We start from the raw sequence: 49,332 nt of genomic DNA, 5'->3' as shown, positions 1-49,332 counted from the left end.
GGGCCCGCTGATCGCGGCGTTGCTGTCGGTCTGGCCATCTCCCCAATCGACCGTAGCCGAATAGTCGGAAAGCGCCGCGGCCCCGTTCGGATCGGTGAAGGTCGCCACCGCGTGGGTGAAGGTGGCTCCGGCGGTTTCGGTGAAGCCTAGCACCGCGCTGGCCACCAGGGCCTGAGGCGGCAGCGGCATCAGAACAAAGGGCTCTGAGCCGTCGGTGCCGTCGTCGGCGCGGAGAAAGATCTGCCCGTTGCCGAGTGCGGTGAAACCGCTGGGCCCTGATCCGCCGGCGCCCGGCGCGATATCGACCGCGAGCGTCGTGCCGCCGCCGCTGCCATCGCTCAGCCAAGGTTCGTCGCCGTGAACGCCGTCGTTGCCGGACATGAAGAGCTGGCTGCCGATCACCGCCAGGTTTGAAGGATTGAAGCCGCCAGTGCTCTCGTTCGGGCTGACGTCCGTAATGGCGGCCGTGCCGGCCGCCGTACCGTTGGTGGCCCAGAGCTGGCTGCCATGCATACCGTCGTCGGCCACGAAGTAAAGCTTCCCGTTGAACGGCGTAAAGTCGCTGGGCGCGGAGCCGGACTCCGAACTGAAGCTGTCAAGCGGGACTGTGTCGGCCGCGGTGCCGTCGGTTGTCCACAACTGAGTACCAGCACTGGTAATCGCGTTAAAAGTTACAAAGGCGCCTGCCTGCTCGAAGTCGTCCAAGTAGACGGCGCCACTGCCGCTGAGGCCAAGCGACGATAGAACGGACGCCGTGGGCGGCGAGGTTGTGGTATCGATCTTCCATAGCTCGAAATGATAGCCAGAGGAGTCAAAGGTGAATCCATCGAAGACATAACCCCCATTGACTGGTAGAATTGTTGTTAGAATCATGTCGGGCGGCGCAGCACTGCCGAAACTTATTTGCTGCGTTCCCGCCGACGACCCGTTACTGATCCACAGCGTCGGCGTGCCGAATAGGGTCGGCGTCACAATAAGATTTGCGCCGGAGCTGGTGAGAGCTGTCCCTGTAAAACCCATTAAACTCCCTCCCACGTCTCTGATGGGCGTGGCGGTGCTGCCGTTGTAGGCAAAAACTTCCGAATCGGCAGGTGCGGACGGCGCCGCCGCGAGGAAATAGACGGTCTTGCTATCGCCCAGCGTCGCAAGGCCTGCGGCAAAAACGTTGGCGGGCGCATTGGTGCCCGAGACGAGCTTGGTCCCGGTGGGCGTGCCGTCAGTGGCGTAAAGTTTCGGCTGTCCACCGCTTGGCGTGGCAATAAAATACCAAGTCGCGCCAACCTGAGTCACGGCACTCACCTGGCCGACGCCGCCCAAAAGAGGCGAGATCGTTCCCTCGGGGTTGACGGTCGACAAGCTGTCGTTTTTCGAGTTGTCGACATAGACCAGATGGCCGTTCATGTTCCACATGAGCTGGGTCAGACCCGCGGGAAGCGAACTCGGTATCACCGAAGACGCCACGGGGCTGGTACCCGCCTGCGTCCCGTTCGTGACATAAAGGTCATATCCGCCGACGGCACCGCTCGAGCCGCTGTTGGCGGCGAAATAGATCACGCCGCCGACGTTGACCGCCGAGGGAAGCGTCGACGGGCTGAAGAGGTACGGCTCAGAAAAATAGGGAGTCGAGCCCTCGGTGCCGGTATTGATAGCCGGCAATTGTGTGGTGGTCGTTCCATCTGATTCCCAGAGCTGCGCGCCGTCGAGCGACGCGTTCGTCGTCGCAAAAAAAAGCAGTTTGCCGTTAACCGCCGCCGCACCCGAGGAGTACGGTTGGTAGACTGTTTTTGGCGTCGGGTCCGAGGTCGTCAGCGGCGCGACGTCCGCGGGCGAGCCATCGGCGCGGTATAGCCCACCACTCGGCCCCGGGAAGAACATCTCCTGGTTCAGAATATCGCTCGGGTTGAGGCCGAAGAGTGTCCAGAACGTCTTTTGGTCGACGGGCGCGCTGGCCGCCGGGGTGCCGGCCTGCAGAATGGCGAACAACTCTGGCGAGGAGGTTTCTGTGAAAAAGAGCGTCCCGTTCGCGTTCACCACTTGGTACACGTTGGCGGTGACATGTTGGGCGCTGATGCCTGGGGATGCCAACCAAAATAGGTCGTTACTGGCGCCGGAAACGAAGTACAACGATCCCGCGACCGCAGTCAAGTCGATGACCGTGTTCGGCTGAGCCTTCACCACGGTGGCAAACGAGGCTCCGTCGTACCGCCACAAGGAATTGCCGTTCGCCGCGTCGTCTGCTGCGAAGAACAACGTTTGGCTGCTGCCGCTCGCGCCAGTCGTGGTGACTGTTTCCAACTGGCCGATGGACGAAAAACTCGTCCCCGAAACAAAGGTCGTGTGTGGGGCGCTCCCGTCACTGAAGCCCAATTTGCCGACCGGCGAACTGCCGCCTTGGTTAAACGCGAAGTACAACTCGTCATTGACGCTCACGAGACTCGAGACCGTTTGCCCACTGTTGAATGCATACAACGGCGCCGGTGCGGTGCCGTCGCTGACCCAAAGCTCCGAGCCGCCAAAATTATTGTAGGTGACGAAAAACAGCTTGTTATCCACCGCCGTCAACTGGGATACGTACGTGGCGCCTGGCAGCGATCCAACGAGCCGCGTGTCGGCATCGGTGCCGTCGCTGGACCACAACGATTCCGCGCCGGAAGGACTGGTCACGGTGAAGTACAAGGTTCCATCGACGTTGGTCAAGTTTGTGGGGTCGGACGACTGCGCGCCGGGCACGATGTCCTTGACCAGCGTCGTGGTGACGCCGTCGGTCTTAAAGAGCTCGGTGCCATGCGCCTGGTCTCGCGCCGCGAAGTAAACTTCGTTGCCGATCGTGACGAACTCATTTCCCGATCCACTCGAAATCACATCTCCAGACCCGAAGGGTGTGGAGGACGCGGCCGACGTATTGATATCTTTCAACAGCGTCGCCGAGAAATCCGTAGCCGTGAGCAGGTCGCGGCGCTCGAGCCACTCCAGCCGCGCGGCAAGCCGCGATTGCCAGCCCGCTCGCGCGCCCTCTTTCCGCGCTCGCCTTTTGCCGCCCCACATCACGCCTTGCCGACCCAGTCTTTGGCGCCTGGCCATCACTTGGTTCCCCCAACGTTGTTCGTCACTGGTTCTGATGCCGCGCCGACGCTGGCGCGCGCAGACCGCCGCCGCACGGGCGGTCTCTCTATTAGGTGTTCCGTAAAGCGCGGGGCCTCGGTCACAAAAATTTGGTTCGGAGAGAAAAATTCCTTGCGTTTGGCCGCCGAGCGGTTATGCTGGGCGGAAAAGAAAACGACCGAGCGGGCCCGGCGGTTGGGGCTGCGCGCAGAGGGCGGACGAATTGAGCCCCGCGGAGAAGTGGGTGCAATGCGTCATCGCCGTTCGTGGAGCGAAATGCGGCGTAGGGCGGGGTTACTCGGTGCCGCCCCCATCCGCCTCGCGCGGATGGTGAGCACGAGGGAGAGCTAGAAGAGTGGCGCGATGAAGTCGCCAAGGCCATCGAGGCAAGCTCGATGGGGTCGAGTCGAAGTCCGTTCTCTACACGTTCTTGCCGTCGCGGCGAGCGAGGGCACGCGCCGCGGCGGCTTCCACGTCGGCGGCGATTTCCGCGCGGATTCGCCGCAGCTCGCCAAGGCCCGTGCCGCACTCCATCAGGTAGTCTTCCGAGCGGCGAAGCGGGTCGGCCGTCGGCGCCCCGGCCGCTTCGCGCAGCTCGCGATGCCGCTGCCGCTCGGGGGCATTCGGACCCGCGACGCGCGGCACGTCGAGTGCGCCGAGCGTTTTTCTGGCGCCGTCCGCGGACGGCGTCGGTGGCCTGCTGCTGCTCCCAATAGTCCCAGCCCTCCACGAGAAGGCCGTTCTCAACGCGGATCCAAGTCGAGCCGCGGACCTCCAGACGCTGGTGCGTCGGCTTGTTTCCCATCCACTCGCCCGTGTGCGTCATGGCCACGCGCCAGCGGCTGAAGACCCAATCGCCTTGGACGGTGAGCTGCTCCATGCGGATGTCAACGTCGGTGAACGCGCAGCGGGTGGCTTCCGTGCGTCGGCGAATCTCGGCACCAAATCAGTCGGCGAGCCCGATTTGTCACGGTCTACGCGGGCGCAGACCAAGCAGCCGGCGCGTCTCTGCGCGGAGGCCCGCGGCCCAGCGAAGGGCGGAGCGCGCTTGACGTGCCGAGGCGTGCATGCCGGGATAACGATAATCAACGGCAAAGCCTTTTTCATACAGGACTTTTCCCCGGCTGAGGATTTCGCGTACGAACCAATCATCCATTCGCAAGCGCTCCTCAAGGTACTCCGGCGTGCGCACGATGAGATCCAACGGAAAATCGTAATCGAGGGCCAAACGAATCTTGGCGGCCTGGTTGACCATGTTCTTGGCCGGCATGATCACGAGCAGATCCACATCGCTGTCGTCGTCCGGCTCGCCGTAAGCATGGGAGCCGAACAGAATGATGCTGTCGGGGTGGAAGCGTTCCGCGATCTGCCGCGCCAGCTTGGCGATGGCGGTACGCGTAATGCGCCAGGGAGGAGCGGCTTTTCTTGCCATGTTGTTATTATACCATTCGCCGATGCGCCTTGCGCCAGCGCATCGCTTGGCCGCCACGCGCCCAGAAGTGCCAGCCGTTGCCCGGCCAAGGTCCGCTCCGGCGTGACGCGCATCGGGCTGGAAGCCTGACTTACCGCCTCTTCGGCGGTTTGCGCCGGCTGCGGACGGCGTCGGCGGCCCGTTGCTGCTCCCAATAATCCCAGCCCTCGACGAAAATGCCGTCGGCGATGCGAATCCAGGTTGAACCGTGGGCCGCGACGCGCCGGCCGGTCGGTGGCATTCCCATCCACTTGCCCGTGTGCGTCATGGCCACGCGCCAGCGGTCGAGAAGCCCGGCTAAAGCCGGCTCAGACAGGGGCTGAGTGATGGGCGGAAACCACCAGCTAAAGCTGGTGGCATATGACCTAGCCGGCTCACCTGCTCGACAGCTCATTGCGGCGCGGGCCCGTCGCGGCGAGCGAGGGCGCGCCCCGCGGCGGCCTCCACGTCGGTGGCGATTTCAGCGCGGATTCGCCTCAGCTCGCCAAGGCCCGTGCCGCACTCCATCAGGTAGTCTTCCGAGCGGCGAAGCGGGTCGGCGGCAGGCGGCGCCCCGGCCGCTTCGCGCAGCTCGCAATGCCGCTCCCGCTCGGGGCCGTTCAAACCCACCACGCGCGGCACGTCGAGCGCGACGATCGCCGGCGAGCGGTCGGCCCGGATGCGCTCCACAACTCCGCCCAACAGCACGTCGACCGCCAGCACGTCGGCCGCATCAACGCGCAGAACCGGCAGGCCATAAAACTCGTCGGGGCCGCATTCCGCGATCAGGAATAAAACGGGCAGGCGGGCGCCGACGGCTTTGGCGCAGGCTTTCTGAAAGTCGCCTTCCGGCAGCTTGCCGTCGCCTGCCATCGAACAGACGACGATCGCGTTGCCGCCGCGGGCAAGCGAGGCGGCGATGTCAACGGCCCGCAAAGCTTGGTTGCCGGCCGGGCCGGGCCCGCCGAGCACGTTCAGGCCGGGTGCCAAAAAGTGGACCGTCAGCGCTGGCCCGTCGCCGTGCGGACCGGCCGGGCAAAAGAACCTGGCCAAGCACTCTTCGACCGGCACACCGCAAGCCAAGAGCAGGGCCTTGTCGCGGTACTGGGCCTGCAGCCAATCACCGGACCGAAGGTGACGCGCCAGACAGGCGGTGGCTTCGCACCCAGCGCCCGAGACGTTGAAAAACACCCGCCCGCGACGAATCAGGTCGAGCGCGACGCGATCGATCTCGCGGGCCGCGACCATGGCGGAGTAGGGCACAGGGAACAGGGCCGGGTCGGCAAATCGTCGGGAGGCCACTTGATCGCGGTTCTTTCGGCGGTTTCTCAATCGGATGCTGACCGCTGCCTTGGCAGGCGGCGTACCCCCGCCGGGCCGCGGTCTCTCTATTAGGTGTTCCGTAAAACGCGGGGCCTCGGTCACAAAAAATTGGTTCAGAGAGAAAAATTCCTTGCGTTTGGGCGGCGAGCGGCTACGATGGACGGAAAAGAAAACGGCCGAGCGAGGCCGGCGGTTGGTGCTGCGCGCATACAATTGACCACGGATTGCTCGGATGGGCACGGATGACGGCCGACCTGCGTTGGCACCGCCGACGCACACAAAGAAGCGAACAGAAGCGAACGAAGGAAACGAAGAGAGGTTTTCTTCGTTGGCTTCTACCAGAGACCGAGGGAGGTCGCCTCGGCAATCTCTCTGAGCCCGATCACTCGTAGAACGCTTCGGTGTCGCGTGCCGCGTGCAAGACCCGCTCGACGCGGATGCCGTTGGAAGCCTGCCTGTAGTAAGCCACGAATATCGACTTCAGATCGTCCAGCGCCTTCGGCGAATACTCGGCGGCGCTCATCCCTTGGCTGCGGCCTTTTCGGCGGTGAGCCGCGCCGACCACTCTTTGAGTTGCCGGTCCACCTCCGCCCGCGGAACCGACTCGCCGGAGTTGATGCCTTCCAACACGTCGGCGCGCAATTGCCCGCGACGGCGATCGACCGCTTCGAGCAATCGCAGTGCCTCACTCACAACTTCGCCCTCGCTTCCGCAGCGTCCGCTGGCGATCACGGAATGCACAAAAGGCACCAGATCCGACGGAATTTCAACGCTCATCGCAGACCTCGTTGTTTGTCGATGCCCATCCTACCGCCGCGTGCCGCCCCACCAGCGCGTCGAAGGCCCGGACATGGCGCCCGCCTCAATGACTCAAACGCCTTGTTGAATTTCGACAACTCCAGAATATGCATTGCGAGCTGGTCCGTAAAGAGCGTCTCATGCCGGCGCTCGCGGAGCTCGAAGATCAGGTGGTAATCATCAAGCTCCGGTGCAAGCCCACGGTCAGGAGCGCAACACCAAAAGGCGGCGGCGGAAGGCGACGGCACACGGAGCGTGCCTGCTACTTTACTTCCCAGAGGCTGACGCGGCCGCCGGCGCCGTCGCGGCCCGACGCGGCCAACGAGCGGCCGTCGGACGAGAAAACGACGGTGCGGAAATCGCCGTTCGGCCGACGCTCGAGCGTGTAGTATTCCTGGCCCGTCGCCACACTCCAGAGCCGCAGCGTGCCGTCGAAACTGCCGCTCGCCAGGGTGCCGCCGTCGGGCGAAAAAGCGGCGCAGGTCACTCCCAAAGAATGACCCACCAAGGGCGTCCGCCGCCCTGTGGCCACGTCAGCCAGTTCCAGCCGCGCGTCGTCGTAGCCCAGAGCCAAGGTTTGCCCGTCCGGCGAGTAGGCGACGTAATAAACGTCCTGCGAAAGCTGGAAAAAATCCTCCGCCGCGTCGAGCCGTGGCATGTTCCACCGCAAAAGCCGGCGCTCGCGTCCCGCGATCAGGCTTTGACCGTCCGCGGAAAAGCAGGGCGTGGCGTTCGATCCACCAAGTTTTGCCCGCAGCTCGGCGCGGGCCGCGTCCCAGATCTCAATTCCGCCGGCGCCGTCACGCACCGCCAGCCAATGCCCGTCCGGCGAGACTACAAGCTGATGCGCCAGCGCGCCGTGCGGACGGATCCACGGGTTGCTCGTGCCGTCATCTTGATCGAGCCATAAGCTCCCCTGTTCGTCCCGGATGACGAGCGACTCGCCCCGCCATGCGATCACCGGCGACGCCGGCCATCGCTGAGAAGCGCGGGGCTTCGCTCGGGCGGCGCCGCGCGGCCACCGCCAGATGTCGGCGCCGCTGGCAACCGCCAACTCGTGCCCCGAGGGGGAAAACGCCAGTTGCACGACCGGTTCCGCAGTGGCCAACCGCCGCGGCGTGCGCCCCGCGTACACGTCCCACAGTTTGACGGTGCCATCCCGGCTGCCGGTGGCGAGCACTTCGCCGTCGGGCGAGAAAGCCACGCTCCACACGCGGTCGCGGTGCGGCGGCGTTTGGCCCAGAAAAATTTGCCGGCCAACGTCCCAAAGCTGGGCGGTGTTGTCCTGTCCGCCGGATGCCAGAAGCCGACTATCAGGCGAAAATGCCAGCCCCTGCAGCACGCGTAACCGCAGCCCCATGCTGCCCAGCGGCGCGCCGTCGGTCATGCTCCAAAGGCCGACAATTCCGCCATGATCGCCCGTGGCTGCCGTCTTCATGTCGGGCGAAATCGCGAGCGGAATAAAGGAAGTGTGCGGGGCCTTGACTCGCCACAGGGCTTGCGGCGCGTCGACGTCCCAAGTGGTGAGGTACCAATCGCCGGAAATGACGACCAGCCGGCCATCGGGGGCGAAGGCCAGCGAATCGATTTTGCCGCCATGTCTTTCCAGGCGCTTTTGTTCGCGCCGATTGACCACGTCCCAGATAATCACCAGGCCGCGGTCGTCGCCCGTGGCGAGCCGGCGGCCGTCGGGCGAGAAGGCCACGCTGGCGGCATCACAGTCATGCGCGCCGAGGTCGGCGGCCAGCTTGCCCGTCGCCACGTGCCAGAGCCGCACGCGATCGTCGTAGCTGACGCTGGCGAGCAATGCGCCGTCGGGCGAGAAGTCGAGTGAGGTGACGCCGGATTCGTGCGCGTCGATGTCGTGGCGGATTTCACCGGTATGGGCGTCGTGGATGATGATACGGCGGTCGCAGGCGGCGGCCAGCAGCGTACCGTCGGGCGAATAATCGACCTCGTAGACCTCGCCCGCTTGATTGTCAAACGATTTGAGTTCGGGGCAGCGGGCGTCGATGGCCTGTCGCAGCCAATGCCAGGCGAAGCCGCGGAAATCGTCTTGCGGATTTTGGATTTTGGATTTTGGATTTTCGATTGGGGCGAAGGCGCTCTGCTCTCGTTCCTCTTGGGAGGATGGCCTTCCTAGGCCGTCACCTGTCTGACGAGACGGGCTGGGAAGCCCATCCTCCACTTGCCGGTCAAGCAGCTCCTTGGCCCGATTCAGGTCGCCTTGCTGATAGGCTTGCATCGCCAGGCCGGTTTCGATGACGGAAAGCATACGGCGGTTTTCGCGGTCGCGCTCTTCGGCGATTTTTTGCGCCGCCACCGCCTCGTCGCGCGAACGAGCAATCAAGAGCGTGCTGGCGGCAAGCCCGGCCACGACCAAGAGCAGCAGCATTGCCGCCCCCGCGACCAAGCGTCGATGACGGAGGCACCACTTCGTTGCGCGCTGGGCCAACGTGGGCGGTTTGGCACGGACCGGTTCGCCGCGCAAAAAGCGGCGCAAATCGGCGGCCATCTCCCCGGCTGTGGCATAGCGATCGTCCGGCGATTTTTCCAGCGCCTTGTGGGCGATGGTTGCCAGGTCGCGGGGCAGCCGCGGGTCGAGCGTTCGCAAGGCCGGCGGCCGCTCGAACGCCACCTGCCGCAAAAGTTCGCCGCGATCTTCGCCGTCGAACACGGGCCGCGAGGCCAGCAGCTCATACAGTGTAGCGCCCAAGGAATAGACGTCGCTGCGCGGGCCGATGGACGCCAGCCGCCCGAGCGCCTGTTCGGGACTCATGTAACGCAGCGTGCCCAACAGGTCGCCGGTGAACGTCAGCCCGGCGTCGTCGCCGAAACGGGCCACGCCGAAATCGGTGACCCATAACTTGCCGTCGCCGTCGACCAGCAAATTCGAGGGCTTGACGTCGCGATGCACCACGCCCGAGGCGTGCGCGTGCTCCAGCGCCTCGGCCGCCTGGGCGATCCACTCCGCGGATTGCCGATTTTGGATTTTGGATTTTGGATTCTCGATCTGTAGGGAACGCCCTCCGTGACGTTCCGCGGTAAACGGGCGGGTCATCCATCTCCGCACCACGGAACGCCACGGAGGGCGTTCCCTACAGAATGGGGCCGCGGTGGGCGCGGCACTTGGGCCTTCGGCATTCTCGCTTCCTGAACCCTGAACCCTGAACCCTGAACCCTCGTCCGCAATGACCTCCGCCAGCGTCCGCCCCTCCACAAACCGCATCGCGAAATAATGCACCCCGGCGTCGCAGCCAAACGAAATGACGTCGACGATATGGGGATGACTCAATTGCGCCGCCGCACGGGCCTCATTTTGGAACCGTTGCAACTGTCGGGCGTCGAGCAAGCTGGCGGCCGGCAGCACTTTCACCGCCACGCGCCGCGCCAGCGAAACCTGCCGGGCTTCATAAACGATGCCCATGCCGCCGCGGCCCACCTCACGAAGAAGTTCGAAATCGCCCAACTGATTTTGGATTTTGGATTTTGGATTTTGGATTGAGGCTCCATTGCTCTCCTCTGAACCCTGAACCCCGGGTGCCCTCTGGGTGCCTGAACCCTCTCCTGAACCCTGGACCGGGGCGCCCGCCGGGCCCCCTGAACCTTCGTTTGACCGCACCACGACCAGGGCTTCGAGCGTCGGCAGGAGCAGGCGCAGCCCGTCGGCGCAGTCGGGGTTTTGGGCGAGCTCGCGTTCGATGTCGACGCGCTCGCCGCGCCGCAGCCGCGCCGCGATGCGATCGATGGCTTCCGCCAACGCTCGATCCGAGGGGGCGGATGCGCTCGCCGATGGGCAATCTAGCGACACAGGTTCAGGCATTGTGCGGGAAAGCGGCGCGATGAGGAGGGGCATTTCCAGAAAGCGCCAGGATACGCGCTCCGCCGCACCGCCGGAAGCCGCGTGGAACACGCGTGGCGAAGAAGCGGCGTCTGCCGGATGCCAAAGGCCAGGGCATCGTTAAGCCGCAACTGACTACGGTGTAAGCATTTGCGACGACGGTGCGCGGCGGCGATCGGATTGTCGCGGCCGCGGTCTTATAAGAAAGCGCCGCGCGCACGGCGCTTTTGTTTTGCGCGCGGGCGACGAGCCGCGTCTCGGCGACCACGCGACTTGTAAGAAAGCGACATGCGCATGTCGCTTTTGATCTGCGGCGCTGCTGGTATGGGCCGCCAATTTCAGTCACCGATGGACGATCTCGTCGGCCGCCGCGGTGGTTGCCCACGTCGCGGCCGCGGGCGAGGCGCTGGCCGAGACGCGACAAACGTGTCGCGTGCATGAGCAAGCAGAATCAGCGGTGAGGCGTTTGCAACCACAGGTTCACCCACGGCGAAGTTCCTCGAGTAACTGGTCAAAATCGAGGGAACGTGCTCTGTGCCGTTCCGTGAACTCGCAAAAAGCGTCGCTTGGCACTTCACGGAACGGCACGGAGTCCGTTCCCTACAGATTCGCTTTACAGATCGTCAAATGGTGTCACTATCCACGACCGACACCGGCCTCCGCCGGTCGGCGAACCATTGGATGACGTAGCAACCGATCCGCGATGATCGAAGGAAAGGTCATATAAGAGCGCCCGCTTCCGCTCGATTTTGTGGGGCTTGAGGCGTGGCTTCAAACCGTCAACGAGCAATTTCGCAAAATCATCCTCAGCCACGTCCGCTATTCTCCCACGAGGGCCAGCGCTCGTTTTACCACATTGTCAGACAAGTACATGCCCGATTGGAGCAAGCGCTCGACAACCGGACGCGCCTGACCGATGACTCCGCGCTGTTTCGCCAGCAGCACGATTCCCAGTGTGCCACGGACTGACGCGCCGAGCGCGGCTGCGCATCGTCGGGCCGCGAGGTCGTCGAGAATGGCTTCGCAACCAGGGTGCCCTAATGCCCAAGCCAACACGGCGGATTCGCCCGGCCCCAAATCCCATGCTTGAATGGTGGCAGGAATGACTGGATCCGCGACAACTCTAATCCAGGGCGAGCGGGCGATCGCTTCAACGGTACTGTCGTGGCTGCTTCCCTGCCGAAGCTCTTCCTCAACCGCTGCGGGCACAATAATCTCGCCGCTGGGAAGTTGGAGTAGCTCAAAGCAATTGGCGCGAGCAAATAGAATCAGGGGTGACGCGTTTGCAACCGCAGGTTCACCCACGGCGAAGTTCCTCTTGTAACTGGTCAAAATCGACGTGGAACGTCGGAACCTGCTCACGCGCGAGCGCGAGCAAGAATTCCGTCCGGCTGAGACCCGCGATTTGGCTGGCCTTCTCTTGAGAAATGATGCCCCGTGCGTACCAATGGATCGCCGCCGCCAATCGCATCTCGCGCGCAAATTCCTCGGGTGACCGGCGCAAGGCCGAAAGGGCGGCATCAGGTAGATCCAAAGCTATCACTGGCACGGCAACGTTCCTGAACGAGGAACCCCTGTCGTTCTATTGTACCACAGCCGCCGTGCGGGATCAGACACCGTCCACGACCGACGCCGGCCGCCGTCGGTCGGCGAACCATTGGATGACGTAGTAAAACACCGGCGTGAGGAAGATGCCGAAAATCGTCACGCCGAGCATGCCGCCAAACACCGCCGTGCCTAACGTGCGACGCATCTCGGCGCCAGCACCTTCAGAAATCATCAGCGGCACCACGCCCAAGATAAACGCCAACGAGGTCATCACGATCGGCCGCAACCGCAGCTTGCAGGCGGCCAATGTCGCCTCGCGGCGCGGCACGCCGCTCTCGCGCTGGGCCTTGGCGAATTCGACGATCAGAATCGCGTTCTTGCAGGCCAGGCCGATCAACACCACAAAGCCGATCTGCGTGAAAATGTTCACGTCGAGCTTCGCGATCAGCACCGCCGCCACGGAGCACAACAGGCACATCGGCACCACCAGAATCACCGCCAACGGCAACGCCCAACTCTCGTATTGTGCCGCCAACACCAAAAACACCAGCACCACGGCCAGCAGGAAGACCAGCATGGCCGTGTTGCCGGTTTGAAGCTGCAGCAGGCCCAGTTCCGTCCATTCGGCCCGCATCGAGCGCGGCAGGTCGGCCCGTGCCACGTGCTCCATCTCTTCCAGCGCCTGTCCGGAGCTGACGCCCGGCGCCGGACTGCCGTTGATCGGAGCCGAACGATAGAGATTGTAGCGCGTGATCATCGTCGGCCCTGTCTGTTCGTAGACGTCGCTGATCGCCGCCAGCGGCACCATTTTGTTCTCGCTGTTGCGAATTTTCAGCTTCTTCAGGTCCTCGATCTGGTTGCGGAACTCGGCCGCCGCCTGCACGTTCACCTGCCAGGTGCGGCCGAAGCGGTTGAAGTCGTTCACGTACAGCGAACCGAGATAGACCTGCAGCGTGTTGAACACGTCGGCCATGTTCAGCCCCATCCGCTTGGCGGCCGAGCGGTCGATGTCGAGATAAAGCCAAGGACTGTTCGCCCGGAAGCTGCAAAACAGGTCTTGTAGATCGGGCGATTGGTTGCCGGCGGCCACGACTTTCTCCGAGATGCCTTGCAGCGTCTCCGCGCCGGAATCGCCGCGGTCTTCGATCACAATCTTGAAGCCGCCCGCCGTGCCCAGTCCGTCCACCGGCGGCGCGGCAAAGACGTTGATCAGCCCGTCTTTCACGGCGTTTTGCAGCTTGCGCTGAAGTTCGGCCGCGACGGCGTCGCCCGTGAGGCCCTCTTGGACGCGATGGTGAAACTCGTCGAGCATCACATACATCGCCCCGAAGTTAGGCGCGTTGGCGTTCAACAAAATCGATTGCCCGGCGATCGCCACGGTGTGATGGATGCCAGGCACCTTGGCGGCGATCTTTTCGATTTGCTGCATCGTCTGCTGCGTGCGCTGCACCGACGACGAATCGGGCAACTGCACGTTGACCAGCAGATAGCCCTTGTCCTGCGAGGGGATGAAGCCCTTGGGAGCGATCACAAAGCTCTGGTAGGTCAAACCGACCAGTCCGCCGTACACGAGCAGCACGAGCAGGCTGATTCGCAGGAGTCCACCGACCAGCCGGGTATAAACGTCGGTCGCGAGATTGAAGCCGCGGTTGAACGTGCGAAAGGTCCAACCGAGCACGGCATTCAGCCAACCGCCGGCCACCAGTCCGATGCCGCCCAGCAGTACCGCCGCGAGCGCCGGCACGGCCCAGCTTCCAGCGGCCTGCAACTGAGTCAGGATGTGCGGCGACCAGGCGTCGAGCTGGCGCGCCAACCACGGACTGAGCAGCGTCCAGCCGATCCAGCCGCCGGCCAAAGGAAACGTCCATTGCGGCAAAGGCGGCGCCGCACCCTTCTCGCGCGGCCGCAGCAGCAGGGCCGTGAGCGCGGGGCTGAGCGTCAGCGAGTTGAAGGCCGAGATGAGCGTCGATACGGCGATCGTCAGAGCGAACTGCCGAAAAAACTGCCCGGTGATGCCGCTGATGAAAGCGCAGGGGATGAACACGGCGCTGAGCACCAGGCCGACGGCGATCACCGGCCCGGAGACCTGCTCCATCGCCTTGAGCGTGGCGTCGCGTGGCGAAAGCCCGTGCTCGATGTGGTGCTCGACCGCTTCGACCACCACGATCGCGTCGTCGACCACGATGCCGATGGCCAACACCAGTCCGAAGAGCGTCAGGTTGTTCAGACTGAACCCCATGCCGGCCATCACCGCGAACGTGCCGACCACCGCCACCGGCACCGCCACCAACGGAATGATGGCCGAACGCCAGTTCTGCAAGAAGAGCAGCACGACGATGGCCACGAGGGCCACGGCGTCGCGGAGCGTCTTGAAGACCTCGTTGATCGATTCTTCGATGAAGGGCGTGGTGTCGTAGACGATCGCGTAATCGACGCCGTCGGGAAAACGGAGTTTCAACTCCGACATTTTCTCGCGCACCTGCTGGGCCACGTCCAAGGCGTTCGAGCCGGGCAACTGATAAATGGAGAGCGCCACCGACGGCTGCCCGTCGAGCGTGCAGGTCTGGTTGTAGACCAAAGCCCCCAACTCGATATTGGCCACGTCGCGCAGCCGCACGAAGCGGCCTTGCGGGTCGGTCTTGAGGATCATGTCGCCGAACTGCTCGACTTCGACCAGCCGGCCCATGGTGCTCATGGTGAACTGATAGACCTGGCCGCTGTCGATCGGCGGCTGGCCGATTTGTCCGGCGGCGACCTGCGTGTTCTGCTGCTCGATGGTCCGCACCACGTCGGCGGTGGTCAGGCCGCGGTAGGCCATTTTGTCGGGGTCGAGCCAGAGCCGCATGCTGTAGTCGCGCTGGCCGATGTAGGTGATGTCGCCCACGCCGTTGAGCCGCGACAGCTCGTCTTTGAGCTGGATGGTGGCGTAGTTGCTCAGGTAGAGGTTGTCGCGCGACTTGTCGGGCGAAAACAAGTTGACGATCATCAGTACGCTGGGCGATTTTTTCTTGACCACCACGCCGCGCCGCTGCACCAGGCTGGGCAAGATTGGTTGGGCCAGGGCGACGCGGTTTTGCACCAGCACCTGGGCCATGTTCAGGTCGACGCCGTGCTTGAACGTCACCGTGCAGGTATACGTGCCGTCGTTGGTGCACTGCGACGACATATAGAGCATCCGCTCGACGCCGTTCACCTGCTGCTCGATGGGCGCGGCCACGGTGTCGGCCACCACCTGCGCGTTGGCGCCGGGATAGACGGCGGAGATTTCGACGGTTGGCGGCGTAATGTCGGGATACTGGGCGATCGGCAGTGCGAACAGCGCAACGCCGCCCGCCAGCGTGATCATGATCGACATCACCGAGGCGAAGATCGGGCGGTGGATGAAGAAGCGGGAAAACACTGGGGGATTTTGGATTTTGGATTTTCGATTTTGGATTGGGAAGTTGTAGGGTGGGGCCAGCGAGCTTGCGAGCGCCGGCCCACCATCGTCAGGCGTCAGGCGTCAGGCGTCAGGCAAAAGTCAATTGTAAGTATTTCTGAACCCTGAACCCTGAACCCTTGGGAGCGCCGGCGCTCGCAAGCTCGCTGGTCCCACCCTACTGTGATTTCCTTAATAGTGCCGGGCGGCGCTTGGGCCGATGTTGATGGATCTCGTGGACCACGACGGGGGCCTCCACCGTCTCCTCGGTCATGGCGACAACCGTGTCGGGCGAAACGACATGGATCGGCTCCTCGGTAGGCGCAGGCGCTGGCTTGGCTTGCTTAGGGCCGACCGCCACGACGTAGCGCACGAGCTGTCGTCCAAGCTGCCGCGCGGGCCGCAGACTCAGCGCACCAAGAATCCAGCCGTTGACCTTTCGCAGCCAGGCGGCGTGCAGCAAGTGCGATTCGCCCAGCCAGTCGATGACATAAAAGAACACCGGCGTGAGCACAAGCCCGAACGCCGTGACGCCGAGCATGCCGGCGAACACCGGTACGCCCAACGCCTTTCGCATCTCCGCTCCCGCCCCGTGAGCGATGATCATCGGCACGACGCCAAGGATGAACGCGAACGACGTCATCACGATCGGACGCAACCGCAGCCGGCAGGCTTCGAGCGTTGCCTCTCGGCGCGAAACTCCCGCCATTCGTTGCTGCCGGGCGAACTCGATAATCAGAACGGCATTTTTGCTGGCCAGGCCCACCAAGACGACAAATCCGACGCGCGTGAAAATATTGACGTCCATCTGCATGATGCTCACTCCCACCAAACCACACAGCAAGCACATGGGTACGACCAGAATCACGGCCAACGGCAGCGACCAGCTCTCGTATTGTGCGGCCAGCACCAGAAAGACCATCACCACGGCGAACCCGAAGAGCACCGTCGCCTTGTTGCCCGCCAAAAGCTCCAGGTACGACATGTCGGTCCATTCGAACCTCATGTTGCGGGGCAGGTGCTCGTTGGCCAATCGCTCCATCATTTGCATGGCCTGGTTGGAGCTCGTGCCGGGAGCCGCCGCACCGTTGACCGATGCTGCGGCATACATGTTGTATCGCGTCAACAAGAGAGGGCCGTTGACTTCGTGAACCGAAGCCAAGGATCCGACCGGCACCATCACGCCTTCGCTGTTGCGGACCTTAAGTCGAGGCAGTTCTTCGATCGACTGGCGAAACTTTGGGTCGGCCTGCACGATCACCTGCCAAGTGCGACCGAACTTGTTGAAATCGTTCACATAAAGTGATCCCTGAAAGATGCGCAACGTGTCGGCAAAATCCTGCAGCGACACATGCCGTATCATGCACTGCCGCGGGTCGGGCGAAATACGCACCTGCGGTACATTGGCCCGAAAAGAGCTCATGGGGCGCATGATGCCGGGCGTCTGGCTGGCGACTGCGATCAGGCCGTCCGTCGCTTGTTGCAGACCCACCGGACCGACGTCGCCACGGTCTTCGACCATCAGCATGAATCCACCCGCGCGCCCCACGCCGCGAATCGGCGGAGGAGGAAGGATCATGATATTGGCTTCTTTGATTTTGGCGGCCTCTTCCTGCAAATAGGCCATGATGGCCCCGCTCGACATCGCTGGTGAGCGCCGCAGATGGTACTCCCGCAGGTTGACGAACATCGAGCCGAAATTCGAGGCCGCCGCGTTTAAAATGAACGACTGGCCGGCAATGCCCGAACAGTGCTTGATGCCTGGATGAGCCGTGCCGATTTTCACCAGGTGGTCCATCACCGCCTGCGTGCGCTCCAGCGATGCGGCGTCGGGCAATTGCACGCTGACCAGCAGGTATCCCATGTCCTGCGTGGGAATAAATCCTTTGGGTGTAACATTAAATCGCCACCACGTCAGCAAGAGCAAGCCGCCATAGAGCACCAGAACGATGGCGCTGGTGCGGAGCAAGCCGCCGGCGACTCGCACGTAAAAGTTCGTCGCCACGCGAAACCCGCGATCAAAGCCACGAAACGTGGCCGCCAGCATTCGATTCAGCCACGGCCCCATTGCCGCGCTTGCCGTCATGCCGATAAAGGCGGCGGCGACCGGCGCCGCCCAAGGCGAGAGAGCCCCTAGCCGCTCACTGAAATCGCCGCCGAAACGCCCCAACAGACCTTCGCCGAACGCCGCATAAACGATCCAGCCAATCACGCCGCCAATCAGTGGGAATGCGGCCCAGGGAAGGGGCAATGCGTTGGCCTTGTCGCGTGGCCGCAGCAGGATCGCCGTCAACGCCGGACTGAGCGTTAGCGAGTTGAACGCCGAGATGACCGTCGAGACGGCAATCGTCATGGCAAATTGCCGGAAAAACTGTCCTGTAATGCCCGTAATGAACGCGCACGGCACAAATACCGCGCTGAGCACCAGTCCCACGGCAATCACCGGCCCGGAAACCTGTTGCATCGCCTTGAGGGTGGCTTCACGCGGAGACAATCCCAGGTCAATGTGATGCTCGACCGCCTCGACCACTACGATGGCGTCATCCACCACGATGCCGATGGCCAGCACCAGACCGAACAGCGTCAGGTTGTTCAAGCTGAACCCCATGGCCGCCATCACGGCGAACGTGCCGATGATCGCCACCGGCACCGCCACCAGTGGAATAATCGCCGACCGCCAATTCTGCAAGAAAAGAAGGACGACAAATGCCACCAGCACGATGGCGTCGCGAAGCGTGTTAAATACTTCCCGAATACTCTCGCGCGTGTAGGGAACCGTCGTGAAACCGACGTCATAAGCAAGTCCTTCCGGAAACCTCTCGCTCAGCTCTTGAACCTTGGCCATGACACGGTCGTGCGTGTCGAGCGCGTTGGCGTCGGGCATCTGAAAGATCGCCAGAAACACCGTGGGCTGGTTGTCCATGCTCACGTTGACGTCGCGGCTCTTGGCTCCCAGCTCCACGCGAGCGACATCTTTTAGCCGGGTGATGCGGCCCTCGGGCGTGGCCTTGAGAATCACGTCCTCAAATTGCTCCACCTCTCGTAGCCGGCCCAGCGTGTTCAGACTGACCTGAGTCACTTGCTTGTCGGGGGCGGGCTGTTGGCCGACCGACCCTGTGGCGACCGGCATGTTCTGCTCGCGGATGGCCCCGGCCACGTCGGAAGCCGTCAAGCCTCGAGCGGAAAGCTCTTCAGGATTCACCCAGATCCGCATGCTGTAGTCGCGTTGCCCGAATACGAACACATCGGCCACACCGTCCAGCCGCGCCAGTTCATCTTTCACCTGCATGACGGCGTAGTTGCTGACATATAGCTGGTCATAGCGGTGGTCGGGCGAATACAACGCAATGCCCATTAAGATATCGGGCGACTGCTTGCGACAGGTTACTCCGGTCTGCTTGATGACGTCGGGCAGCAATTGCGTAGCCAGGGCCACGCGATTCTGCACGAGCACCAGCGCCATGTTCACGTCGATGCCATGGTGAAACGTCACGTTCAGGCTGTATTGGCCGTCGTTCGTGGAGTTCGACGACATATACATCATGCCTTCGACGCCGTTGACGAACTGCTCGATGGGGGCGGCCACGGCGGCGGCCACGTCTTTGGCGCTGGCGCCCGGATAGTTGCACATGACCGAAACGGTCGGTGGCGAGACCTGCGGGAACTGGGCCACCGGCAGTGTAAACACCGCCACCCCGCCGGCCAACGTAATCGCGATGGACAGCACGGCGGCGAAGATCGGGCGATCGATGAAGAACCGCGAGATCATTGCTTGCTGTCCGTCTCCGCCTGCACCAGCTTGGCCTCGACCGTCATGCCCGGCTGCACGCGCTGCACGCCGGTGGTCACAATTCGCTCGCCGGACGTAATGCCGTCCGCGATGACGCGCAGACCTTCGCGCAGCTTGCCGACCTTCACACGGCGGTACGTGACCTTGTTGTCGCTGTTGACCACGTATATGAATTTCTGGCCCTGGTCGGTGCCGACGGCCTGTTCGGGCACCAGCAACGCTTGATACGGCTGGCCGATCGGCAGGCGCACGCGCACGAACAGGCCGGGCCTCAACAGCCGGTCGGCGTTGGAAAACTCGCCGCGGACCCGCAACGTGCCGGTGCTTGGATCGAGGCGGTTGTCTTCGAAGTTGAGCTTACCTTCGTGCGGGTAGTCTTCGCCCTCATCGGCCAGGCCGATCAACATCGGCAAGTCCGCCTCGCCCGCCGTGTCGCTGTAACCCGACGGCGCCACGCGCCGCAATCGCAGCATGGTGCGCTCGTCGATATCGAAATAAACCCAAATCGGATCCTGTGCGACGATCGTGGTGAGCATTGTGTCGTCGGCCTTGACCAGATTGCCGTCGCTGATCGCGGGACGGCTCAAACGGCCGTCGATCGGCGCCCGGATCGTGCAATAACCAAGATTCACCGTGGCGATCTTCAGGGAAGCTTTGGCCGCTTTCAGGTTGGCCTCGGCCTCGGCCAGATCGCCCGACCACTGGTCGAACTCCGCCTTGGTGATCACGCGCGTGGAATAGTTCTCCTCGGCGCGAGCGTAATCGAGCTTGAGGCGTTTGAGGCGTGCTTCCGCCTGGGCCGCGACCCCTTCGGTGCGGGCGTGTTCGGCCTCGTAATACGGCGGATCGATCTCGAACAGCAGATCGCCTTTTTTCACCTCGGCGCCGTGCTTGAAGTGGGTCGCCTTCAGATAACCCGTGACGCGGGCACGAATATCGATTGTCTTCACCGCCTCGGTCTGGCCGGTGAAATCTTCGAAATCGGTGATCTCTTGATACACCGGCATGCAGACATCGACTTCCGGCGGCTTGAGCGCCATTTGGGGCGGCGCGGCGCTGCCTTGGCTGCAACCGGCGACAACCGTGGTGCAGAGCGCAGCAGCAAAAAGGACTGCAATGAGGTGCAATTTTGGATTTTGGATTTTGGATTTTGGATTGTTGGAATCGAAAATCCAAAATCCAAAATCCAAAATGGCTGGCCTTTTCACGTTGTCACTCCAATTGGATCTTTAGGTTCGGGCGGTCGGCGGCTGCGGCCAACGTCGCTGAGAATGCCGTGAAACACGACGTCGAGAATGTCGCGGGTCTGTTCCTCGACCGACCGCTGCCGGCCGGAAAAATAGTTGGTGAACATCGTGCCGTACAGCAGGTCGCCGAGCACGTCCAGAATGCGGTCGACCGACATGTCGCGGATTTGCCCCTCGCTGATATACGAACGATAGAGCATTCGCAGGCGTTCGCGGTTCGCCTCGCGGTACTCCATATAAGTGGGCTTCTTGCGGTCTTTGAACAGTGCCCGCTCGTGAATCAGCAGTTCGCAAAGTTCCGGGTGCTCCGCGAAAAACGTCAGGTAAGAGCGGACCACCTGGGCAATGCGTTCGGGCGGATCCTGGATCGGCGCGATCGCATCGTCGATGTATTGGCAAAGCTGCCGCATGCCGCGGTCGGCCGCGGCGAGGAACAGATCGCGCTTGCTGGCGAAATACCGGTAAAGCGTTCCCTTGCCGACGCGCAGCCGGTCGGCTAAGAGCTGCGTGTCGGTATCGGCGTAACCATATTCGGCGAAAAGCTTTGTGGCGGCGTCGAGAATCTGTTCCCGGCGTTTGATTTCACGCGGGCTGATTGCGGCGGCCGGTGCCGCAGGGGCTGCAAGTTGTGTCATGGTGGGCTGATATGCAGGCGGACTGACTGGTCAGTTCTCTAAATCTTACAAACCGGCGGGCGGGCTGTCAATCGGGCAGCGAGCATTTCGGTGGCTGGGGTCCCCGGCGCGCCGGGAGCCGAGAACAAGACCTTTTGCGGCGAGGAAAAGCGGTGGCTGGGGCAGGAGCTTGGCCAGATAGCGGTTGGCGCCCGTCAACAGCCTGGCGGCCAAGCGATGCCCCGGTGCGTCTAACCGGGGCATCGCCTGGCCGCCAAGATGAACGAAGTGCCAGCCTCCACGTGGCCAGGCTCTGCCCCAGCCACCGCCAATGTCTCGGCCGCGTGACGTAGAAACACTTCGGCCGCGCTTCGAGATTTCCAAGCATGCTGGGCGGCTGACCGCAAACTTGTTATCCTGCACTTTGTCCGGCCAGCCGGACTCAAAGGCGAGCGGATTTTCCAGCCCCCCGTGAAAGGAGCAACTCGACCATGACATCCCCCTTACGAAGCCTAATCGCCAGCGGCACAAAGCTTTGGCTCGACTCGATCGATCCCGATCTGGTGGTCGAGAACCGCAGTTGGGGAGCCTCCGGCGCCACTTCGAACCCGATCATCATTGCCGACCTGATCAAGACCGGCCGCTTCGACGACGATCTCGACCAGTTCATGCGGCAAGGCCTCGACAACGAGCAGATCGCCTGGCAGCTCACCGATAAGCTGGTCCGGCACGCGCAGGACGTGTTCTTGCCCGTCTGGAAAGAAACCAAGGGCGACGACGGCTATGTGAGCTTCGAGCTCGATCCGCTGCTGGAAGACCCGGAGTCGGGTCCGCCACATGCTGAGCGCGTGGCCCGCTACATCGAACTGGGTAAGCAATGGGCGAAGGGCCACAGCAACCGCATGATCAAGGTGCCGGCCACTCCGGCCGGTCTGGGGGCGTTGGAAGAACTGGCTGCCGCCAGCATAACGCTGAACGTGACCCTTGTCTTCTCGCCGAGGCAATACCACGAGGCACGCAACGCGGTGTGGCGCGGGGCGCAGCGCCGCACGAATGGCCTCACGCACTTCAAGAGCGTCTACAGCATCTTTGTGTCGCGGCTCGACGTTTATACGGAAAAGCACGTGCCGCAGCTTTCGCCGGCCGCACAAGGCCTGGTCGGCATCGTCAACGCCAAGAAAATCTGGCGCGAGAACGGCGAATTCTGGGCCGATAAGAAGACGCCGCTGAAGCAGGAGATGATCTTCGCCAGCACCGGCACCAAGAAGAAGGAGGATCCGCCTTGGAAATACGTCGAAGCCTTCGCCGGCAGCGACATCGAGACGAACCCGCCTGCCACGAATGAGGCCGTCGAGAAGAGCGGCCGCACCATCACGCGGCAGGTCGACAAGATGCCGCCGCAAGCGGTGATCGACGAGATCGAACGGCTGGTCGACAGTCAAAAGCTGGAGCAGACGCTGATGGAAGAAGGCATCAAGAAGTTCGCCGATCCTATGAAGGCGTTGCTACAACTCATCGACGAAAAACGCGCGGCCCTGGCGACTTCGTGACGTAATAGGTAGGGTGGGACCAGCGAGCTTGCGAGCGCCGGCCCACCGGTGGCGACGTCGATTTTGGTGGGCCGGCGCTCGCAAGCTCGCATTTTTCCATCCTACGATTCACACCAACAACAACCGATGGCGATCGACCCTTACAGCCTCTGTCCCGCAGGCACGGGTAAGAAGCTCAAATTCTGCTGTTCCGACCTGCTGCACGAGCTCGACAAAATCGACCACATGCTGAACGCCGAGCAGCGGCAAGCGTGCGTCGATTACATCAGCCAGCTCGAAGCCAAGTATCCCGACCGCGCCTGCCTGCTCACCACCAAAGCGCTGGTGCTGCACAGCCTGGAACGGGACGACGCGGCTTTGCAGTCCGCCGACCGGGTGCTTGAGAAGCAGCCGACAAACCCGGTCGCCTTGGCGATGCGGGCCTTGGTGCTGATGGAAGGCGACGACCCGCTTCCGGCGCTGCGACCGCTGCACCAGGCACTGGCCGCTTGCGGCCTGGAAGTGCCGCAACGGGTCTATGAAACGGTGGGCATGGTGGCCGAGACGTTGCTCGCCCACGGTTATGTGATTGCGGCATTGGCGCACCTCCGCTGGCAGCTTCAGATCAAGCACGACTACGAGCCGGCCCTTGTTCTGGCCTATCGCCTCCAGACGGCGCCGGCCGTGCCCTTGCTCTTCAAAGACATCCGCACGTTGTTCGACCCGGCACCGGCCGGCGTGCCCTATCAGGCGGAGTTCGATGCGGCCCTGGCCCAGGCGAACGACGGCCATTGGTTCCAGGCGGCCGAGGCGTTCGATGCCTTGATGTTTCGCGCCGCCGGCTGTGCTCCCCTCTGGCGGAACCTGGGTCGGCTGCGGGCCTATTTGGCCGACGAAGCCCGTGCGGCCGACGCGCTGCGCCGCTATGCGTCGCTCGACGTGCCGCTGGACGACGCCGTCGAAGCTGAAATGTTGGCCCAATTGCTCGATCCCAAAACGGCCGAAGTCAGCGTTGAGCGGCTCCGCATTGTCTATCCCGTCGACGATGTCGACGCGGTAGCCGCCCGGCTTTCAACTTCCAAGTTGGCCTTGCGCGAGCCGATCGAAACGCTGCAAATGGAGAACCCGGACGAGCCGCCGCCAAGAGCGCTGTTTACGTTGCTCGATCGGCCCATACCGGAAAGCGGCAGCGGGCTGACCGAAGCCGAGATGCCTGAAATGATCGGCATGGTGTTGGTTTTTGGACGCCAGACCGACCGCGAGCCGCGGTTGGAACTGCTGTCCGAAAAGCCGCGGGCCGAGTCGGCGAAGGGCCGGCTGCGCGAGATCGCCGCCGATGCGTTGCAGAAGCCGCCGTTGGAAGAGTCGGCGGGCCGGATGCCGGCGCCGCTATACGCCATGCCCGGCAGTTGGCGGGTGCCCGCCGACACGCCGCCCGAGCGCATTGTGAGCCTCGGCAGCGAGCGACGGCGTCGTTATCTGCTGGAACAATGGCCGCGTCTGCCGAACCTGGCGTTGGGCGGACGAACGCCGGAGCAGGCCGCCTCCGACCGCACGGCGCGGGTGGCGGTTTTGGCGACAATCGCGCTTTGGGAATTGAACTACGGCGACGGCTTCGACTTCAACGAGCTTCGCGACCGCCTGGGCTTGCTGCGGAGCGAAGCGATCGACCCGGCCGCGGCCGATCTCGACACTTTGCCGCTGGCCCGCTTGCACCGGCTCGACGCCAAGAAGCTATCCGACGCTCAGCTTGCCACGGCCTGGCGGCGGGCGTTCCTTTTTCGGGCCAGACTGGCGTTGGTCCGCCTGGCGAGCGAGGCCGTGGCGCGGCCTTCGCTGCCCGCGGGAGATCGTGCCCAGGCGCACGGCATCCTGGCCAGCTTCGTCACGACCGTCGAAGAGGCGTACTCCCACCTGGGCCGGGCCCGCGACATCGCCAGGTCCGCCGGCATCTCTTGTGCGGGATGGGATCTCGAAGAAATGGCGATACGCCTCTCGCAGGGCCAGATCGACCGCTTTATGGAACTGGCCCAGCACATCCAGACAGTCCATCGCAACGAACCCGGCGTTTTGGAGCGGCTCGCCCGGTTCCTCTACGAGGCGGGCTTGATCGACGAACACGGCCAGCCCAGGCGAGCGCCCCCGGCACAACAGGAACTCATGGTGCCCGGCGGGACCGTCGGGGCGACGAAAATCTGGACACCCGAAGGCGAGGCTGGAGAAGGAAACAAAGCATCGCTCTGGGTTCCGGGCAGTTAGTAGGGATCATGATTACCAGCGGCTACTCCGCTTTAGCAGGTTTCATCGGCGTCTTGCAATTGATGGCCGGGGCCGCGGCCATCAGTGTCGGCGTGCGCAACGTGCTGCTCGGCCGCGTTCAGCAGGGCGACGCTGCAGACCGGCTTGAGTCGTCGACCTACCTGGCCGCGCTCCTGGCTTACCTGTTGTTAGGATTGAGCCTGGCGTCGTGGATTGTGCTCTACTTGATGCTCGACAGCTTCGTGCCACAATGGCCCGGCGCCATGTGCATCTATGGCGTCACGCTCATCGGAGAAGGCAGCCGCGGCATGTATGGCTGGCTGCCGAAGCTGGTTGTGCTGCTCCAGTTCCTGAAGCCGGCCTTGGTCTTCGCCATTGGGGCGGCCCTGGTGCTCTACCGAAGTTATCGTCTGCAAGGCACGCGCGTGCTGTTGCCGCGCATCGCATTGCTGTTGTTGATGGCGGGCATCGTGGCCTCGCTCGACGCGGCAACGGAACTGGCCTACGTGTCGATTCCCAAGCGGGAAGACATGCCCAACTCCGGGTGCTGCAGCGTTTCGGCAATCGCCCCGGAAAGCCTAATGCCGCTTAGTCCGCAAGAGCAACAACAGCTTTCGATCGCGTATTATGTCTGCCAATTGGTCATCGTGACGATGCTCTGGCGTCAAGCGCGGCAACCGGGCCGGCCGGCGGTGGCGTGGCCGCTGCTGGGCTTATCGCTCGCGGCGATCTTGACGGTTTGGGTATCGATGCGGTTTATCGTCGACGTAGCTTGTCCGATCGTGCTGCACCTTCCCTACCACCGCTGTCTGTACGACCTGGTGCAGAAGGTGCCGGAAAACGGCATGGCGATTGGCCTGCTGCTGTGGGGCACGTTTTGCGTCGGCTGGACCTGCGTCTTGGCGTGGCTGGTCCCACCCTACATCCAAGGCACTGCCGCCTCCCGGCGCGCCAGCGTTCCGCGGCTCGGCGGCTGGCCGGCCTACGCACTGGTCGGTTATCTTGGTTCATTCGTCATGATTTCGCTCGAACTTTGGTTGGCATAAATGGGAAAGGGGTTCTGGTTGTTTAGCATGACCGTGGCCGTGTTGGCGATCGGCCTGCCCTGCCTCGGTGTCTGGATGCGGCGGCAACAGGCGCCGCAATGCGCCCTCGACGGCGTTCCCATCGACGCCATCTATGCCGTCGAGATCGCCGGACCGAGCGGCAACCATCATCGCTTTTGTTGCATCCGCTGCGCGGAGTATTGGCGGGCGCAAAACAATTCCCTCGACGAAACGGTCCACGTCACCGACGAGGTCTCTGGGCGGGCTATTCCCGCCGAAGAGGCTTACTTCGTGCGCAGCAGCGTCATCACAAACCCGATCACGCTCAATCGAATTCATGCCTTTGCCGAAGGCGAAGATGCCGAGGCACATGCGCGACAGTTCAGTGGGCGTTTGTTGGAGGGCGACGCGCGTCCCTTACAGGCAAACCATGCGAACCTCGAAGGATAACCTGATTCTGGCGACGGTGCTGTTCGCCGCCGTCGCTGCCACGGTCGTCGTCGCCACCGAACAGTTCGGCGCTGCGGATCCGCAGGCGGCCGGCAGGCGGTTTCAATCGGCGGTGGGCGGTCTGGGAATGGGGCCGCACGCCGATCTATCGCATTGCGCCTGGCAATTCGATCCACGTGTGACGGACGATGACGATGCCGGCCTGGAGGCCCTGCCGGGCATACACGACTACAACCCTTGGCATTCGATGGCACTGTTTCCTGTGCCGTCGGAGACGAGTCGCCATGGCCTGGATTGAAATTGCCCGAACGGGCGTCACGTCGGTAAGGCTGCACCCCTGGCGAAGCATTGCCACAGTGCTGTGCGTGGTGGCCGTGCTGGTGCCGTACCTGGCCGGCCTGGCCATCTGTGGCGGACTGGCGGATGAAGCGGCGCAGTCGATCGACGCGGGCGCCGATCTCTATGTAACCGGCCGGCAATTCGGACGCAGCGTGCCGCTGCCGCTTGACGCCGCGGACAAAATCGCCGCCCTGCCCGGCGTCACCTCCGCCGTGCCGCGGATTGTGGGCAGGCTGGCGATTGGCGAGGAGCGTCACAGCGTGGTCGTGCTGGGAATGCCGCCCGACAAGTTGCCCGAGAGCGCCTCGCTTGTCGACGGTCGCTGGTTTACGGCCGACGACAGCAACGAACTGGTGGTCGGCAGCGCTTTGGCCGCCGGGCTGAAAGTCAAGGTCGATGCGCTGCTTCCGCCCTTTTATCAGAACCGACAGGGCGAGCGCATTTCCAAAGTGGTCGGCATCTTTTCCCACGATGCGCCGTTGTGGCAGGCGAACCTCATGTTCACGTCGTTCAAAACCGCGGCCCGTTTGTTCGATCAGCCGGCCTTGGCCACCGACATCCTGGTGCGTTGTCGCACGGGCAGCGAAGAAGAGCTGGCCGCCGCGTTCCACCGGCAACTTCATTGGACCGGCCCCGATGGCTCCAGGCTCGATGTGCGCGTCACCTCGCGGCAAGAGTTGGAAGCGCTTTGGGCGGCTGCCGCGGCGCACCGCGACGGGGTGTTTCAGCTCCATTGGATGCTGGCCTTGTCGGTGGCGGTGCTGGCGGTGCTGGTGACAAGCGCCTATGGCACCTCCCAACGCCGGAGCGAAGTCGCCGTTCTCAAGGCCATCGGATGGCGCACCGACGAAGTGCTCGTGCGTAGTGGCGTCGAGGGGCTGCTGCTCGGCTTGGCGGGCGCGGCCGTCTCGGTGCTTATCGCCTGGGTCTGGCTGCGCGGCATGAACGGCTACGGAATTGCCGATCTCTTTTTGCCGACGTTGGGCCTCCAGCCGCAAGTGAGGATTCCTTGCCGGTTGCTGCCGGTGCCCGTGTTGATCGGCGCCCTGCTATCTTGGATTGTCGTCACGTCGGGAAGCTTGTACGCGACCTGGCGAACGGCCATGACGCCCCCCGCACACGTGCTGAGGTCTTCCGGTTGACGCCGCTCATTGAGGCCCGCGCAGCAAGCAAGATTTATGCCCGTGGTGCGGCAGGGTCATTGCGCGCGGTCGACGAGGTCTCGCTGACAATCGAAGCTGGCACGTGCTGGGCATTGACCGGGCCTTCCGGATCGGGCAAGAGTACGCTGTTGGCTTTGCTGGGCGCGCTGGAGCGACCGACTTCGGGCGAGATTCGCTTCGGCGGCAAGTCGCTGGCCGGTTTGTCCGATGTGGGACTTGCCTCCGTTCGCCGGCGAACGGGGTTCGTATTTCAGAACTTTGCTCTCTTGCCGAGGCTGGCCGTTTGGGAGAACATCAGCTACCCGTTGGTTCCGCGGGGCGTGCGGCGCAACGAGCGATTGTCGGCTGCCAAAGCCGTCCTGGAGCCGTTCGGCCTGGCCGAGCGGATGTTTGAGCCGACGGGCATGCTCAGCGGCGGCGAGCAGCAACGCCTGGCGGTGGCACGAGCGTTGATCGGCAAACCCGAAGTGGTGTTGGCCGACGAGCCGACCAATCAGCTCGACGAGCAATCGGCGGAAGCGGTGACCGCGGCCTTCCGGCGACTGACGGCCGACGGCGGCACGCTCGTGCTCGCCACTCACGACCCGCGGCTGGCGGCCTTGGCCACGCACGTCGCCAAAATGGAGGCGGGGCGGTTGTGTTAGGAAGCTGACACAACCCTGATGGAAAAGTCGCGTCCGCATCACTTATCCTCCGACCATCATCGTGCCACGCATCTGCATCGGTTGAAAGACGGTCCAGACGCCGACGAGAAACAGCAGCGTGATGGCCGCCGACCAAGGGAGCCACGCCTTGACAACTTGCGAGACTTGCGAGCAGTCGGCGGAGATCAGCCGGTAAGCGGTATAGAGGGAAAGCAAAAAGCCGAAGTCGAGAAACAGCAGTTCCGCGCGCAGCAGCCAACCTGGCGATGTCGGGCAGCAGGCGCAGCTCCAGCGTAGTTCGCCGATACCCGTCAGACCGAGGTCGGCGACGAATCGTTGGGTTACGGGGACCACGGTCTCATAACTAGTAAACAGGTGAAAACCATAATGTGCCAGCCACATGCCGAATCCGACGGGGATCAGTGCGTACGCATATCGGGTCGCCACGCGAACGCGCGTTAACGATAAGCCCGCCCAGCGGCGGCTCACCGTGCTAACCAGACCCACCAAAGCAAGCGGCGCGAGAACAATCGCCAGCAGGTAATAGATGGTGATGATCGCGCGCGGCGAGAGGCCGAGCATGGCCTGCATCTGATGCTCAAACTCGACGACCGGCCGGACCATGCCTGCGGCATTGGCGAAGGCCCCGAAAACGAATACGGCGACCAACGCGGCGATATCTGGACGCTGCGATAGCCGGCCGATGCCCGAACGAAAGGTGTCGTGCCACAGTTGCGAGCCGGGCATGCTGGCGAGGAAGCCGACGTTGGCGTGCGGACACGAGTGAACGCAATCGAGGCAGAAGGTGCAGTCCATGTTGCCCGACTTCTTGGGTTGAAACAGATCGAGCTCGCAGCCGGGAATGCCGTTGCCGCCGCGGATGCAGTCCTTGGTGCGGCAGCTCGTGCAAATTTGATGGTCGCGGACGGCGATCTCCAGCGGCGAGACGAGCGACTGCACGAAGTTGAATTGGCCGATCGGGCAGACGTATTTGCAGAACGCCGCGCCGCGAAAGAAGCCGTCGGCGGCAAAGGCAGTTGCGAAATAGCCGATCGTGATCCAGGCCGTCACCCAGGGGCTGTTCCACAGTGCGAACGCTTCATAGGCCCAGAGGAACAACACGACCAACGCCACGGCCAACCATTTGCTTCGCAGCCATCGTGGCCAGGCATGCCGTTGCGGCAGCCAACGGCCGGCGAGCTTACGCGGCAGCGTGAAAGGGCAAGCCATGCATGACACGTTGCCCACCGCCAACAGGCCCAACACCAGCAGCCCGCGCCAATGAATCCAGGGCAAGACGCCGGCCAGATTCAAGGCGCTCGCCTGCGGACCCGCGAGGCCGTCGTAAATCACCGCGGCGGCCACGAGCAGAAGCGGAATTTGCATCGCCATACGGGCATGGCGCCAGCGGAGGAAGGTCGTCACGAAGCCAATGGTTGCGCCGCGCCGGGAGGAAGGCCATGCCTGCATTGACGCCGGATTGATCAGGGGCAGGCGATACTCCGTCTCGCCGACCACGCTGGCAGTCTGCTTACTACGCGCGGACTTGCGATGGCCGATCTCGGGTTTTTCTCCATACAGCAGCCGCAGCCCAATCGCGAAGAGCGGCGCCAGAAACGCGACCGAGCCGGGAACCCACATGATGACGCCGGCCGCGGATTGGTCCTCCAGCGGCGAGATGTTCCCGATCCGCGGCACTTGCTCGTAGTACGGATAGATGACCTTGCCCGAGAAGGTAACCAAAGCGGAAAGCACGGTGTTTTGCACGTCGGCCAGAATCAGGTACGGCAGCAGCAGCCAGCCCGACCAGCGTGGCCGGCTCGGACAGGGCCGCACGACCGGATACCAGAAGATGAGTCCGGAAAGCAGGAAACAGGCGTGCTCGGTGTAGTGCCATCCGCTTGCGCGCAGGGCAAGGTCATAAGCCGGCGGGATGTGCCACAGCCAGGTGGCGGCGACGAAGATGGGCAGGGCCGCGAACGGATGGGTCAACCGCCCGAAAAGCCGGCGCACCCTGCGAGATGATAAAAGCGGCGCCACCCAAGAGACGCGTACCGGCCGCGGCAGGCCGCGCACAAGTGGGAAAAGCGGCGCGCCCAGCCAAACCAGCGGCGGCGCGACCATCATCAACAGCAGGTGCTGCACCATGTGGACTTCGAGCAGCAGCGAGGCCAACGGCTCGATCGGCGACGCCAAAGCCAGGTAGATCGCCGTCAGGCTACCGACGAACGCGGCGAGTTGCCCGCCGTGCCAGCGCGTCGAGTCGTGGCGTCGGAGCACGCACCAGCCGCGTTGATACACGACGGCTAAAAGGATGCAGGTCGCGAGCAGCCACGGATCCCAGGGCCAAGAGCGAAGGATCGCATCAAGTGTCGGGCTCATGTGTACTCCTTAATACTGCCTGCGGCGGCCGTTGAAGCCATGGTGGCTGGGCAGAGCTTGGCCAGATCGCGGCTGGCGCCCTTCAATAGCCTGGCAGCCAAGCGATGCCCCGGTGGTGGTGCTACCGGGGCATCGCTTGGCCGCAGGGCATGTTGCCAAATCCAGCGCCGCCCGGCCAAGCTTCTGCCCCAGCCACCTAAACTGTCTCATTCTTGCCCGCTGCAACTCAATCCGACTGATCTGCGGGCCGAGCGGCCGGCTGCCCGTGAGGACGCAGCGCCGAGAGGAACGCCACCATGGCCGTCATCTCGTGGGGCGAGACCCGCTTGCCGTAGGCCGGCATTTTGCCGCCGCCGGGCGTGCCGTTGCTGATCTGGTCGATAAGCTGATCGACCGTCAGTCGAGCGCCGACGCCCGCCAGGTCCGGCCCGCGCTTCCCGCCATGCCCTTCCAAGGCGTGGCAGTTGCGACAGTTTTTATATTGAAACACCGCCGCGCCGGCCAGCCGCCGCGGCGTGGCGCCCTCGATCATGTCCGTCGGCACCGGCTCGCCGCTCCAGGAGGTCATTCGCGGAGACCAAGGGGCCGTGGCGCCTTCATACGTCAACACGCCCAGCACCGTATAGCCGACGATCACCAACAGCACCGCCAGCGGCCGGCGACTCGGCGCTCGCTCGCCGCGATTGCTGATCACCGGCACCAGAAACAGGGCCGCGATCAACAGCAGCGGCAGCACCAGTATAATGAACGTTTCGGCCTCGGGTGGGCTTAGCGACAACAGCGCGAACAGCCACAGGAAAGGCCATTCCGGCCGCGGATTGGCGCCGGCCAAGAGCGGGTCAGGAGGATCGGTGGGGCCTTTGGGACCGAGCACCGCCGCCAGCGTCACCACGACGAGCACCGCGAGCGCCGAGAAAAAGGCGTCTTTCAGCATCGCCGGCCCCAAGAACGGCACGCCCGTGGTGTGGACCTCCTGCTGGTACTCGGCGTCGTAACGATCCGGGTCAACCGTCTGGCCGGGCACGGGCGCCGCGCTGATACCGCACTTGAGCACCAGCCATAGATGCACCGCCAAAGCCACCAGCAGCGTGCCGGGAATCACGAACACGTGCAGTGCAAAGAAGCGGCTCAAGGCGTCGCCGCCGATCACGACGCCGCCCAGGACCAAATGGACAAGCTGCGGACCCATGCCTGGTGCGCGGCCGGCCATCGAGCCGCCGACCGCCAGGCCCCAATAGGCGTCCGGGTCCCAGCGCAGCACCTGGCCGGTGAAGAACATCCCCAGCGTGCAGAGCAACAGCACCACGCCGAGCATCCACGTCAACTCGCGCGGATACTTGTAAGCACCGTGCAGGAAGACCTGTGTCGCGTGGGCCAGCACGAGCACCACCATGCCCGACCCCGCGTAATAATGTAACGCCCGCAGGAACCAGCCGAGCGGCGCTTCATAGTCGAGCCAGAGCAAGCTGTCGTAGGCTTTGTCGGCCGCCGGCACATAGACCAGCGCCAGCCCGATGCCGGTGAGAATTTGCACCATCAACAGCGTCATCGACGCGCTGCCGAACACGTACCACCAGCCCAACGGTCCGGCCGAGCTGCGCGGAATCGGGTGCCGCATCATCGGCAGGACCGTATCGCTGAAGCGGAGGCGGAGGTCGAACCACTGTGCGACACGACGCAGGGCGATTGTGGAACGGTGATCAGGTGTCATGCGATCGCCCCTCCGCCGTCGCCACATGGATTTGTAGGGTGGGACCAGCGAGGTTGCGAGCGCCGGCCCACCGATGGCGAAGTCGTTTTTCTGTTTTCCTGAACCCTGAACCCCGAACCCCGAACCCTCTCATGCCGTTTCCTCCAACGTGTCTTGCAGCGTGGGATAATGCGGTGCCTGCACTTCAAGTTGGCCGTCCTGGATGCGCCAGACGCAATGAAACATTCCGCGCGGCGGCGGCCCCGACGCCCGTTCGCCGGTGGCGTAGTACACGCCGCCGTGACATGGGCACATGAACAGACCCGATTGCGGGAACCACGAAACCGGGCAGCCGAGGTGGGCGCAATTCATGGCCAACACCAGAAACTGCTCCTGCTGGTCCTCGCCTTGATTGCGAACATAGACGCCCGTGTGGGCCACGATGCCGTCCCACGGCTGGCCAAGCGGATTGTCGAAGCGCACCAGCCGTGTCTCGTTCAAGGGGAAGCCGGCGACGCTGCCCAGCGGCACCCAGGTAATCGGTTTCTTGCGCACTCCCGTGACGTAACCAACGAACGGCAGGCCGACGACCGCGGTTGCGATCCCGCCAAATAGATAGGTGATTCTCTCGAAAAAAGTGCGCCGCGGAGGGCGAGGCTCGGGGGCGGGAGATTCGATGTTGGCAACGTCGTTCATGGATTTCGTCCTTGGCCATCGGCCGATAATCGTTCGAGCGATCGACTCGCGTCGTGGAGCGCGGGCGGTGCCGAGTTTTGCCGCCAAGCGGCAAGCAAAGCGACCAGCCCATCAATGTCGGCCGACGAGAGTGGCTTGTAATCCGAGTGACGGGCATCGCCGTCGGCAAAGTGCGGCATGCCCAAGTCGGGTCTGCCGGTAACGATCAATCGGCGCAAGGCCTGATCGCTGATCAGCCCCAGGAACGCGGGATCGTTGATCGCGCCGGCGTGGCTCGTTCCCTCGCCGTTGTCGCCGTGACAAACGGCACAGGCACGGGCGAACGTGCTCGCGCCGGCCGTCAGGCTTTTGGTGGATTCGCTGTTGGTATCGTGGTCGGCCAGATACGACGGCAAAGGCGCTTGCGTGGCGACCTTCGATTTCCAGCGTGGCTTCAGCCCTGCGGCCAATGCCTTGACTTGTGCTTCCGTCAGCGGGCCGCCGCGCTCACGGTCGAAGGCGGCCATCGGAGTGCCCGGCCGGCCTTCGGTAATGACGCGCAGCAGCTCGGCGTCGGGCACGATGCTCAAAAAGATGGCGTCGTTGAGCGGAGGAGCGGGTCCGAGTTTCCCCACCGCGCCGTGGCAACCGGCGCAGTTCGTCTGGAACAAGCGATCGAAATCGACGACCTCATCGGCGCGCACAGGGCGGTTCGCCGGATCGGGCCGACCGGGGAAATCGCAGCCGGCCGTAAGGCACGCCAGCGTAATCACCGAGATTGAGACATACGCGATCCAATTTGCGTCAAGTCCCGGCCGCGGAGCGGCCACGGAGTTTAGCCGTGGGTGCCAACCCACGGGAAGATTTCGACCGCGAGCGAAAGCCGCGTAGCGGCGACGGAGTCGTCGAATGAGAGAATCCATCACCCTCCCACCTCCTCGTACAATCGCTCGGGGCCGCTGCCCGCCGGCGGAATGTGGACCATCTCGCTGCGCACGACAATCACCGCCGCCGCGAGGCCGAAGAAAAGCTGCGAGAAGATGAACCACGGCCAATCGACTCGCTCGGCGAGCAGCGGATTGACGACGCCCATCATGGCATAGCTCGTGGCCGTCCAGACCGGCGGCAGCAGCATGCCGCCCCAGGCCAGCGGACCGGGAATCTCCGGCAGACGCGGCAGGAGAAGCCCGAACAGAACGCCGAAACTGAGCGAGATGGCGGCGTGAATGACGATCCCGGCGAGCAACCAACTGGCATGAAACGTCGTCAACTCTGCGGCCGGCAAGCTGTCGATGCCGGGCATGACCATGCCGGCCAGCAGGTTCACGGGATACCAGATGCCGTGACCGGAAAAGTGGCCCCACAAGATCGCCGGCAGCGGCATCAGCGCGGCGCCGAGGAGCGCGCCCAAAACGGCGGCTCTCAGGGGCTGACCATTTTGGGCTCGCATCACGACCAAGGCCAAGATTACGCCAAAAACAAACTGCGACGCGATGAACCAGGGCCAATCGACTCCCAGTTTGAGCAACGGATTGACGGCGCCCATCATGGCAAAGCTCACGCCGGTCCAGAGCATCGGCGCCAATAGCGCGCCCCAGGCCAACGGCTTGGGAATGTCGGGCATGGTCGGCATCAGCACGCCGTAGATCATCCCCAGCACGACCGACATCATCGCGTGGATGACAACAGCCACCATCAGCGGCAGGAGGTTGAATTGTTCAAGCTGCCCAATGGTCGCCTGGTCGATGCCCGGCAGCACCATGCCGGCCAACAGATTCACCGGATACCAGATGCCGTGGCCGCTAAGCACACCGTAAGCGAGGGCGGGCAACGGCATGACGAGACCGCCGACGATGCCGCCTTTCACGCCGGCGGAGATCGGATGCACCCGCTCCGGCAGCCGCATGCGATAGCCCGGCACGCCGGCGCGGAGTTGCTCCACTTTGCCCGGCACGCCGGGGACGATGGCGGGCCGCAGCGCCGGAGCTACGAGCGGTTCGTGTACGTGGCCGCGGCCCGGCAAAAGCTGACTCATCCAGTGGCCGAGGCCGGTGAGAAACAGCCCGCCTCCGACCACCATGAATGCCACGCTTGCCACAGCACCCACCGCCAGCACGGTCAAGCCGACCGACAAGACGAGCGGCGCCGCCGTCGGTCGCGGCATCTCGACCATGTCGTGCTCGCCCGGCTGTGAATGCATTGGCTCGGTTGTCACGTTCGCGCTCACTTGTTCTTACCTGCCGATCAAATAGACCACCGCGAAGACGACAATCCACACGCCGTCGACAAAGTGCCAATACCACGAGACGAGCTGGACCGGCTGTCGGTTTTCCGTGGAAAGCCGACCGGCGAGCATCAAGCCAAGCACGGCCAGCATCATGAGGATCCCCATCGTCACGTGAAGGCCGTGAAAGCCGACCAGCGTGTAAAACGTCGAGCCGAATAGGTTGCGGCCGATCGTAAGTTGATGCTCGACGATCAGCTCGCGCCATTCATAAGCCGTGCCGAGCAAGAACGCGATGCCGAGCGCGATCGTGGCTGTCCAGGCGAGCCGGAACTGAAGCTTGCGGCCTTGGTGCAACCGGCGGTCAGCCAGATGCATCGTGCCGCTGCTGGCCAACAGGCAGAATGTCGTCCCCAACACCAGCGGCAATGACAGCACCTCACTGGGCATCGGGCCGGCGATGTCCTGGCCGATGTAGGCCACGTAGGCGGTGATGAGCGTGCCGAAAAAGGCCACTTCGGAAACCAAAAACGCGAGCATGCCCCATTGCGCGGCATCGAGCGTCTTCTCCGGCGCGATGGCGGGTGGAAACGGCAGCCCGGTGGTGCCGCAGTGGTCGGCAACGCCAACGTGTGAGTTCACCTCCATGGCGTCTCCAGTTCGACAACGGCCATAAATCGCACCTTACCTCAGGGTCAGCAGATATTCGACGATTTCATCAATTTCATGCGGGCTGAGACCGAACGCAGGCATGAGACAGCCCTGCTTCACGCTCTGCGGATCTGCAAGCCACTGCCGTAGGGTCTCTCGATCGTTCGTCGCCATTCCCGAAGCCAGCGTTTGACGGGCCATCAGGTGCGTGAGATCGGGCCCGAACTTGCCGTCGGCCTTCGTGCCCCGCACGCGATGACAATTGACACACGACTGGGCCAAGAACGTCGACTGCGCGCCAGTCGCAGCACGATCGCCGGCGGCCGGCGCGACGGCTGGTTCACTTTCATTCTCCAACCACCGCTCGAAGTCGGCGGGTTCGTCGACCATTACGCGCAGCAGCATGTTGGCGTGTTGTGTGCCGCAATACTCGGCGCACTGGCCGAGGTAGAGTCCCGGTTTGTCGGTCTGGAACCACATTTCGTTTGGGTGGCCGGGAATGAGGTCGGTTTTCCCACCCAGCCGTGGCAACCAAAAGCTGTGGCAGACGTCGGCCGATTTGAGCGTGAGGTAAACAGGCCGGACGACGCCACCGCCGCTGGCTGGCACGTGCAGTTCGTTGGCGGTGACGGTTCCCAGCTTGCGGCCATCGTAAGTGTCGTAGACGTATTCCCACCACCACTGATGCCCGATGACCGTGACATAGAGCGCCCGGTCTCCCGGCTTCGGCTCAGGATTGGGACGATTGACGGCCCACAGCGTTCGCGTAACCACAAGGACCAGAATGAAGACGATCAGGGCCGGCGCCGCCGTCCAGGCGATCTCGATCGCCTTGCTGCCGTAGACCTGCGGCGGCTCGCTGGCTTGCGGCCCGCCGCGGCCCCGGAAGCGGGCCACCGAATAGAACAGCACGCCTTCGACGATGATGAAGATGAACGCCGAGATGGCGGCCACCAGCAGCGACAGGCTGCGGATCGATTCGGCCGACGGCGAGGCGGGGTCAAAAATCGACAGATTCTGGACCGCATCCGGACCGCTCGCTAGCAGGAAGAATTCGCTCATCGTGGAATCCAAGTCTAATGTTCGTGGCCCTGAACGACTACCTCGTCGGTTTCATGCCCAAGCGAAGTGGCTTGCCGTACCAATCAACAAAGCCATGACGCACCAATTGTGGTTGTAGGTAGCGGCCGCGAGCAAGGCAACCGCCGTGCCAAGGATGCGCGATTGTCGTTTCCGACGCTGGCGCGGCCTCTCCGGAATTCTCACGAATTCTGCTACGCAGGGCGCGCGGCAAGAGCTATGATAGACGCCATGCAGTGCCCTTTTTGCCGCACCGACCACGACCGGGTCATCGACTCGCGCGCCAGCGACGACGGCTTTGCCATTCGCAGGCGGCGAGAATGTCTCGCGTGCAAGCGGCGCTACACAACCTACGAGCGAGTCGAAGAGCCGGCCATCAAGGTGGTGAAAAAAGACGGCGTTCGCGAACCGTTCAGCCGCGGGAAGATCAAAAGCGGGCTGCAAAAGGCCTGCTGGAAACGGCCCGTCAGCGACGAGAAGATCGAAGCCATCGTCGCCTCCATCGAAAACGACATCTACGCCAATTTCGACACGGAGGTCGACAGCCGTCACTTGGGCGACATGGTGATGCAGTTGCTGCGCGAACTCGACGAAGTGGCCTTCGTCCGCTTCGCCAGCGTTTATCGGCAGTTCAAGGACGTGCGCGATTTCGTGGACGAACTGGAGCCGATCCTGGCGGAGACCACGCAGGCCAGGCAAGTCAAAGCAGCGCGGCCGAAGGTGACGGTGTGTAGGGAACAGGAATGACGGGTGACCTATGTCGCGTATCGCACTTGTTTTGACGCTCTTGTCCGCCGCTGCGGCTACCGCCGCCGATGCGGCAAAAAAGCCCAACATCGTGTTCATCCTGGCCGATGACCTCGGCATCGGCGACCTGGGCTGCTACGGGCAAACGAAAATCAAGACGCCGAACATCGACCGCCTGGCGGCCGAGGGGATGCGGTTCAGCAACTTTTACAGCGGCTGCTCGGTCTGCGCCCCCAGCCGCTGCACGCTGATGACCGGCATGCACCTCGGCCACGCCACCGTGCGCGACAACATGCAGCGAGCGCCGGGCAAAGAGGGCCAGCACCCCATGCAGGCGGGCACGGTGACGGTGGCGCAATTGCTGAAGAAAGCCGGCTATGCGACGGCCATCGTCGGCAAGTGGGGCCTGGGCATGCCCGACGATCACAGCAGCCCGCTCGATTTCGGCTTCGATCATCACTATGGCTATCTCTGCCAAGGCATGGCCCACACGTATTACCCGCCCTATCTTTGGCGCGACGACCGGCAGGAGCCGCTGGCCGGCAATCCGCCCTATTCTTACGGCCAGAAGGCGGTGATCGAGCTGTCGGGAAAGACCTACTCGCACGACCTGATGTCCGACGACGCACTGGGCTGGGTGCGCGAGCACAACGACGGCCCGTTCTTTCTTTACCTGGCATTCACCATTCCGCACCTTTCGTTGCAAGTGCCCGACGATTCGCTGGCCGAGTACCGCGGCAAGTGGCCGGAGACACCGGTGACGAACTCGAAGCATTACGCCAACCACCCCACGCCGCGGGCCGCCTACGCCGCCATGATCACCCGCATGGACCGCGACGTCGGCCGGCTGATGCGGCTGCTCGACGAGCTGCAACTCGACGACAACACGCTGGTCTTCTTCGCCAGCGACAACGGTGCGGTGTTCCCTCATACGGGCACCGACCCGGAATTCTTCCAGAGCACCGGCGGCCTGCGCGGCTACAAGCAAGACCTTTATGAAGGCGGCATCCGCACGCCGTTCATCGCCCGTTGGCCGGGACACATCGCCGCCGGCGCCAGCAGCCCGCTCATAGGCGCGTTTTGGGACATGTTGCCGACCTTCTGCGACCTGGCCGGCGGGACGCTGCCCGACGACAGCGACGGACTCAGTATTTTGCCGACGCTGCTGGGGCAATCCGGGCAGAAGCAGCACGAGTATCTTTACTGGGAGTATCAAAGCGGCGGCCGGGCACAGGCCGTGCGATTTGGCGACTGGAAGGCCGTGCGCAACAACGTACGCAAATCGCCCGACTCGTTGCCGGAGCTTTACAATCTGGCCGACGATCCGCAGGAGAAGACGGACGTGGCCGCCAAGTTCCCCGACATCGCCGCGCGCGCCGCGGCATATATGAAGGCCGCGCACACGCCGAGTTGGGAGCCGAAATGGAATTTCTGATTCCCAAAAACGGTTCCCTGCGGTAGTTTATCCAGAAGTTGACGGGGAACCAACAAAAAAGACTTTCTCGACCCGACACCACGCTTGCGGCAATGAGGGCTTGCATGATCCGCTTCACTTGTGACGGTTGTGGCAAAGTCTATTCCGGCGCCGACGAGCTGGCCGGCCAGCAGGCCCGCTGCCGTCAGTGCGGCGCGCTGTTCACCGTCGGGGCGGCCCAGCCGGCCGCAAGACCACCCGCGCGTCCAGCATCGTCCGCCGCGCCTCGTCCAAAACCCCGCACGGCCTCGCCGGCCGCTCGGCCCGCGCGTCGACCGGCTCAACCGCTGCCGGAAGCTCCGCTGCCGGAAGCCGAGGTCGTGTCGGGCTTTAGTCTCGACTTGAGCGCTCTTGGTCCGCTCGACGCTCCCGCGCTGTCCACCGCGTCGGTCGACCTGTTGCGCCCCTCGGCGCTCGGCGTTTCCACGCATCGCCGCAAGAAAAAAAGCGGTGCCCTGCTGTGGCTGATCTTCGGCGGCACGGGAATCACTGCGGTGGCGTTACTGGCGATTCTGATTATTCTGCTGGTCGACATGATCGGTGGTGGCAGCGCCAATAATCCAATCGCCTACCTGCCGTCGACCTACACGCTCGCTGCATCAATACGCGTGCGGAACTTGCTCGACCGCGCGGCGTCGGTTCCTCAGATCAAGCCGCAAATCGACGAGGCACTCAACAACGCCGTCTCGCAGGGCTTCGATCCTCGCGACATGCAAGAAGTGTTCATCGTCATCGATGGACTTGACGGCTACATCGCGGCCAAACTGTCGCGGCCGGTGGGCCTGTCGAGTTTGCCCGGAATTTCGTCGTCCGGCGAGTCACATCAAGGAATGCCCATTTACACGATGTCGAACCGGAAATCCGCGAATCTACCGATCGGTGTATCCCCGTCAATGCAAACGATGTATTACGTAACACCGTCGGCCAACCTGCTCATCGGTGCAACGAAATCCGAGCGGCTCAAAGAGGCGATCGATCGCGCGAAAGAAGGACGCGGCGGGCGCCTCGACTTGCCGACCGGTTACGATCTCGTGCTGCGCGCCAAGACTCATGGCGTGCATCAGTCGCACGGCGGCATCATCGCGAGTTTCAACAGGGTGCATGGGTACTTCGTCACTTTGCGCTGGACCGACACACTGTCGTTCAACGCCGACATTGACACTCAAGACGCGGAGACGGCCAATATGCTGCAGCAATTGCTGACCACGGCACTGCAGAGTTCACGCACGGGATTGTCGCAACAGCCGCAGGCCGCCGCCGCGGCGGGCATACTCGAGTTAGTCCACGCCTCCGTAAGCGGATCGCAGCTTCGCGTCAGCGGTTCCATACCCACCAGCCAACTCGCTTTACTCCCGCCGCCGAGCATCCCAGCGGGCCGTTGACGGGCGCTTTCAGCCGACTGCTGGTTCCCCCAACCTCCCCTGCTTTCCGCGTCGCTCGATTTTCTCCCCTCCGCGCGGCTCATCCGATTAAACCCGGCCTTTCGTCATTGCCGATAAGTCGCGATGGAACGATATTCTTCACGCCATTTCGACGGCAGGAAAGCACCCATGCGCTGGTTACGACAAGCCACCGTCTCGACCGCACTTACGGCGATCGTCGTGTACAGTGGGACCGCGGCGGCCCAGGAAACGAACCACTCCGCCCATCGCCGCGCCCCACTCTTCGACCGCCTTCGCCGCTCGCTGACGGGAGAGCCGGAAACGCCGCCCAAGCACGTTCATCCCACCCCGGCGGGCAAAACCTCCGGCGGGTCGGCCAAGAGCGACGAGGGACCTACGCGGCTGACCAACCAGTCGGCCACCACGGCCAAGGCCCGTTCGGGTCCGTCCAGTGAGACGAAGCCCCCCACCATCAAGTCGTCGACCAGCCGCACGTCTTCCAGCCGCCGCACCGCCAGCCGACCGCAGCCCGTAGAGAGCGAAACGCCGGCCGACGACACTCCCACCTTGGCCGACGAGCCGGAGTTGGCCATGGTGCCCGACAAATTGGACCGCGACGACTTGGAGAGCGAATCGGCCGTGGTGGCCGGCCCCGCCAAGCCGCACGCGTCGAAGCCCGTCAAGACCGAGAACAAACGGGCCGCCAGCGACGAGATTGGCGACCCCAAATCACTCTTCGTCCGCACGATGCCCAAGGTGACGATTCAAGGGACCGGCCCGCACCGCCTGTCGGTGGGCCAGCCCGCCGATTACAAGCTGGTGGTGAGCAACCACGGCGACCAGCCGGCCAGCGATCTGGTGGTCATGGTTTCGTTGCCCGACACGGCCGAATTGAGCTCCACGCGGCCCAGCGCCGGCACCATCGACCGCTCGCCCAGCGGCTGTGCTTTGCAGTGGGCCATCCGCACCCTGCCGCCGGGCAAGCACGAAGAGCTGGCCCTGCGGATCGTGCCGCACGACAGCTCCGCGTTGGCCTTCGACGTGCGCTGCGGCGTGGCCGCGGTCTCGGCCAAGGCCACGCTCGACGTGCAAGAAGCCAAGCTGGCTCTGCAGATCGACGGGGCCGTCGAGGTGCTCTGCGGCGAGAAAGAAATCTATCGCCTGACGCTGAGCAACCCCGGCAACGGGCCGGCCGAGAATGCCGTGATCCATCTAATGCCGCTGCCGCCCGACGAGGGCGTTCCGGCGACGCACCGCGTCGGCACGCTGGCGGCCGGCGAGACCAAGGTGGTCGAGATCGAGCTGGTGGCCCGGCAAGGCGGCCCGTTGACGATTCAAGCTCGTGCCACCGCCGACGGCGGCATCCACACCGCCGCCGGGCACGAAGTGGCCGTGCGCCAGCCGGCCGTGCAAGTGGAAGTCGCCGGTCCGCCCCGGCAGTACGCCGGCGCTCCGGCCACCTATCGCTTGCGGGTGCGCAATTCGGGCGACGCCACGGCCCGGCGCGTGAAAGTGACGGCCGTGTTGCCCGAAGGCTCGGAGTGCGCCGCCGCGTCGCACGACGCGAAGATCGACATCAAGCACGGCCGCGCCACTTGGTCGCTTTCGTCGCTGCCGGCCGGCGCCGAACAGCTCTTCACCGTCAAGTGCCTGATGAAGTCGCCCGGCGAGAACCGTCTGGAGGCGACGGTGACGGCCGACGGCAATTTGAAGCACAGCAGCGTGGCGCTCACCGACGTGATGGCCGTGGCCGACCTGGCGCTCGACGTGGTCGATCCCTCCGGCGCGGTGCCCATCGGTCAGGACTCGGTGTATGAAGTCCGCGTCCGCAACCGCGGCGACCGTCCGGCCGAAGGCGTCGATGTGACGGCCTTCTTTTCCAACGGCGTGGAACCGTTCTCGACCGACGGCCCGGCCCACTCGATCTCATCGGGCACGGTGGTGTTCGAGACCTTGCCCTCGCTGGGAGCGGGTGAAGAGAAAGTGCTGAAGATCCACGCCAAAGCGACGAGCGCGGGCACGCACCGCTTCCGCGTGGAGCTGCAGTGCAAGTCGCTGGGCACGAAGTTGACCGAGGAAGAAACCACGCTCTACTACGCCGACGTGCCGGCCGAGCGATCGGCACAGCCGGAATCCGTCGCAGACGAAGCACCGGCCCCGGAGCCGCACCTGGCCCGCCCGAAGGGCTCGCGGCCAGTGCGGTAAGCGTGGCCGGCCGGCGAACCGCACGTTGGGTAAGGCCGAAGGCCGCCGTAGCACCGAAGCTGCGTCATTCGATAGCCCAGGGTGGAACCCACGTTGTTCTACACAAGTCCGACGCTGCGTCGCGGCCGTTGCGTTTCCCGGTCCCGTAGGGACGGTAGAGTTTAGCCGTGGGCGCGAGCCCACGGAAAAGGGACGCCAACGATCCGCGCAGCCGCGTAGCGGCGACAGAGTGCGTGGTGCGATACCTTCTGTCGCCGCTACGCGGCTTGCCTAATCTCCCGCATCGGTACCGTGGGCTCGCGCCGCTCGCGCCCACGGCTAAACTATCTCGCCGCTACGCGGCTGATGCGCCCGCTAGGCCAGCCTCTACTTTCCATACGCGCTTTTGCGCGGCATCTCGCGGGCGTTGGTGTCGCGCTCGATGCCGCCGCCCAGACCGCGATGGCCGGGCGGACGACGCACGCGGAAGAAACTGCTGACGTTGCCCGACGATACCGGCTGACCGCCGTCGCGCGCTTGCGGCGGCAGGTCGTTGGCGTTGCCGTGACGGCCGTAGACCAGCGTTTGCTTCTGGTTCTTCCAGCCGATCTGGTCGAGGAACTTTGGCACGCTGATCAATCGCACGCCGACCTGGAGGGCGTCTTTCTGCAGCTTGGTATAAGCCTTGCTGCCCACATTGCTGTCCTCGGGCGGCTGACCCTGAATGATGTATCGCGTGTTCTGGGTGATCTTGCCCACCTGCTTGCCGTCGGGCGCGTCTTCGGCGTCGACGGTGCCGCCGCTCATGTGGATCAGGTCCTTGACCATCTGGCGGTCGTCGAGGCCGTCGTTGTCGAGATCGATGCCGCCGATGATGGCGAAACCCTCCGAGCGGCCCGGATGCCACAGCGGCGTAAAAATTTTGTCGCCTTCCACCATCGGGTCGGTGAGCCGGTCTTCGGTGATGCGTGCTTCGGCAAAGTGCGGCCCGAGCAGCTCGACGACTTCGATGCGTCCTTTCGTCCGCTGGTGGTCGCCGCCGACGTCGTCGTCGCCCGCCACGACGCTGAACAGCGTCTGCGGGCGCAGACCGTCGGCCTGACCGACGTTGATGTAGGCGCTGCGCGTCTTTTGATCGACCCACACGATCTTGCCGTCGGGCACTTCGAAGCCGCTGGTCGGATCGAGTGCCAGGTTCTTCTCGTTGAGGTCCGTGTTGGCCATCGTGAGCTTCTTGTTTTCGGCGGTCAGATCGTCTTCGCGCTTCTTGCTCTTTTCGGTCAGTTCGGTCATGGCGTCGTTCTTCTCCGCCAACTGCCGCTTCAGGTCGTTCTGGTCTTCCAGCATCTGCTTGCGTTCGTCGTCGAAGGCTTTCTTGGCGGCGGCCAAGTCGGCTTCGGCTTTCTGAGCGTTGGCTTGGGCCTCGTCCACCTGTGTCTGCTTGGCGGCCTCGACCGTCTTGCGTTCGTCCTGCTCGCGCTGAATGGCTGTCCGTGCTTCGATGATCTCGGCCGTCTTTTCCTTCAGCGTGTTGGCCAGAAACTCCAGGGCGGGGCGATAGAACTGGCTCTCCTGCGGAACGGTGGTGGCGAAGTTCTTCATGTCTTCGCGATGGGCCTCTTCGACCTCGCTCAGCTTGGCCTGATCGCTCACGCCAATGATCTTGCGGAGCTTCTCCATCTCGGTGACGGTTTCGCGCAACGACTTGGTAGCGTCGGTGGCGCTTTTGGCGTCTTCGTGGGCCTTTTTGTCGGCTTCTTCATATTCGCGGAAGAACATGAAGGTGGTCACGCTCAGCAAAATGGTGAGCATGACGAAGATAATGAGGGCGATTTGCAGACCCTGGTTTTCACTACTGGCCATCGCTTGGCTCCTGTTATTGCGGCGCTCGCGCGCCTCTCTCGATCGGCCGGCGTGATTCCGCCGCCGGCGAGAAACGTTGGTTTGACGGACCTGCTCCGACCGGTCCAAAGTGCTTTCATCGGGGGGATGAGGCCGGCGTGGATCACCGACGCAGACCGAACGGCCTTGTCGGACTGACTGAGGTGCTGAATCTTGTCCGGCCAACAACCTTTGTTGAGTTTATACGGACGGCCGGGCAGTGTCAAAGGAATTCGCCCGCGGACGGTTTGGTATTGATCGTCGTCATCTCACAGCCCTTGCTCTTCGACCGGGATCCAGAATAAGTTGCCGGACGCAAGCAAGGCAAGACGGCGTTGTTCTCGGCCGGCAAATCACAGGGTATTTCCATGGCGAACAGCTTCATTGTCATTCCGGCCCGGCTGGCGTCGACGCGGCTGCCGCGCAAGCTCTTGCTGCGCGAGACCGGCAAGAGCGTCATCCAGCACACCTACGAAGCCGCCCGCCGGGCCCGGCGGCCCAGCGGCCTGTGCGTGGCGACCGATCACCAAGAGATTCTCAACGAGGTGCGGTCGTTCGGCGGGCAGGCCGAAATGACCAACCCGGACTGCGCCAGCGGCACCGATCGCGTGGCCGAAGTCGCACGCCGGCTGAGCCACATCGAGATCGTGGTCAACGTGCAGGGCGACGAGCCCGAGCTGGCCGGTGAGTCGATCGACGCGGCCATTGCCCTGCTGGAACAGCGGCCCGAACACGTCATGTCGACCCTGGCCACGCCCATCAGAACGCGCGAAAAGCTGCTCGACCCGGCCTGCGTCAAAGTGGTGTTCGACGAGCGCGGCCGCGCGCTCTATTTCAGCCGCAGCCCGATTCCGCACGCGCGCGAGTGGCACGACCGACTGCTCGATGCCGGTCCGCCGCTCTTCTTTCAGCACATTGGTTTGTACGCCTATCGCCGCGATTTTCTGCTCTCGATGTCCGACCTGCCGCCCTCGCGCCTGGAGCAAACCGAGAAGCTGGAGCAATTGCGCGTGCTCGAAGCCGGGCATCCGATCGCGGTCGCCGTGGTGCCCCAGGCCACGTTGGGCATCGACACGCCGCACGATTACGAAGCGTTCGTCGAACGCCAGCGCCGAAAGTAGTGGACCCTCACTTCACCTCGCCCGAAACGAGTGAGCAGGATGAACGGCAGAAATCGTCGCATCGAAGACGCGCCGCGCAGCTCGCAGAGCCTGACGCGCGATCGATTCGCGTTTCGTTCCGCCGCCAGGACGTGGACTTGGCTCTGGTCACCGCAGCGGCCGTGTTCAACTCGCCGGTCGCGGTTGGCGCGGCCGGCGATCGGCTCCCACCGCGACCGCATCCACCAAGAGATGCTCGACAGCCGCCGCCGATGCTCGGCCACTACCCTTTCACAACGCGCTCTGGCGCGGTTTAATGGCCGCCTGGGGTGCGGCTCGACGCGATCAAACCTATGAGCGACGAACAAACCTGGAATGAAGCATCGCGAGAGGAACTCCGCGCTACGCTTCGATCGGCCATCCTCGGTGAGCTTCGACTAGCAAAGCACGGGCACGAAGGCATCCTTCAGACCTGCCGTGAAGTTTACATTCAGGACGAATGTCCAGAGCGAGAATTGGAAACGTTTATTCAATTTGCAGCCCACGAGCTTGAGCGAGCCGCAACCTGGCTTGCATCCGAACAGGCCACATGGCCGGACGAGACGGATTGCGATCGCCTTGACCGCGTCGAAGTTGCCTTACGCGAACGAGGCATCCTTCTGTGGCAAGTCTCTCCCTGCTGTGACACATGCACCGGCGCCGAACTACCGGATCGGATCGAGGCGATCAACCGCCGTTATCCAGGCTTTCGCGACCGCGTAGGTGGCTATGCGTTTTTCATCGATCAGAATATGCCCCACATGTTGGCTGAAAACACCCATGTCTCGGTCTACTTGGCTTATGGTTGGTTTTCGTCCGACGACTCAGAAGTCGCTCATGACATCTACGAGAGGAACGCACTCGGCATTGCCCGCGAGGTTTGCGAATGCCTGCGCAACGAGGGATTCGAGGCCAATTGGAACGGAGATTTCGCTCGCAAAATTGGCGTCTCACTGAATTGGCAGCGTCGCACGATCCTTGACTAGACGGGGGAAATGGTGGTTTTCCGCTCGGCGCTACACGACCACCGCCGCGCGTAACTGGACGGCGAGCTTGGCGAGGCAAAGTTGATTGAGCGAAGTGCCTTCGGCCTCGGCCTCGGCGAGCAAGGCGGCGTGCAGCGATTTGGGAATCCGCAAGGTCGTCGTGCCGCTGGCCGTCGACATCCAATTGCCCACCGCCCCGACCGGATCGCCGTCGTCGTCGCGGGCCTGTTCGATCAGCCGCAAGATTTCCTGGAAGTCGCTGGTTTTCGCCAGGGCCGCTCGCTCGGCCTCGGTCGGGCACAACTCGGTCAGCTTTCCGCCCGGCCCAAACAAGGCGTTGCTCACCTCGATCCAAGTCAGCCCTTTCTGCCGCAACCGGCGCGCGTAACGCAGCGCGTCGGCCACCGGGCCGGCGCCCGAACTTCGCCGGCGATTCGTCCGACCGCGGTTTCCGTCTCGTGTCGCATTAGACCTGGTCATGGCCCATCTCCTTTCAAAAGCCCCGCCGTGAGCAGCCGCGTTGCGGCCGGCCCTCACTCGATTCGCAAGATCCGCACGCCGTCAAAGTACTGCACCTCGACGTACATCGCCTTCTGCCCAAGGTCGCGGCCGACCTCGGCGATCAATCGCTCGACTTCCGGCCACCGATCCGGTGTCGTCGTCACGACCAGTTTCCAGCATTCGTCGCGGTAATGCGTTCCGTCCGCCGGGTCGATCCAGTCGCCTTGCGTTTTCCCTTCGATCGTCGAGCCGCCAAAACGTTGCCAAAACCTGGCGATGATCTCGGCCCGCTGTCGGGCACTGACCCGACTTCCATCATTGCGCCTGGCTGGTATCAGCGTGGTGACCTTCATGACCCGGCGCCTTGTTGCGTGGAACCTTTCCAATGATAGCGTATATGCCATCAGTGTCAAGGTGTGACCTCGACCTGCACTTTCCGAAACGTCGGGACCAAGGAGAAGCCAAGGAGAAGCAGAGAAGCAAGACACCAGCCTGTTGCGCCGGTGGCGACGGGGCAGTGGTTTAATCAGTTTGCGAAGGGAGCGAGCTGGCGGAAGGCGTCAGGCAAAGGTCAATTCAAGTATTTCTGAACCCTAAACCCTCTACCCTGCCCCGGTAGCGCCGCCGCTTTCGCGGAGCGAAAGGCGACATTACTTAATCGCCTCGATCCGCTGCTTGGCCAGCGGCGCTTTCTCGCTGTCGGCAAACTTCTCCACGACTTCCTGATACGATTTGCGGGCCTGCTCCTTCTTGCCGAGCACCTCGAAGCAGCGGCCGGCTTCGTAATGAGCGTTGGCCTGCCACTGCGGATAGCCGTAGCCATAGGCCGCCTTGAAAAAATTCTTGATCGCCTCGGCGTGGTTCTTTTTCTCGAAGTAAATCTCGCCGATCATGAACCGCGCGCGGGCCGCCACCTCGCGGTCGGTCTTGGCCGTCACGCTTTCATACAGGGCCAGCGCTTGGTCGGGCGAACCAAGGTTCTGCCGGGCCCAGCCTTGTTCGTAGAGAATCTCGGCCAGATAGTCCGATTCCGGGAACTGCTTGGCCGCTTGTTCCAGCGCGGCGAGGCTGGCCTGCCACTCGTTGAGCTTGGCCTGCGCCTGGGCCGCGTGCAACAAGGCCAGCACGGCGAAGTCCTTGCCCGATGGGCCCGTCACTTGATGGTAAGCGGCGATCGCGTCGGCATATTTACCCTGCTTGAAGAGCGACTCGGCCTCCATGAACGCCGCGTCGGCGGCCAGCGTGCCCTGCGGCCAAGCGGCCCGCTGATAGGCGAAGGCTTGCTTCGCCTTGTCGAATAGCTGCTGGTGAAAATAGGCCCAGCCGAGCTTGTGGGCCGCTTTTTCGGCCAGCGCGCTCTTGCCTCCCTTCTGCATGGCCTGATAGTAACCGGCCGCCGCCGCGGCATACTGCTCGCGCTGATCGTCGGCCTCGGCCACGTGATACAGGGCCTCGGCCGCCAGGGGACTGTTGGCGTACTCCTTCGACAGCCGCCGGAAGACCTCGGCCGCCTCATCGGACTGGTCGAGCGACTTCAGCGCCCAGCCCAACTCGTAGAGCACTTTATCGGTGCCGGCATACTTCGTGTCTTCGGCCAGAATGGCGTGGAACGTCTTGACCGCCTGTGCGTCCTGACCCAGCCCGGCCTGGCACAACCCCAGCACGTACTGCGCGTCCGACTTTTCGCTGCCCGACGGTCCGGACTGCAAGAACGCCCGCACGTCGTCGATCGCCTGCTGGAACTGCTTGAGCTGCTCGCGGGCCAGCGCACGAGC

General features: G+C 63.4%; 38 protein-coding genes (1 of these 38 cut by a window edge). 13 read left to right on the top strand and 25 right to left on the bottom strand.

The annotated features are described in order from the left end of the window. The 14 genes from VNH11_03245 to VNH11_03180 form a co-directional block, all read right to left on the bottom strand. Positions 1-3,081 (bottom strand): hypothetical protein (locus VNH11_03245; GenBank protein ID HVA45380.1); only part of this gene is annotated, 3,081 nt, incomplete at its 3' end. A 441-nt stretch (positions 3,082-3,522) separates the two neighbouring features. Next, positions 3,523-3,747, bottom strand: coding sequence for a hypothetical protein (locus tag VNH11_03240; GenBank protein ID HVA45379.1), 225 nt, complete (start codon positions 3,745-3,747; stop codon positions 3,523-3,525). A gap of 322 nt (positions 3,748-4,069) precedes the next feature. Beyond that, a complete protein-coding gene (locus tag VNH11_03235; GenBank protein HVA45378.1) occupies positions 4,070-4,591 on the bottom strand; it encodes a nucleotidyltransferase domain-containing protein in 522 nt (173 codons plus the stop codon). Positions 4,592-4,664: 73 nt separating this feature from the next. Further along, on the bottom strand, positions 4,665-4,967 hold the full coding sequence (locus VNH11_03230; GenBank protein HVA45377.1) for an ester cyclase: 303 nt from the start codon (positions 4,965-4,967) through the stop codon (positions 4,665-4,667). Then, positions 4,964-5,854, bottom strand: a complete 891-nt coding sequence (locus tag VNH11_03225) for a thiamine pyrophosphate-dependent enzyme (protein HVA45376.1) — start codon at positions 5,852-5,854, stop codon at positions 4,964-4,966. Before VNH11_03225 ends, VNH11_03230 begins: the two co-directional genes overlap by 4 nt. 403 nt (positions 5,855-6,257) lie before the next feature. Continuing rightward, a complete protein-coding gene (locus VNH11_03220) occupies positions 6,258-6,398 on the bottom strand; it encodes a hypothetical protein (GenBank protein ID HVA45375.1) in 141 nt (46 codons plus the stop codon). Next, positions 6,395-6,652 (bottom strand): type II toxin-antitoxin system ParD family antitoxin, encoded by a 258-nt coding sequence (locus VNH11_03215; protein HVA45374.1) that lies wholly within the window; start codon positions 6,650-6,652, stop codon positions 6,395-6,397. The genes VNH11_03220 and VNH11_03215 overlap by 4 nt, the downstream gene beginning before the upstream one ends. 283 nt (positions 6,653-6,935) lie before the next feature. Then, on the bottom strand, positions 6,936-10,433 hold the full coding sequence (locus VNH11_03210) for a serine/threonine-protein kinase (GenBank protein ID HVA45373.1): 3,498 nt from the start codon (positions 10,431-10,433) through the stop codon (positions 6,936-6,938). Positions 10,434-11,333: 900 nt separating this feature from the next. Then, complete coding sequence (locus VNH11_03205; protein ID HVA45372.1) at positions 11,334-11,819, bottom strand: DUF3368 domain-containing protein; 486 nt, start codon at positions 11,817-11,819, stop codon at positions 11,334-11,336. Then, positions 11,812-12,057, bottom strand: coding sequence for a UPF0175 family protein (locus VNH11_03200; GenBank protein HVA45371.1), 246 nt, complete (start codon positions 12,055-12,057; stop codon positions 11,812-11,814). The genes VNH11_03205 and VNH11_03200 overlap by 8 nt, the downstream gene beginning before the upstream one ends. 66 nt (positions 12,058-12,123) lie before the next feature. Beyond that, on the bottom strand, positions 12,124-15,462 hold the full coding sequence (locus VNH11_03195) for an efflux RND transporter permease subunit (GenBank protein HVA45370.1): 3,339 nt from the start codon (positions 15,460-15,462) through the stop codon (positions 12,124-12,126). Positions 15,463-15,658: 196 nt separating this feature from the next. Beyond that, the gene (locus VNH11_03190) at positions 15,659-19,249 is read right to left on the bottom strand and encodes an efflux RND transporter permease subunit (GenBank protein ID HVA45369.1); all 3,591 of its coding nucleotides are present in this window, start codon (positions 19,247-19,249) and stop codon (positions 15,659-15,661) included. Next, positions 19,246-20,478, bottom strand: coding sequence for an efflux RND transporter periplasmic adaptor subunit (locus tag VNH11_03185; GenBank protein HVA45368.1), 1,233 nt, complete (start codon positions 20,476-20,478; stop codon positions 19,246-19,248). The genes VNH11_03190 and VNH11_03185 overlap by 4 nt, the downstream gene beginning before the upstream one ends. Beyond that, positions 20,475-21,152, bottom strand: a complete 678-nt coding sequence (locus VNH11_03180) for a TetR/AcrR family transcriptional regulator (protein ID HVA45367.1) — start codon at positions 21,150-21,152, stop codon at positions 20,475-20,477. The genes VNH11_03185 and VNH11_03180 overlap by 4 nt, the downstream gene beginning before the upstream one ends. Before the next feature lie 470 nt (positions 21,153-21,622). Between VNH11_03180 and VNH11_03175 the strand changes: the two genes are divergently transcribed. The 7 genes from VNH11_03175 (at position 21,623) to VNH11_03145 (ending at position 28,561) form a co-directional block, all read left to right on the top strand. Next, complete coding sequence (locus VNH11_03175) at positions 21,623-22,681, top strand: transaldolase family protein (GenBank protein HVA45366.1); 1,059 nt, start codon at positions 21,623-21,625, stop codon at positions 22,679-22,681. A 126-nt stretch (positions 22,682-22,807) separates the two neighbouring features. Continuing rightward, positions 22,808-24,919, top strand: coding sequence for a hypothetical protein (locus VNH11_03170; protein ID HVA45365.1), 2,112 nt, complete (start codon positions 22,808-22,810; stop codon positions 24,917-24,919). Positions 24,920-24,927: 8 nt separating this feature from the next. Next, positions 24,928-25,965 (top strand): hypothetical protein, encoded by a 1,038-nt coding sequence (locus VNH11_03165; protein ID HVA45364.1) that lies wholly within the window; start codon positions 24,928-24,930, stop codon positions 25,963-25,965. Between the two features lie 18 nt (positions 25,966-25,983). Beyond that, entirely contained in the window at positions 25,984-26,415 is a 432-nt protein-coding gene (locus VNH11_03160; protein HVA45363.1) for a hypothetical protein, read from the top strand. Beyond that, positions 26,396-26,713, top strand: a complete 318-nt coding sequence (locus VNH11_03155; protein HVA45362.1) for a hypothetical protein — start codon at positions 26,396-26,398, stop codon at positions 26,711-26,713. The genes VNH11_03160 and VNH11_03155 overlap by 20 nt, the downstream gene beginning before the upstream one ends. Then, positions 26,700-27,896, top strand: coding sequence for an FtsX-like permease family protein (locus VNH11_03150; GenBank protein ID HVA45361.1), 1,197 nt, complete (start codon positions 26,700-26,702; stop codon positions 27,894-27,896). The genes VNH11_03155 and VNH11_03150 overlap by 14 nt, the downstream gene beginning before the upstream one ends. Further along, the gene (locus VNH11_03145) at positions 27,893-28,561 is read left to right on the top strand and encodes an ABC transporter ATP-binding protein (protein ID HVA45360.1); all 669 of its coding nucleotides are present in this window, start codon (positions 27,893-27,895) and stop codon (positions 28,559-28,561) included. The genes VNH11_03150 and VNH11_03145 overlap by 4 nt, the downstream gene beginning before the upstream one ends. 42 nt (positions 28,562-28,603) lie before the next feature. Here VNH11_03145 and VNH11_03140 read toward each other — a convergent pair whose 3' ends face one another. From VNH11_03140 to coxB, 7 genes are all read right to left on the bottom strand, one after another. Further along, a complete protein-coding gene (locus tag VNH11_03140; GenBank protein ID HVA45359.1) occupies positions 28,604-30,943 on the bottom strand; it encodes a cytochrome c oxidase assembly protein in 2,340 nt (779 codons plus the stop codon). Between the two features lie 226 nt (positions 30,944-31,169). Further along, the gene (locus VNH11_03135; GenBank protein ID HVA45358.1) at positions 31,170-32,654 is read right to left on the bottom strand and encodes a cytochrome b N-terminal domain-containing protein; all 1,485 of its coding nucleotides are present in this window, start codon (positions 32,652-32,654) and stop codon (positions 31,170-31,172) included. 129 nt (positions 32,655-32,783) lie between these two features. Continuing rightward, the gene (locus tag VNH11_03130) at positions 32,784-33,329 is read right to left on the bottom strand and encodes a Rieske 2Fe-2S domain-containing protein (GenBank protein ID HVA45357.1); all 546 of its coding nucleotides are present in this window, start codon (positions 33,327-33,329) and stop codon (positions 32,784-32,786) included. Beyond that, positions 33,326-34,138, bottom strand: a complete 813-nt coding sequence (locus tag VNH11_03125; GenBank protein ID HVA45356.1) for a c-type cytochrome — start codon at positions 34,136-34,138, stop codon at positions 33,326-33,328. The genes VNH11_03130 and VNH11_03125 overlap by 4 nt, the downstream gene beginning before the upstream one ends. A gap of 92 nt (positions 34,139-34,230) precedes the next feature. Continuing rightward, entirely contained in the window at positions 34,231-35,523 is a 1,293-nt protein-coding gene (locus tag VNH11_03120; protein ID HVA45355.1) for a hypothetical protein, read from the bottom strand. Positions 35,524-35,541: 18 nt separating this feature from the next. Further along, a complete protein-coding gene (locus VNH11_03115; GenBank protein HVA45354.1) occupies positions 35,542-36,174 on the bottom strand; it encodes a heme-copper oxidase subunit III in 633 nt (210 codons plus the stop codon). A gap of 42 nt (positions 36,175-36,216) precedes the next feature. Continuing rightward, the gene (gene coxB / locus VNH11_03110; GenBank protein ID HVA45353.1) at positions 36,217-37,245 is read right to left on the bottom strand and encodes a cytochrome c oxidase subunit II; all 1,029 of its coding nucleotides are present in this window, start codon (positions 37,243-37,245) and stop codon (positions 36,217-36,219) included. Between the two features lie 249 nt (positions 37,246-37,494). Between coxB and nrdR the strand changes: the two genes are divergently transcribed. From nrdR to VNH11_03090, 4 genes are all read left to right on the top strand, one after another. Beyond that, entirely contained in the window at positions 37,495-38,010 is a 516-nt protein-coding gene (gene nrdR / locus VNH11_03105) for a transcriptional regulator NrdR (GenBank protein ID HVA45352.1), read from the top strand. A gap of 10 nt (positions 38,011-38,020) precedes the next feature. Then, positions 38,021-39,445: an arylsulfatase gene (locus tag VNH11_03100; protein HVA45351.1), complete on the top strand. Its 1,425-nt coding sequence runs from the start codon at positions 38,021-38,023 to the stop codon at positions 39,443-39,445. Positions 39,446-39,825: 380 nt separating this feature from the next. Continuing rightward, a complete protein-coding gene (locus tag VNH11_03095) occupies positions 39,826-40,866 on the top strand; it encodes a hypothetical protein (protein HVA45350.1) in 1,041 nt (346 codons plus the stop codon). A gap of 168 nt (positions 40,867-41,034) precedes the next feature. After that, positions 41,035-43,071, top strand: a complete 2,037-nt coding sequence (locus VNH11_03090; GenBank protein HVA45349.1) for a hypothetical protein — start codon at positions 41,035-41,037, stop codon at positions 43,069-43,071. 366 nt (positions 43,072-43,437) lie between these two features. On the opposite strand, the gene VNH11_03085 is transcribed toward VNH11_03090, so the two are convergent. Continuing rightward, complete coding sequence (locus tag VNH11_03085; protein ID HVA45348.1) at positions 43,438-44,913, bottom strand: hypothetical protein; 1,476 nt, start codon at positions 44,911-44,913, stop codon at positions 43,438-43,440. Positions 44,914-45,299: 386 nt separating this feature from the next. On the opposite strand from VNH11_03085, the gene kdsB reads away from it, so the two are divergent. Continuing rightward, positions 45,300-46,052, top strand: coding sequence for a 3-deoxy-manno-octulosonate cytidylyltransferase (gene kdsB, locus VNH11_03080; GenBank protein ID HVA45347.1), 753 nt, complete (start codon positions 45,300-45,302; stop codon positions 46,050-46,052). Between the two features lie 332 nt (positions 46,053-46,384). Then, on the top strand, positions 46,385-47,056 hold the full coding sequence (locus VNH11_03075) for a hypothetical protein (GenBank protein HVA45346.1): 672 nt from the start codon (positions 46,385-46,387) through the stop codon (positions 47,054-47,056). A 30-nt stretch (positions 47,057-47,086) separates the two neighbouring features. Here VNH11_03075 and VNH11_03070 read toward each other — a convergent pair whose 3' ends face one another. The 3 genes from VNH11_03070 to VNH11_03060 all read right to left on the bottom strand — a co-directional run. Next, positions 47,087-47,536: a toxin-antitoxin system HicB family antitoxin gene (locus tag VNH11_03070; protein ID HVA45345.1), complete on the bottom strand. Its 450-nt coding sequence runs from the start codon at positions 47,534-47,536 to the stop codon at positions 47,087-47,089. 53 nt (positions 47,537-47,589) lie between these two features. After that, on the bottom strand, positions 47,590-47,910 hold the full coding sequence (locus tag VNH11_03065; protein HVA45344.1) for a hypothetical protein: 321 nt from the start codon (positions 47,908-47,910) through the stop codon (positions 47,590-47,592). Between the two features lie 297 nt (positions 47,911-48,207). Next, a protein-coding gene (locus VNH11_03060; protein HVA45343.1) for a tetratricopeptide repeat protein crosses the window boundary here: on the bottom strand, positions 48,208-49,332 show its 3' portion. It continues 2,049 nt past the right edge of the window; 1,125 of the gene's 3,174 nt are visible here — the last part of the coding sequence; the start codon falls outside the window, past its right edge; it ends in the stop codon at positions 48,208-48,210.

The organism is Pirellulales bacterium, from assembly GCA_035533075.1.
Lineage (GTDB): Bacteria > Planctomycetota > Planctomycetia > Pirellulales > JAICIG01 > DASSFG01.
This window is presented reverse-complemented; position numbering and strand designations above follow the sequence as displayed.

What these genes read in the sequence shown, in the direction of transcription:
- VNH11_03135 (HVA45358.1), bottom strand. Translation starts at nt 32,654, where the DNA reads ATGACACCTGATCACCGTTCCACAATCGCCCTGCGTCGTGTCGCACAG.
- VNH11_03215 (HVA45374.1), bottom strand. Translation starts at nt 6,652, where the DNA reads ATGAGCGTTGAAATTCCGTCGGATCTGGTGCCTTTTGTGCATTCCGTG.
- VNH11_03230 (HVA45377.1), bottom strand. Translation starts at nt 4,967, where the DNA reads ATGAGCTGTCGAGCAGGTGAGCCGGCTAGGTCATATGCCACCAGCTTT.
- nrdR (HVA45352.1), top strand. Translation starts at nt 37,495, where the DNA reads ATGCAGTGCCCTTTTTGCCGCACCGACCACGACCGGGTCATCGACTCG.
- VNH11_03075 (HVA45346.1), top strand. Translation starts at nt 46,385, where the DNA reads ATGAGCGACGAACAAACCTGGAATGAAGCATCGCGAGAGGAACTCCGC.
- VNH11_03090 (HVA45349.1), top strand. Translation starts at nt 41,035, where the DNA reads ATGCGCTGGTTACGACAAGCCACCGTCTCGACCGCACTTACGGCGATC.
- VNH11_03170 (HVA45365.1), top strand. Translation starts at nt 22,808, where the DNA reads ATGGCGATCGACCCTTACAGCCTCTGTCCCGCAGGCACGGGTAAGAAG.
- VNH11_03140 (HVA45359.1), bottom strand. Translation starts at nt 30,943, where the DNA reads ATGAGCCCGACACTTGATGCGATCCTTCGCTCTTGGCCCTGGGATCCG.
- VNH11_03165 (HVA45364.1), top strand. Translation starts at nt 24,928, where the DNA reads ATGATTACCAGCGGCTACTCCGCTTTAGCAGGTTTCATCGGCGTCTTG.
- coxB (HVA45353.1), bottom strand. Translation starts at nt 37,245, where the DNA reads ATGAGCGAATTCTTCCTGCTAGCGAGCGGTCCGGATGCGGTCCAGAAT.
- VNH11_03100 (HVA45351.1), top strand. Translation starts at nt 38,021, where the DNA reads ATGTCGCGTATCGCACTTGTTTTGACGCTCTTGTCCGCCGCTGCGGCT.
- VNH11_03190 (HVA45369.1), bottom strand. Translation starts at nt 19,249, where the DNA reads ATGATCTCGCGGTTCTTCATCGATCGCCCGATCTTCGCCGCCGTGCTG.
- VNH11_03085 (HVA45348.1), bottom strand. Translation starts at nt 44,913, where the DNA reads ATGGCCAGTAGTGAAAACCAGGGTCTGCAAATCGCCCTCATTATCTTC.
- kdsB (HVA45347.1), top strand. Translation starts at nt 45,300, where the DNA reads ATGGCGAACAGCTTCATTGTCATTCCGGCCCGGCTGGCGTCGACGCGG.
- VNH11_03220 (HVA45375.1), bottom strand. Translation starts at nt 6,398, where the DNA reads ATGAGCGCCGCCGAGTATTCGCCGAAGGCGCTGGACGATCTGAAGTCG.
- VNH11_03065 (HVA45344.1), bottom strand. Translation starts at nt 47,910, where the DNA reads ATGAAGGTCACCACGCTGATACCAGCCAGGCGCAATGATGGAAGTCGG.
- VNH11_03130 (HVA45357.1), bottom strand. Translation starts at nt 33,329, where the DNA reads ATGAACGACGTTGCCAACATCGAATCTCCCGCCCCCGAGCCTCGCCCT.
- VNH11_03180 (HVA45367.1), bottom strand. Translation starts at nt 21,152, where the DNA reads ATGACACAACTTGCAGCCCCTGCGGCACCGGCCGCCGCAATCAGCCCG.
- VNH11_03070 (HVA45345.1), bottom strand. Translation starts at nt 47,536, where the DNA reads ATGACCAGGTCTAATGCGACACGAGACGGAAACCGCGGTCGGACGAAT.
- VNH11_03150 (HVA45361.1), top strand. Translation starts at nt 26,700, where the DNA reads ATGGCCTGGATTGAAATTGCCCGAACGGGCGTCACGTCGGTAAGGCTG.
- VNH11_03155 (HVA45362.1), top strand. Translation starts at nt 26,396, where the DNA reads ATGCGAACCTCGAAGGATAACCTGATTCTGGCGACGGTGCTGTTCGCC.
- VNH11_03175 (HVA45366.1), top strand. Translation starts at nt 21,623, where the DNA reads ATGACATCCCCCTTACGAAGCCTAATCGCCAGCGGCACAAAGCTTTGG.